The sequence below is a fragment of the Vibrio sp. 2CM40D genome, from assembly GCF_023161825.1.
In the GTDB taxonomy this organism is placed as follows: domain Bacteria; phylum Pseudomonadota; class Gammaproteobacteria; order Enterobacterales; family Vibrionaceae; genus Vibrio; species Vibrio alginolyticus.
Genome location: NZ_JALNTL010000007.1, coordinates 57672 through 114228, shown reverse-complemented (window position 1 = coordinate 114228; position 56557 = coordinate 57672). Strand labels below are relative to the sequence as shown.

Annotated in this window: 63 protein-coding genes (2 of these 63 only partly in view); 29 read left to right on the top strand and 34 right to left on the bottom strand. The window is 44.4% G+C overall.

The window, feature by feature from the left end:
- The 11 genes from MTF70_RS16980 to MTF70_RS16930 form a co-directional block, all read left to right on the top strand.
- Positions 1 to 310, top strand: the 3' end of a protein-coding gene (locus tag MTF70_RS16980; RefSeq protein ID WP_025766652.1) for a DUF3306 domain-containing protein. It extends 317 nt beyond the left edge of the window; 310 of the gene's 627 nt are visible here — the last part of the coding sequence; the start codon falls outside the window, past its left edge; the stop codon is at positions 308 to 310.
- A gap of 311 nt (positions 311 to 621) precedes the next feature.
- Positions 622 to 2283, top strand: coding sequence for a 4Fe-4S dicluster domain-containing protein (locus MTF70_RS16975; RefSeq protein WP_025766651.1), 1662 nt, complete (start codon positions 622 to 624; stop codon positions 2281 to 2283).
- Between the two features lie 9 nt (positions 2284 to 2292).
- Positions 2293 to 2919: a molecular chaperone gene (locus MTF70_RS16970; RefSeq protein ID WP_205460949.1), complete on the top strand. Its 627-nt coding sequence runs from the start codon at positions 2293 to 2295 to the stop codon at positions 2917 to 2919.
- Between the two features lie 73 nt (positions 2920 to 2992).
- The gene (locus MTF70_RS16965) at positions 2993 to 3193 is read left to right on the top strand and encodes a twin-arginine translocation signal domain-containing protein (RefSeq protein ID WP_005377542.1); all 201 of its coding nucleotides are present in this window, start codon (positions 2993 to 2995) and stop codon (positions 3191 to 3193) included.
- A 10-nt stretch (positions 3194 to 3203) separates the two neighbouring features.
- The gene (locus MTF70_RS16960; RefSeq protein WP_021033875.1) at positions 3204 to 6059 is read left to right on the top strand and encodes a formate dehydrogenase subunit alpha; all 2856 of its coding nucleotides are present in this window, start codon (positions 3204 to 3206) and stop codon (positions 6057 to 6059) included.
- Between the two features lie 11 nt (positions 6060 to 6070).
- Positions 6071 to 6679 (top strand): formate dehydrogenase FDH3 subunit beta, encoded by a 609-nt coding sequence (gene fdh3B / locus MTF70_RS16955; protein ID WP_005377536.1) that lies wholly within the window; start codon positions 6071 to 6073, stop codon positions 6677 to 6679.
- A 14-nt stretch (positions 6680 to 6693) separates the two neighbouring features.
- Positions 6694 to 7746: a formate dehydrogenase subunit gamma gene (locus MTF70_RS16950; protein WP_025766649.1), complete on the top strand. Its 1053-nt coding sequence runs from the start codon at positions 6694 to 6696 to the stop codon at positions 7744 to 7746.
- Positions 7730 to 8146 carry a membrane protein gene (locus tag MTF70_RS16945; protein WP_005377532.1) on the top strand — a complete coding sequence of 139 codons (417 nt, stop codon included), beginning with the start codon at positions 7730 to 7732 and terminating at the stop codon, positions 8144 to 8146. The genes MTF70_RS16950 and MTF70_RS16945 overlap by 17 nt, the downstream gene beginning before the upstream one ends.
- 423 nt (positions 8147 to 8569) lie before the next feature.
- Positions 8570 to 12955 carry an RHS repeat-associated core domain-containing protein gene (locus tag MTF70_RS16940; RefSeq protein WP_205460950.1) on the top strand — a complete coding sequence of 1462 codons (4386 nt, stop codon included), beginning with the start codon at positions 8570 to 8572 and terminating at the stop codon, positions 12953 to 12955.
- A gap of 2 nt (positions 12956 to 12957) precedes the next feature.
- Entirely contained in the window at positions 12958 to 13860 is a 903-nt protein-coding gene (locus MTF70_RS16935; RefSeq protein ID WP_205460951.1) for an immunity 49 family protein, read from the top strand.
- A gap of 342 nt (positions 13861 to 14202) precedes the next feature.
- Positions 14203 to 15423 (top strand): ammonium transporter, encoded by a 1221-nt coding sequence (locus tag MTF70_RS16930; protein ID WP_205460952.1) that lies wholly within the window; start codon positions 14203 to 14205, stop codon positions 15421 to 15423.
- A 32-nt stretch (positions 15424 to 15455) separates the two neighbouring features.
- Here the strand turns inward: MTF70_RS16930 and MTF70_RS16925 are convergent, their stop codons facing one another.
- Positions 15456 to 15629, bottom strand: a complete 174-nt coding sequence (locus MTF70_RS16925) for a hypothetical protein (RefSeq protein WP_205460953.1) — start codon at positions 15627 to 15629, stop codon at positions 15456 to 15458.
- Positions 15630 to 15747: 118 nt separating this feature from the next.
- On the opposite strand from MTF70_RS16925, the gene cobB reads away from it, so the two are divergent.
- Entirely contained in the window at positions 15748 to 16479 is a 732-nt protein-coding gene (gene cobB, locus MTF70_RS16920; RefSeq protein WP_005377522.1) for a Sir2 family NAD+-dependent deacetylase, read from the top strand.
- Between the two features lie 88 nt (positions 16480 to 16567).
- On the opposite strand, the gene MTF70_RS16915 is transcribed toward cobB, so the two are convergent.
- From MTF70_RS16915 to potA, 5 genes are all read right to left on the bottom strand, one after another.
- Complete coding sequence (locus MTF70_RS16915) at positions 16568 to 17605, bottom strand: extracellular solute-binding protein (RefSeq protein WP_025766646.1); 1038 nt, start codon at positions 17603 to 17605, stop codon at positions 16568 to 16570.
- Between the two features lie 249 nt (positions 17606 to 17854).
- Positions 17855 to 18886: an extracellular solute-binding protein gene (locus tag MTF70_RS16910; protein ID WP_042522970.1), complete on the bottom strand. Its 1032-nt coding sequence runs from the start codon at positions 18884 to 18886 to the stop codon at positions 17855 to 17857.
- Positions 18887 to 18988: 102 nt separating this feature from the next.
- The gene (gene potC / locus MTF70_RS16905) at positions 18989 to 19759 is read right to left on the bottom strand and encodes a spermidine/putrescine ABC transporter permease PotC (RefSeq protein ID WP_005389180.1); all 771 of its coding nucleotides are present in this window, start codon (positions 19757 to 19759) and stop codon (positions 18989 to 18991) included.
- On the bottom strand, positions 19759 to 20619 hold the full coding sequence (gene potB / locus MTF70_RS16900; protein ID WP_005377512.1) for a spermidine/putrescine ABC transporter permease PotB: 861 nt from the start codon (positions 20617 to 20619) through the stop codon (positions 19759 to 19761). The genes potC and potB overlap by 1 nt, the downstream gene beginning before the upstream one ends.
- Entirely contained in the window at positions 20600 to 21715 is a 1116-nt protein-coding gene (gene potA, locus MTF70_RS16895) for a spermidine/putrescine ABC transporter ATP-binding protein PotA (protein WP_017634901.1), read from the bottom strand. Before potA ends, potB begins: the two co-directional genes overlap by 20 nt.
- A 400-nt stretch (positions 21716 to 22115) precedes the next feature.
- On the opposite strand from potA, the gene MTF70_RS16890 reads away from it, so the two are divergent.
- The 4 genes from MTF70_RS16890 (at position 22116) to ttcA (ending at position 25510) form a co-directional block, all read left to right on the top strand.
- Complete coding sequence (locus MTF70_RS16890) at positions 22116 to 22913, top strand: hypothetical protein (RefSeq protein WP_005389175.1); 798 nt, start codon at positions 22116 to 22118, stop codon at positions 22911 to 22913.
- Positions 22906 to 23742, top strand: a complete 837-nt coding sequence (locus MTF70_RS16885) for a glucosaminidase domain-containing protein (protein ID WP_042522974.1) — start codon at positions 22906 to 22908, stop codon at positions 23740 to 23742. The genes MTF70_RS16890 and MTF70_RS16885 overlap by 8 nt, the downstream gene beginning before the upstream one ends.
- 13 nt (positions 23743 to 23755) lie before the next feature.
- A complete protein-coding gene (locus MTF70_RS16880) occupies positions 23756 to 24418 on the top strand; it encodes a DUF2987 domain-containing protein (RefSeq protein WP_042522976.1) in 663 nt (220 codons plus the stop codon).
- Between the two features lie 198 nt (positions 24419 to 24616).
- Positions 24617 to 25510 carry a tRNA 2-thiocytidine(32) synthetase TtcA gene (gene ttcA / locus MTF70_RS16875; protein WP_005377502.1) on the top strand — a complete coding sequence of 298 codons (894 nt, stop codon included), beginning with the start codon at positions 24617 to 24619 and terminating at the stop codon, positions 25508 to 25510.
- Positions 25511 to 25650: 140 nt separating this feature from the next.
- Here ttcA and uspE read toward each other — a convergent pair whose 3' ends face one another.
- The 10 genes from uspE to ccoN all read right to left on the bottom strand — a co-directional run bounded on the left by uspE (position 25651) and on the right by ccoN (position 34652).
- On the bottom strand, positions 25651 to 26598 hold the full coding sequence (uspE, locus tag MTF70_RS16870) for a universal stress protein UspE (RefSeq protein WP_005377500.1): 948 nt from the start codon (positions 26596 to 26598) through the stop codon (positions 25651 to 25653).
- A gap of 180 nt (positions 26599 to 26778) precedes the next feature.
- Positions 26779 to 27525 carry an FNR family transcription factor gene (locus tag MTF70_RS16865; RefSeq protein ID WP_005377497.1) on the bottom strand — a complete coding sequence of 249 codons (747 nt, stop codon included), beginning with the start codon at positions 27523 to 27525 and terminating at the stop codon, positions 26779 to 26781.
- A 90-nt stretch (positions 27526 to 27615) separates the two neighbouring features.
- Positions 27616 to 28296 (bottom strand): sulfite exporter TauE/SafE family protein, encoded by a 681-nt coding sequence (locus MTF70_RS16860; RefSeq protein ID WP_017634899.1) that lies wholly within the window; start codon positions 28294 to 28296, stop codon positions 27616 to 27618.
- A gap of 8 nt (positions 28297 to 28304) precedes the next feature.
- A complete protein-coding gene (gene ccoS, locus MTF70_RS16855; protein ID WP_005377493.1) occupies positions 28305 to 28469 on the bottom strand; it encodes a cbb3-type cytochrome oxidase assembly protein CcoS in 165 nt (54 codons plus the stop codon).
- Between the two features lie 15 nt (positions 28470 to 28484).
- Positions 28485 to 30848, bottom strand: a complete 2364-nt coding sequence (locus MTF70_RS16850; RefSeq protein ID WP_042522977.1) for a heavy metal translocating P-type ATPase metal-binding domain-containing protein — start codon at positions 30846 to 30848, stop codon at positions 28485 to 28487.
- 4 nt (positions 30849 to 30852) lie between these two features.
- Positions 30853 to 31329 (bottom strand): FixH family protein, encoded by a 477-nt coding sequence (locus tag MTF70_RS16845; protein WP_005377489.1) that lies wholly within the window; start codon positions 31327 to 31329, stop codon positions 30853 to 30855.
- A gap of 105 nt (positions 31330 to 31434) precedes the next feature.
- The gene (ccoP, locus tag MTF70_RS16840; protein WP_005377487.1) at positions 31435 to 32409 is read right to left on the bottom strand and encodes a cytochrome-c oxidase, cbb3-type subunit III; all 975 of its coding nucleotides are present in this window, start codon (positions 32407 to 32409) and stop codon (positions 31435 to 31437) included.
- Positions 32409 to 32582, bottom strand: a complete 174-nt coding sequence (locus tag MTF70_RS16835; RefSeq protein WP_054865616.1) for a CcoQ/FixQ family Cbb3-type cytochrome c oxidase assembly chaperone — start codon at positions 32580 to 32582, stop codon at positions 32409 to 32411. The genes ccoP and MTF70_RS16835 overlap by 1 nt, the downstream gene beginning before the upstream one ends.
- A gap of 9 nt (positions 32583 to 32591) precedes the next feature.
- Entirely contained in the window at positions 32592 to 33212 is a 621-nt protein-coding gene (gene ccoO, locus MTF70_RS16830; protein WP_005377475.1) for a cytochrome-c oxidase, cbb3-type subunit II, read from the bottom strand.
- A gap of 12 nt (positions 33213 to 33224) precedes the next feature.
- Positions 33225 to 34652, bottom strand: a complete 1428-nt coding sequence (ccoN, locus tag MTF70_RS16825; RefSeq protein ID WP_005396488.1) for a cytochrome-c oxidase, cbb3-type subunit I — start codon at positions 34650 to 34652, stop codon at positions 33225 to 33227.
- A gap of 257 nt (positions 34653 to 34909) precedes the next feature.
- Here ccoN and MTF70_RS16820 point away from each other — a divergent pair, with 257 nt between their 5' ends.
- From MTF70_RS16820 to MTF70_RS16810, 3 genes are all read left to right on the top strand, one after another.
- Positions 34910 to 35266, top strand: coding sequence for a hypothetical protein (locus MTF70_RS16820; protein ID WP_005377473.1), 357 nt, complete (start codon positions 34910 to 34912; stop codon positions 35264 to 35266).
- A gap of 113 nt (positions 35267 to 35379) precedes the next feature.
- A complete protein-coding gene (locus MTF70_RS16815; protein WP_025766636.1) occupies positions 35380 to 36561 on the top strand; it encodes an FIST N-terminal domain-containing protein in 1182 nt (393 codons plus the stop codon).
- On the top strand, positions 36551 to 38272 hold the full coding sequence (locus MTF70_RS16810) for an ATP-binding protein (RefSeq protein WP_025766635.1): 1722 nt from the start codon (positions 36551 to 36553) through the stop codon (positions 38270 to 38272). Before MTF70_RS16815 ends, MTF70_RS16810 begins: the two co-directional genes overlap by 11 nt.
- 173 nt (positions 38273 to 38445) lie before the next feature.
- On the opposite strand, the gene MTF70_RS16805 is transcribed toward MTF70_RS16810, so the two are convergent.
- On the bottom strand, positions 38446 to 38814 hold the full coding sequence (locus MTF70_RS16805; RefSeq protein ID WP_053048103.1) for a DUF3693 domain-containing protein: 369 nt from the start codon (positions 38812 to 38814) through the stop codon (positions 38446 to 38448).
- Positions 38815 to 39012: 198 nt separating this feature from the next.
- Between MTF70_RS16805 and MTF70_RS16800 the strand changes: the two genes are divergently transcribed.
- The 8 genes from MTF70_RS16800 to MTF70_RS16765 all read left to right on the top strand — a co-directional run bounded on the left by MTF70_RS16800 (position 39013) and on the right by MTF70_RS16765 (position 46750).
- Complete coding sequence (locus MTF70_RS16800) at positions 39013 to 39315, top strand: hypothetical protein (protein ID WP_069490310.1); 303 nt, start codon at positions 39013 to 39015, stop codon at positions 39313 to 39315.
- Complete coding sequence (locus tag MTF70_RS16795) at positions 39315 to 41345, top strand: replication endonuclease (protein ID WP_248394117.1); 2031 nt, start codon at positions 39315 to 39317, stop codon at positions 41343 to 41345. Before MTF70_RS16800 ends, MTF70_RS16795 begins: the two co-directional genes overlap by 1 nt.
- An 83-nt stretch (positions 41346 to 41428) precedes the next feature.
- A complete protein-coding gene (locus MTF70_RS16790) occupies positions 41429 to 41734 on the top strand; it encodes a hypothetical protein (protein ID WP_005389159.1) in 306 nt (101 codons plus the stop codon).
- A 270-nt stretch (positions 41735 to 42004) separates the two neighbouring features.
- Positions 42005 to 42268: a major coat protein gene (locus tag MTF70_RS16785; protein WP_021448020.1), complete on the top strand. Its 264-nt coding sequence runs from the start codon at positions 42005 to 42007 to the stop codon at positions 42266 to 42268.
- 72 nt (positions 42269 to 42340) lie between these two features.
- Positions 42341 to 43948, top strand: a complete 1608-nt coding sequence (locus MTF70_RS16780; RefSeq protein WP_248394115.1) for a chemotaxis protein — start codon at positions 42341 to 42343, stop codon at positions 43946 to 43948.
- The gene (locus MTF70_RS16775; RefSeq protein ID WP_012841818.1) at positions 43948 to 44307 is read left to right on the top strand and encodes a DUF5455 family protein; all 360 of its coding nucleotides are present in this window, start codon (positions 43948 to 43950) and stop codon (positions 44305 to 44307) included. The genes MTF70_RS16780 and MTF70_RS16775 overlap by 1 nt, the downstream gene beginning before the upstream one ends.
- Positions 44307 to 45380, top strand: coding sequence for a zonular occludens toxin domain-containing protein (locus tag MTF70_RS16770; protein ID WP_086609705.1), 1074 nt, complete (start codon positions 44307 to 44309; stop codon positions 45378 to 45380). The genes MTF70_RS16775 and MTF70_RS16770 overlap by 1 nt, the downstream gene beginning before the upstream one ends.
- A 17-nt stretch (positions 45381 to 45397) precedes the next feature.
- Positions 45398 to 46750 (top strand): secretin N-terminal domain-containing protein, encoded by a 1353-nt coding sequence (locus MTF70_RS16765; protein WP_248394113.1) that lies wholly within the window; start codon positions 45398 to 45400, stop codon positions 46748 to 46750.
- Positions 46751 to 46789: 39 nt separating this feature from the next.
- Here MTF70_RS16765 and MTF70_RS16760 read toward each other — a convergent pair whose 3' ends face one another.
- Positions 46790 to 47449, bottom strand: coding sequence for a DUF2726 domain-containing protein (locus MTF70_RS16760; RefSeq protein WP_248394111.1), 660 nt, complete (start codon positions 47447 to 47449; stop codon positions 46790 to 46792).
- 141 nt (positions 47450 to 47590) lie between these two features.
- On the opposite strand from MTF70_RS16760, the gene MTF70_RS16755 reads away from it, so the two are divergent.
- Positions 47591 to 48277, top strand: a complete 687-nt coding sequence (locus MTF70_RS16755; RefSeq protein WP_203346303.1) for a hypothetical protein — start codon at positions 47591 to 47593, stop codon at positions 48275 to 48277.
- A gap of 13 nt (positions 48278 to 48290) precedes the next feature.
- Here MTF70_RS16755 and MTF70_RS16750 read toward each other — a convergent pair whose 3' ends face one another.
- Positions 48291 to 48656: a phage protein gene (locus MTF70_RS16750; protein ID WP_140359991.1), complete on the bottom strand. Its 366-nt coding sequence runs from the start codon at positions 48654 to 48656 to the stop codon at positions 48291 to 48293.
- Between the two features lie 329 nt (positions 48657 to 48985).
- On the opposite strand from MTF70_RS16750, the gene MTF70_RS16745 reads away from it, so the two are divergent.
- Positions 48986 to 49417 carry a phage protein gene (locus tag MTF70_RS16745; RefSeq protein WP_248394109.1) on the top strand — a complete coding sequence of 144 codons (432 nt, stop codon included), beginning with the start codon at positions 48986 to 48988 and terminating at the stop codon, positions 49415 to 49417.
- Between the two features lie 51 nt (positions 49418 to 49468).
- On the opposite strand, the gene MTF70_RS16740 is transcribed toward MTF70_RS16745, so the two are convergent.
- The 15 genes from MTF70_RS16740 to MTF70_RS16675 all read right to left on the bottom strand — a co-directional run.
- Positions 49469 to 49894, bottom strand: a complete 426-nt coding sequence (locus tag MTF70_RS16740) for a hypothetical protein (RefSeq protein ID WP_248394107.1) — start codon at positions 49892 to 49894, stop codon at positions 49469 to 49471.
- Positions 49878 to 50237, bottom strand: a complete 360-nt coding sequence (locus tag MTF70_RS16735; RefSeq protein ID WP_248394105.1) for a hypothetical protein — start codon at positions 50235 to 50237, stop codon at positions 49878 to 49880. The genes MTF70_RS16740 and MTF70_RS16735 overlap by 17 nt, the downstream gene beginning before the upstream one ends.
- A 259-nt stretch (positions 50238 to 50496) precedes the next feature.
- Positions 50497 to 50799 carry a hypothetical protein gene (locus MTF70_RS16730; RefSeq protein ID WP_140370820.1) on the bottom strand — a complete coding sequence of 101 codons (303 nt, stop codon included), beginning with the start codon at positions 50797 to 50799 and terminating at the stop codon, positions 50497 to 50499.
- A 189-nt stretch (positions 50800 to 50988) separates the two neighbouring features.
- Positions 50989 to 52053 carry a hypothetical protein gene (locus MTF70_RS16725; RefSeq protein WP_248394103.1) on the bottom strand — a complete coding sequence of 355 codons (1065 nt, stop codon included), beginning with the start codon at positions 52051 to 52053 and terminating at the stop codon, positions 50989 to 50991.
- A gap of 12 nt (positions 52054 to 52065) precedes the next feature.
- Positions 52066 to 52245: a hypothetical protein gene (locus tag MTF70_RS16720; RefSeq protein WP_017636135.1), complete on the bottom strand. Its 180-nt coding sequence runs from the start codon at positions 52243 to 52245 to the stop codon at positions 52066 to 52068.
- Complete coding sequence (locus tag MTF70_RS16715) at positions 52226 to 52453, bottom strand: hypothetical protein (RefSeq protein WP_017636136.1); 228 nt, start codon at positions 52451 to 52453, stop codon at positions 52226 to 52228. The genes MTF70_RS16720 and MTF70_RS16715 overlap by 20 nt, the downstream gene beginning before the upstream one ends.
- 13 nt (positions 52454 to 52466) lie before the next feature.
- Positions 52467 to 52937: a structural protein gene (locus MTF70_RS16710; RefSeq protein ID WP_248394101.1), complete on the bottom strand. Its 471-nt coding sequence runs from the start codon at positions 52935 to 52937 to the stop codon at positions 52467 to 52469.
- Positions 52938 to 52939: 2 nt separating this feature from the next.
- Positions 52940 to 53704 carry a hypothetical protein gene (locus tag MTF70_RS16705; RefSeq protein ID WP_248394099.1) on the bottom strand — a complete coding sequence of 255 codons (765 nt, stop codon included), beginning with the start codon at positions 53702 to 53704 and terminating at the stop codon, positions 52940 to 52942.
- Positions 53701 to 54228 (bottom strand): hypothetical protein, encoded by a 528-nt coding sequence (locus MTF70_RS16700; protein WP_017636232.1) that lies wholly within the window; start codon positions 54226 to 54228, stop codon positions 53701 to 53703. Before MTF70_RS16700 ends, MTF70_RS16705 begins: the two co-directional genes overlap by 4 nt.
- Positions 54229 to 54615, bottom strand: coding sequence for a DNAase (locus tag MTF70_RS16695; RefSeq protein WP_248394097.1), 387 nt, complete (start codon positions 54613 to 54615; stop codon positions 54229 to 54231).
- Positions 54600 to 54797 (bottom strand): hypothetical protein, encoded by a 198-nt coding sequence (locus tag MTF70_RS16690; protein WP_005457419.1) that lies wholly within the window; start codon positions 54795 to 54797, stop codon positions 54600 to 54602. The genes MTF70_RS16695 and MTF70_RS16690 overlap by 16 nt, the downstream gene beginning before the upstream one ends.
- Before the next feature lie 139 nt (positions 54798 to 54936).
- Entirely contained in the window at positions 54937 to 55245 is a 309-nt protein-coding gene (locus MTF70_RS16685; protein WP_025627790.1) for a hypothetical protein, read from the bottom strand.
- Between the two features lie 9 nt (positions 55246 to 55254).
- Complete coding sequence (locus MTF70_RS16680; RefSeq protein ID WP_205461039.1) at positions 55255 to 56082, bottom strand: major capsid protein P2; 828 nt, start codon at positions 56080 to 56082, stop codon at positions 55255 to 55257.
- A complete protein-coding gene (locus tag MTF70_RS24375; protein WP_005457441.1) occupies positions 56082 to 56210 on the bottom strand; it encodes a hypothetical protein in 129 nt (42 codons plus the stop codon). The genes MTF70_RS16680 and MTF70_RS24375 overlap by 1 nt, the downstream gene beginning before the upstream one ends.
- A gap of 112 nt (positions 56211 to 56322) precedes the next feature.
- A protein-coding gene (locus tag MTF70_RS16675; RefSeq protein ID WP_239938586.1) for a hypothetical protein crosses the window boundary here: on the bottom strand, positions 56323 to 56557 show its final stretch. The gene runs 524 nt beyond the window's last position; 235 of the gene's 759 nt are visible here — the last part of the coding sequence; its start codon lies off the right edge, out of view — the gene reads right to left on this strand; it ends in the stop codon at positions 56323 to 56325.

Genomic DNA, 56557 nt, shown 5'->3' with positions numbered 1-56557 from the left:
CCTAGACGATTACGATGATGATTACAGTAACTTAAAGTCACTTTCTCAAGACGTCGCTGAGACGCTGCGTGATTGGGTTAAAGATAAAGTGGAAGACGAACCAGACGCTGAAACTGCGCAAGGGTCTGAGCTTAACGCTAACGATATCGCATCTGAGGTAGTTGAAGACGCAGAGTCAAACACCGACAAAAGTGGCCAAATTACTCAAGATGAAAATGAACTGTATATAAATACAGTATCTGGCGAAAGTGATACTTTTGCTGAAGAATCACAGCCTAACGAGGTGAGACAAAATATACCACATAAATAATAGGTACATTTTGACTAAACACTCAATGAGCCGGCTGAGACAAAATGTCTCAACCGGTTTTTTTATCCCTACTATTTGTCAGTAAAATTGATAACCTATTGATTTTCAGTTGATATTTTATTGGCATGACACTTGCTATTTGTTGCTCAATACCAATCTGGTTGAAGTTAGTACGGACGCACTGCGTAGTATTCATCGCCTATAGACGGCGGAATAAGAATTCTCATTGATAAGTTAATCAGCAGAATCTCCGGCGCTAACTACACTAAGAGATGGAAAAGACTATCCATGTTCATAAATGGAATTGAGCAATGCTGAAACAATTATTAGAACAAGCAACTTCCAATAACGGTAAAGCGAGGCTGTACGCTTTCGAAAATACCGTAGAGTTGACCAATCTTATTCCACCAACCGTAAGCTATGAAAGCGGCGGTAATACTTTGATTGTGGGCCCAACAGCAATCATCGAAAGTGCGGCAGCGCAATTGTCGCAAATGAACAGCCTAACGCTGCTTTCTACCGATGGCGAAAAGGGCACAAATCCCGAGCTTTATTACGCCAATTCGGTTCAGGTTTCAGGGTTCTTAGGTACGTTTGAAGTTCTGATTGAAAATCATGGTTTGACCAACAACCTTGCCAAGGTCGCGACCAATAGCGATTGTTTCGATATCGTACTCGATCTTTGCCTTAACAGCTGCATGTCGGAAGAAGTCCCAGTACCGGGCTACTACCCAGTAGGTCGTGGCTATCCGAAACTGGCTGAAGCGTTGGAAGAGATTCCAACCTTAATGGGGACGTTCGATAAACCGAAATTCTTCCGTTTAGATACCGATTTATGTGCACACAGCTCTCGTGGCGTAAAAGGTTGCGAACGGTGTGTGGATGCTTGTCCGGCAGGGGCACTATCGAGTGAAGGCAGCGACAAAACGGGCCATCGCATCGAGATCAACCCATACCTATGTCAAGGCGTGGGTACTTGTGTTACAGCGTGTCCGACAGAAGCGATTCATTACGCACTGCCAAACCCTGAAGATACGCAAAAGTTTATTGAACGTACGCTAGCTAACTATGAGCAAGCGGGTGGTTTAGATCCTATCGTATTGATTTGCAGTTCTCGCCACGAGAGCTACAACGTGATGGCACTAAAAGCACTGCCAGATAATGTGATTCCAATTGTGGTGGAAGAACTGCCTTCGGTTGGTATTGATACTTGGTTCGCCGCGCTTGTGAATGGTGCTACTCAGGTGCTGTTTGCGGCTTCACGTTTTATGCCTCAAACCATTATTCGTGTGCTTAATAGCGAAGTAGGTATTGCTCAAGAGCTGCTCGATCAGCTTGGTATAGCCAAAGAAACCATCGACATTCTGTATCTAGAGTCACTACGTGAAGGTGCTCCGACACTTTGTACCGAGTCTTTTGATTTGGCATTAGGAGACTTGCAAGGCAACAAACGTCAGCGTCTATTTACGGCGTTGGATGCGTTGTCCGCATCACGTATTCCAGTTGAGAACATTGTTGAACTTCCAGCGAACGCACCTTACGGCACAGTCTCTTGTGAAAGTAAAGATTGTACGTTGTGTATGAGCTGTGTGGCGGTGTGTCCAACACGTGCATTGCATACGGACGGTCGATCTCCGTCACTTAAATTCGTCGAGCAAGACTGCATTCAATGTGGGCTGTGCGAGAAAGCGTGTCCAGAGAAAGTGCTGACGCTTACTCCTCGTATGAACTGGGTGAAAGAAGAACGCCAGAAAGCGGTTGTGATTCATGAAGAAAAGGCAGCCGAGTGCATTCGTTGTCACAAGCCTTTTGCTCCGCAATCGATGATCGACATGCTACAAAACAAGTTACGCGGTCACTCTCACTTCTCTGATGAAGCGGCGATCAATCGTATCGCGATGTGTGAAGACTGCCGTGTGATCGACATGTTTGAGTCGATGGCAGAAGACCCAATGAAACAACTGAAATACTAGGAGCTCGCAGTGGACACACAACAAGAACAAACACTGAGAACAGACATTTATCTCGTTCTATCTGCACTTTTTCGTAGTGCGCCTAGTGATGAAATGCTGGCGTTCCTGAAATCGCTAGAAATTGAACCGTCTGAGAGCGCGATGCAAAAAGCTTGGCTCGCACTGCAACAAGCCGCGAACGAAGCGCAGCGAGAAGCGTTAGAAGAAGAATATCAAGATCTGTTTATTGGCATTGGACGTGGTGAAGTTGTGCCATTCGGATCTTGGCATCGCACTGGCTCGATGATGGAAAAACCGTTAGCGGAAATTCGTCGCGATTTGGATCTTTTAGGCATCGAACGAGAAGAGAACGTGAAAGAGCCTGAAGACCATATTTCTGCACTGTGCGAAGTGATGGCAATGCTGACAGGTGAAGAGGAAGAACTTCAACAAGCGGTGTTTAACAAACACATCGCCCCTTGGTTCCAATCTTTTACGCGCCAACTAGAGAGCGCAGAAAGCGTGAACTTCTACAAGCCAGCTGCACAGCTTTGCGATGCGTTTTTAACGTTAGAGCAAGTGCGCTTTAGCGTGAACACCAAAAGCAGTAAGAACAAATTAAAAATTGATATGAAAAACGTCACTGATTACGAGTAATCGAGCAGTACTTGGTCATATCGATAGAGAGGCATGAGTCTCCAAAGATCTACCGTAAGGTAAGGAAGCAATGATGAAAGATAATAAAGAAATAAACACAAGCCGTAGGGATCTCCTAAAAGGCTTCACAACCGCTGCCGTTGCCGGTGCTGTTGTTGCGGGAACCACGAAAGTGGCCGTTGCTTCAGAAACGGTTGAGCCTTCTGAAAATGACGTGAAGAAGAAAGGGTATCGTGAAACTCAACACATTCGCGATTACTACGACACACTTTAGGAGATAACGGATGAAACTTGTCAAACGCTCCGACAGTGTGAGCAAAGAAACGAATCAGCTTGGCGTATCTCGTCGTGCATTCATGAAAAACACTTCGCTTGCCGCTGGTGGCGCAGTGGTTGGTGCTAGTCTATTCGCACCGGGAATGATGAAAAAAGCGCAAGCAAAATCAGTCGATCCAGAAGCGAAAACAGAAATAAAACGTACTATCTGTTCTCACTGCTCAGTGGGTTGTGGTATTTACGCAGAAGTTCAAAATGGTGTTTGGACGGGTCAAGAGCCTGCATTCGACCACCCATTTAACGCCGGTGGTCACTGTGCAAAAGGCGCAGCACTGCGTGAACATGGCCACGGTGAGCGCCGTCTTAAATACCCAATGAAGCTTGAAAACGGTAAGTGGAAAAAGCTTTCTTGGGATCAAGCGATCGAAGAAATCGGTAACAAGGTGATGGACATCCGCAAAGAGTCCGGTCCTGATTCGGTTTACTTCTTGGGGAGCGCAAAGCACAGCAACGAACAAGCGTACTTGTTCCGAAAAATGGCATCACTTTGGGGTACGAACAACGTTGACCACCAAGCGCGTATTTGTCACTCAACAACCGTGGCTGGTGTAGCGAATACTTGGGGTTACGGTGCGATGACCAACTCTTTCAATGACATGCACAACTGTAAGTCGATGCTATTCATTGGTTCAAACCCAGCTGAAGCACACCCAGTAGCGATGCAGCACATTCTGATCGCAAAAGAGAAGAACAACTGTAAGATCGTCGTAGCGGATCCTCGTCGTACACGTACGGCAGCAAAATCGGATCACTATGTATCACTTCGTCCTGGTTCTGACGTAGCATTCATTTGGGGTGTGTTGTGGCACATCTTCGAAAACCAATGGGAAGATAAAGAGTTCATCCGTCAACGTGTATTCGGTATGGATGAGATCCGTGCTGAAGTGGCGAAATGGACGCCAGCAGAAGTTGAGCGCGTAACAGGCGTAAGCGAAGAAGACGTTTACCAAACAGCAAAACTGCTTTCTGAAAATCGCCCAGGCTGTATTGTTTGGTGTATGGGTGGTACTCAGCATACTACTGGTAACAACAACACACGTGCTTACTGTGTGCTTGAGCTAGCGCTTGGTAACATTGGTAAATCAGGCGGCGGCGCAAACATCTTCCGTGGTCACGATAACGTACAAGGCGCAACCGACCTTGGCGTACTTTCTGACACGCTACCGGGCTACTACGGCCTTTCTGAAGGCGCTTGGCGTCATTGGTCAAAAGTGTGGGAAATCGATTACGAATGGATCAAAGGTCGTTTCGATGACAACGCTTATAGCGGTCAGAAACCAATGCACAGTGCAGGTATTCCTGTATCTCGTTGGGTTGATGGTGTACTGGAAAACAAAGACAACATTCGTCAACGCGAAAACATCCGTGCAATGTTCTACTGGGGACACGCAGTGAACTCTCAAACACGTGGTGTTGAGATGAAAAAAGCGATGCAGAAGTTGGACATGATGGTGATTGTGGACCCTTACCCAACGGTTGCTGCGGTAATGAACGACCGTACCGACGGCGTTTACCTGCTTCCTGCAACAACACAGTTTGAAACACACGGCAGCGTTACCGCATCTAACCGTTCTCTACAATGGCGTGATCAGGTGATTGAACCTCTGTTTGAATCAAAACCAGACCACGAAATCATGTACCTGCTTTCGAAGAAACTGGGCTATTCCGATCTTCTGTTCAAAAACATCCGTGTTGAAAACAACCAGCCGGTGATTGAAGACCTAACGCGTGAATTCAACAAAGGCATGTGGACGATTGGTTACACAGGCCAAAGCCCAGAGCGTTTGAAAGCGCACCAACAAAACTGGCATACGTTCCACAAAACCACATTGGAAGCGGAAGGTGGCCCTGTCAACGGTGAAACCTACGGTCTACCTTGGCCATGTTGGGGTACACCGGAAATGAAACACCCAGGTACACACATTCTGTACGATACGTCTAAGACGGTTGCAGAAGGTGGCGGTAACTTCCGTACGCGCTTTGGTGTGGAATTTGAAGGCAAGAGCCTACTTGCTGAAGACAGCTATTCGAAGGGCTGTGAAATCAAAGACGGTTACCCAGAGTTCACTGACAAGTTGTTGAAACAACTTGGTTGGTGGGACGATCTAACTGCTGAAGAGAAAGTGGCAGCAGAGGGTAAAAACTGGAAGACTGACCTTTCTGGCGGTATTCAGCGTGTCGCGATCAAGCACGGTTGTATTCCATTTGGTAACGCGAAAGCGCGTGCGATTGTTTGGACGTTCCCAGACCGTGTGCCACTGCATCGTGAACCACTTTACACACCACGTCGTGACCTTGTAACGGATTACCCAACTTGGGAAGACAAAGATGCAATCTTCCGTGTTCCTACGTTGTATAAATCCATTCAAGAGCAAGACAAATCGGGCGAGTACCCAATCGTTCTGACTTCTGGCCGTCTGGTTGAATACGAAGGTGGTGGTGAAGAGACGCGTTCAAACCCTTGGCTTGCCGAGCTTCAACAAGAAATGTTTGTTGAAGTGAACCCGAAAGACGCGAACGATCTTGGCTTTAGAGATGGTGATGATGTTTGGGTTGAAGGTGCAGAGAAAGGACGAATCAAGGTGAAAGCGATGGTAACACGTCGTGTGAAACCTGGTTTGGCGTTCATTCCGTTCCACTTTGGCGGTAAGTTCGAAGGTGAAGACCTACGTCCTAAATACCCAGAAGGTACACAACCTTACGTTGTTGGCGAATCGGCTAACACGGCAACCACTTACGGTTACGACCCGGTTACCTTGATGCAGGAAACCAAAGTAACCCTATGTAACATTCGTAAAGCGTAAGGAGTCTGACAATGGCACGAATGAAATTTCTATGTGACACGAAACGCTGTATCGAGTGTAACGGCTGTGTTACTGCATGTAAGAACGAAAACGACGATGCGCTTGAATGGGGCATTCAACGTCGCCGCGTGGTAACACTAAACGACGGTGAAGCTGGTGAAAACTCTATCTCTGTTGCTTGTATGCACTGTACCGATGCGCCTTGTATGGCAGTTTGTCCAGCTGATTGTTTCGAACATACCGAAGACGGCATCGTTCTTCACAATAAAGATCTGTGTATCGGTTGTGGTTACTGTTTGTTTGCTTGTCCGTTTGGCGCACCTCAATTTCCTAAACAAGAGGCGTTTGGTGAACGTGGCAAAATGGATAAATGTACTTTCTGCGCGGGCGGCCCAGAAACAGAGCCTGGCTCTGAGGAAGAACGTCAAAAATACGGTGCGAACCGTATCGCAGAAGGCAAGTTACCGATGTGTGCATCGCTTTGTTCAACCAAAGCGCTGCTTGCGGGTGACGCAGAGAAAGTCTCTGACATTTTCCGTCAACGTGTGGTAGAACGCGGCGCGAAAAACGCAGGTTGGACAGACGGAAACGATCTTTCTTACGATGCGACGAAAAGCTAAGTAAGGAGAGGCACATGTTAAACACGCTTATACGTGCATCTCTAGCAATGCTGTCAATGATGACGGCATTGCTGCTGACTTTCGCAATGCCTGCTTCAGGAGAGGAACAATCTTCTAAAGTTATTCAACAGGAGATCACGCAACTCGCCGGGGCAGACTATTGGCGCGAAGTCAGAGAGGGGCAAGAAGGCTACACCACGTCCCAATCGCCAGAACATGGCGTATTGATCAGTAAACCTGGTGAGACTTGGTACATTCTAAAAGAGAAATGGATGTCTCCTGCTGGTGCTGTCGCGATTTTCGGCAGTATCGCGATGGTTATCATGGCTTACGTATTCGTTGGTCCTTTGATGCTTAGCAAGCCGCGTACTGGTAAAAAGATGAAGCGTTGGTCTCGTTTAGACCGCGCGCTTCACTGGAGTATGGCGTTTACATTCTTAACGTTGGCATTCAGTGGTTTGATGCTGGTTTACGGTAAGCACTTCTTAAAACCGTACGTTCCTACTGAGTTCTGGGGCTTTATCGTCATGTTGGCGAAGCAGTACCACAATTACATGGGACCATTGTTCTTCATTTTGCTGATGCTCGTGCTCTTTAAATGGTGGCGCAAGTCGATTCCAAACATGACTGATGTTCGTTGGTTCATGAAAATGGGCGGTATGGTTGGTAAACACAAAGGCACACATCCGTCAGCTGGTTTCTCAAACGGTGGCGAGAAGGCAATCTATTGGTTGTTGATCTTCTTTGGTGCTATCGCGGCAGTGAGTGGCTTAGTTCTGGACTTTCCTATCTTTGGCCAAACTCGCCGTGACATGGAGCTTTCTAACTTAGTTCATGCGATTTCGGCACTGATTCTAATCTGTGGCTTTATCTTCCACATCTATATTGGTCTATTCGGTATGGAAGGTGCGTTAGAAGGCATGGTGACTGGTGAAGTTGACGAGACATGGGCGAAAGAACACCACGATCTTTGGTATGAGGAAGTGAAGTCCAAAGAAGCAATGGGCGAAACAGATACGGCACAAACGGAAGTAAAAGGAGCGAAAGCGAATGAACAAACCTCATAACGGGATTTGGGTTGCGTACATCCTGAGCTGTCTGACCCCGTTTACGTTTCTGATCTCAGGCGTTATCGCAATTATCTATGCGGGTTACCGATTAGATAAGGGAGAAGACAGCGACGTAGTGATTTCTCATTACTACGGTTTAATTCGCACCTTCTTTCTCTACCTGACGTTTTTTGTTGTGTTGATCGTCACCGTCGCGACTTCTAACGGTGTACTCGTTGGCGTGAGTGATTATTGGTTGCATAGTACTTTGCTTGAAACCATCGCTTACTTTATTCCTTGGGTAGGGATGGTGTTTGCTGCATTAGCCATTTTGGTGTGGTTTATGCGAATGTTTCAAGGGATGCAGCAACTGCTCAATAACCAACCACACAGACCATCGACAGGTCCAAACCTTTAATCAGTATTCTTTAAGCAAAACCGCCGTAATAGGCGGTTTTTTTGTTGCTGTTTTGTCTCAAATATGAAGCGCTGAGTCGCAGTGGTGATACTTGATGCAACTTATTGAGTGAATTTACGTAACTGGGCAGAAAATCATAGTTAAGTAAGAAACATGTAAAAAAATCGCGTCACGATGAGACATTAGTCTCACTCACGCTATTGTTCATTTACTCAGGATTCATCGTCCCGTTAAAGTACGCTGCGCTCAGAAATTCAAAGAGTTGCATACGTGAAAATTGCCATCAATACATTCAGTCTACGCATACAGAGGAATCTCTATCGGAGGATGTTTGATTAAGGCATCTTGCTCTCACAAATAAAAAGAGCGAAACGAGCATTAAATGATGCGGCAAGGTAAGAAAAGGACAAACACGTTACGGCTATGATCCCTCAATTCGTAATTCCTATCACGAATCGCTTTGGTGAAAGTTATCACTTCTCTGGTCAGTTACTTACTAGCGGCGAACCTAAAACATTCGTGACCAAACAAGAGGCAATAGAGTTTCTTGAGAGCTTTGGTGAGCTTGACCTTCGCTCTGTCGAGGACTTGTTCTATGCGATTGGTCAATTCAAGCCAAACATACCTGACGGTGAGCTTACTTCCCAACACTATAATTCAACGTTTGCCAATGCTTTGGTGAACGGTGACTTGCATGTCGCTCGAATTGTACCTACCGGCGAAAACTACGCACTCTCGTCAGCGGTTACGCCTCCACCGACTCAAAATACCGTCAATGCAAAACCATCGAAGGGAAAGGGGAAGTCGAATAAAAAGAGGGGCAGAAGTGCCGCATCCGACAAGCCTCAGCAACAAAGCAGCGAAAAACATGAGAAAGCCGGTGATCCTGTATCACTTGTGACGGGTGAAGAAATTCTCGAACTCTATGATATCGAGCTACAACAAGGTACTACTTGGCAGCGTACTTACCGCTCTTCGCAGTCGGATGTAAATCATGGAATGGGCTTTGGTTGGCGACATGCATTTCAGTTTGAATTACGCGAAAAGACGAACGAGAAAGACAATGTGATCGCTTGGGAGTTTGTTGACGATAAGGCCGATATCACAGAATTTGAGCCAGTAGATATTGGAGCAACAAGTTACCAGATATACGCTGGTGCGAGCTGTTATTTCCTAAATTCAGCAACTCGGATCGTGACGCTCGCTAATGGGCATCAATATCGATTTGAACAGAAAGATGATCGTTGGCTTGTTAAACAAGTCAGAAATGGCACGTTTTCAACGTTTCAACTGCAGTATTCTCGAAACCATCGATTGATCGAAATCGCATATAACAAGCGTTCGGTTCTTGAATGTCAATATGATAAGCAAGGACGCCTTGTAGAACTGCTTAATGCAAAGTCCCAAAAAGTTCTGACAACTTATACCTATGATGAGCACGATGATTTGGTCAGTGCAACTAATCATTTGGGCTTAAAGGAACAATATCAATATAGCGGTCATTTAATTGTTAAGCGTATACGACCAACTGGCTTTACTCATTATTTTGCATGGGATGGCGAAGGTGCAAAAGCGAAATGCATCAGAAACGTTGGGGACGCAGGAATTTATGACTATCGCTTCCATTATCAAGGAAATCACTCTTCTTATTCTGACTCGTTAGATCATCAATGGTCTTTCTTGCATGACGAGCAGGGTAACTTACTCGAGAAAATAAGCCCCACAGGTAAAACTTGGCGATGGCAATATGATGAATTAGGACGAAAAGCACAAGCTATCTATCCTGATCAGTCAACGGTCAATTATCAATATAATCAGCATGGTCAATTAGTTTCTAAGTTTCATTCCTCTGGCAAAGAAATTCAATATGGTTATGACGGCTTAGGTAAGTTAGTTAAAACGGTTTCACCTGACGGGGATATCGAGAAGGCTTACTACAATAGCCTCGGTCAAAGAGTTTGGGATACCGATCAGTTCGGCTGTGTCACGGAATATGATTACGATAAACACGGTCAAGTCGTCAAAAAAGAGTCTGAAGATGGTAAGAAAAGTCAGTGGTGGTGGGATGAACAACAAAGACTTATCGCGAATGAAATAGACGGTACATTACTTCGTTACAGCTACAACGAAGAAGATCTAGTGAATGGCGTCGCTTATCCCGATGGGTGCATTGCTCAACTCGCTTATGATCAATTTGGCAGGCGTACATCGGTTAGTTATTTTAACGACGAAGACAAAGTCGGTTATAGCGAAGAATATTCTTACGATGAGCACAGCCGTGTTGCTCAGATTCGAACTCCAGCAGGCATTACCTCGTATCAATGGGGAGCACTCGCGCAACAAGAAGCAGTCATCTTCCCCGATGGCAGCCATATTTCTTACGAATACGATCAACAACGTAACCTGACTAAATTAGTTCGGAGTGACGGCTTAGAATTCGAATTCCTGTATGACGATGAAGGCCAGCTGTCAGGAACTGTCGGGTTTGATAATCTACAAAGCCAATTTGATTATGATCATATGGGGCGAATCCATCGTAAGCAAGTCGCAGATAGGACGGTGCTGTATCGCTATGACGCTGCGGGTTATCTCAAGCACGTCAAAGCAGGAAATGGTAGCAGTATTGTAGAGAACCACTTCAATTATACGCTTGGTGGGCGACTTACTTTCGCATCCAATCGCCATCACACATTGCAATACCAATACTCTTCATTCGGGCATTTAACAAAGCGCATTCAAGGCCAGTTTGAGATAGCGCAGGAGTTTAACAGAGTTGGCCAACGCGTATCTCAGGTACTGCCAGATAATACGGAGCTGAACTTCTCTTATGATCGATATGGGCGTTTTTCAGCGATTCGGTTTGGAAACCTAGATTTACCTCAAATCAAATTTCATTACGATGAAATGGGACGAGTTTCCCAAATTGAAACGGCACATTTTAATGAGCGCATCATTTATGATGGTGTTGGTCGTTTGGTCGAACAACATTGGCCGGATAGAGAGAAAAAGTACGTTTACAATGCGCAAAACCGTATTTCATCAATCATTAATAATATGGCAGGAGCAACGCACTATCAGTACGATACCTTAGGGCAACTGAAACGAGTCAATGCTTCCGGAGAAGTGACTAAGTTTGAATACGATAGTTTTGGCAATCCTACTTTGCCATCTTCAGAGGTATTCGCTGATCGTATTGAAGTACACGATGATGTCCGGTTCAAATATGACGCGCAAGGAAACCAGACAAAACGTGAAGGGCAAGGACACGTTCAGACTCGCGTATTTGATGCGTTAAATCAGCTCATTGAAGTTCACACCGACGATGGTATCAGTCAATATGAATATGATGCATTAGGGCGCAGAACGAAGAAAATTACACAACAAGGCGTTACAGAGTTCCTGTGGGAAGGTGAACGTTTAATTGGTGAACGTTCTTCAGGTGCTTTCCGTTGGTATCTATATCAACCAGAAACCTACACGCCAGTGGCACTGCTAGAAAATGACGTTATTTATTGGTACCAGTGCGATCAAGTTGGTAAACCAGAGCGACTGATCGATTGCGAAGGGAATGTTGTATGGAGTGCCAGCTACGATGCTCACGGCTTTGCTCATGTACATATTGAAAAAGTAGTAAATCCATTGCGTTTTCAAGGACAGTATTTCGATCAAGAAACCAACTTACATTACAACCTCGCTCGGTATTACGACCCTAAGCTAGGACGTTTTATCCAACAAGATCCGATATCTATTGCTGGTGGTATTAATCATTACCAATATGCAGTCAACCCTATCCAATGGATTGACCCAACAGGTTTCCTATGTGAAGAAGGGCTAAAACGCTTGGGTCAAATGTTGGCAGAGTATCAGGCGCAAAGCGATGTTCCCCAAGAGGTTTGCGATCAGATTTTAGAAGCAGCAAAAGAGTCATCCGTCGGAGAAGATGGCGTTCGCTCGCAAGTCAAAATCCGCAAACCCAAAGGTAAAAATCATATTCGATATGAATACGATTTAGACCATATTGATTGCGAGAGAAACGAGATTACTTTTTACCGTCATATCAATCACTCAGATGGCACCAGACACGAAGTGCAGTATGTTGTTGGGATTGAGGAGTTTGTAAATGCGCATGTTTTTGACTCAGAGAAAGTTGGTGGAGAGGAAGGTTGTACGATCTTCACTGAAGATCTTGTGCTGAATAAAGCAGAGTATAAAGAAAACTCTGAACTCAATACGAGTGATTATGAGCTAACAGAAAGAAACAAAGCAAAAATTGACGAATGCTTGAAAGAGCGTCAAGAGGCAATGGACGCTCGAACTGGCGAAGAGGGATATAACGCTCAAATTGGCAATATTAACCAACAGTCCGCAAAAATTGGTGAGTTAGCCGCGGATGACTTTGTCCGGAGTAAACGTCCTAATGCTAAGCTGCTTCATCCCAAAGATATTGGAACCTCAATTTCGAAGCCGGGCGATTTTGATATGGTTTACGAGGTGGAAGAGCCGCCACCAGGTGAAATTATAATTGTTGAGGCTAAAGGGGGTAGCAGCCCGCTGGGCAGCCGTAAGATTGGAAACGAGGCGTATCAGCAAGGGACAAGTAAATATACGGCGGAAATAGTTAAGCTAATGTCGAAAAATTTAGAAGGAACAACAGAAAAAGTAGCTGCCGACGAAATTCAATACGCCGCTTTATCCGGTAGACCTATTCGATATATACATACGCAAGCAAGCATCCCTGAAAGTGGAAAGGCCTCGGACTTAAAGCTAGAAGTGGCAGAGTTTAAAATTAATTCCAAAGGATTAAAGTAAAAATGCAAAGTAATGAATCGAGCAAGGTTGTAGAACGCAAAGCAAATCCTGAACTTGACACACAAGCAATTGTGAGTAAAAAAAAATTTATAAATAGAGTCCTAGATAACAGAAAAGAAGGTCTTAAAGTCAGGCGGGAAAACCTAGTCAGTCTTGGTGATTTTGCCATCGACCAGGTTCGCTGGTATACATGGTTTCAAACCTCACATGAAGACGAACAAATTTGTACATTACGCCTTTATGAAACTTCATTAATGGGGGCTTGTTATCATCGGCTGGCTATGTTTCCTAATGAGCCATTAACTGTTCAGATACTAGATTATCCAGAAGTAACATGGGATGGTGAAGGTATCTTAGAAATGGGCTTCATTTGTCCTTCAATGTGGCTGGATGCTTATTTTATATCGGCAATTGTGCGTGACAGGCCAAGTATGGATGTATTGGCGAACTTTCCCATTTCTCTGATGAAACAAAGTGCCACTAGGGCGGGTAAGTTGTCTTATATGCTAGTAGATGTCATCCAGTCGTTCCATAACCGCACATCGGACTACCCTGATAAACTGGTGGCCGCGATGGACGCGGCAGTTGCTCAGGGTGATAATTGGGCGTTAGAAATCGCCATGGGTATTTTGGAAACTTTTGCTACCCTGACAACTGACATCGGTTATGACTTTGAAGAAGTACTTATTAAGAACCTTCAGTTCCAAGAGAAATACCAAATGAGGCTCGATAAGTCAGAGGACTTGATTTCTATAGAAACTTTCATCTCTTTCCCTCTGCTTGGCATGGCTTGCATGTGGTATGACAAAGGTAACCGTTTATCTGTTGAAACTGGTTGGCTCCCTCCCTATCTTGTCGAAGGACGTTGGTTAGAAGAAGTAAAAGCAGGGAAGATCACTCGATAAACTCCTTTAGTTAGCAATTCCGTATATAAGCCACCTCTCATGGGGTGGCTTTTACGTTTATCGTATAAAGTTTGCTGTTTGTTGAGCTATATGGTGCGCATTATGTTGGTGCACTAAAACCACATTGGTGCATTTATTAGCATGTTAAACACCATTTCAAGAATACCTAATTTTATTAAAGTTCATACAAAACAATAAATTAAAGCGTAAGTGTTAGAAATATAAATTATGGAATGAGAATTGCTCTGTTAGACGCTCTATAAATCAAGTTCACCAAATTGGTGATGAGCCTAACTTTGATGCACAGGATAAGTGCGCTACAGATCAATGGAGACAATTATAATGAGTGTAACTGCCAATCAGGTACACGGCGCTGTACAAACTCTCACGCAAAGTTCCGACACACTTTTCTTACTACTTGGCGCAATCATGGTTTTTTTGATGCATGCTGGTTTCGCTTTTCTTGAAGTAGGAACCGTGCGCCAAAAGAACCAAGTTAATGCTTTAGTTAAGATATTGGTTGATTTCGGTATATCCGCCATCGCGTATTTTTTTATTGGATACTGGGTCGCTTATGGCGGCACCTTCTTTGCTGATGCTGAGACATTATCTCAAGGCAATGGTTACGAGTTAGTGAAGTTCTTTTTCTTGCTGACCTTCGCTGCAGCGATTCCCGCTATTGTTTCAGGTGGTATCGCAGAACGAGCTCGTTTTTATCCGATTCTAATCGCAACATTTTTCACTGTCGGCATCGTATACCCGTTATTTGAGGGAATGATCTGGAACGGAAACTTTGGTGTTCAAGCTTGGTTTGAAAATACCTTTGGTTATGGCTTCCACGATTTTGCAGGTTCAGTCGTTGTACATGGTGTTGGCGGCTGGATAGCGCTTGTTGCCGTCGTGTTTTTGGGCATGAGAAAAGGCAGAGTTCGAGCAGGAAAGCACACCAACTTTGCACCTTCGAATATTCCTTTTTTGGCCTTGGGAGCTTGGATCTTATGTGTGGGGTGGTTTGGCTTCAACGTCATGTCAGCTCAAACTGTGTCAGGCATAAGTGGCTTGGTGGCTATGAACTCATTGATGGCAATGGTCGGAGGCATTGTTGCGTCATTGTTGGCTAGTAAGAATGACCCTGGCTTTATTCATAACGGCCCACTGGCTGGCTTAGTTGCTGTATGTGCGGGCTCAGACTTAATGCATCCTATCGGTGCTTTAGTGACAGGTGCGATTGCTGGCGTGCTATTTGTTTATCTTTTTACCCACCTACAAAACAAAACCAAGATTGATGATGTGCTGGGTGTCTGGCCTTTACACGGTGTATGTGGCGCTTGGGGTGGTATTGCCGCTGGGATTTTTGGTCAAAGCGCATTGGGTGGGCTAGGTGGCGTGAGCATTATCGTTCAGCTTCTAGGAACGCTTTTGGGCCTTTCCATCGCAGCGCTTGGTGCACTTGTAGTCTACGGTGCGATTAATACCAGTATGGGACTGAGGCTTTCAGAAGAAGACGAATTCAATGGCGCTGACCTAGCCATTCATAAAATATCTTCGACCAACGAGGATTGAGGCCAATATGGGAGCGGCATAAAGCCGCTCTTTTAGCAGTTGTCTTTCTTGGCTTGGCCCGGAGGACAGAAATTACCATTACCTCGATGGTCATCATCATTGGTGCTGACTCTTACCTTTACATCATCGACTTCGCCTTCAACATTGGTAAGTTGACAGCCTGCCAAAGTCATAAGCAATGTAAACGTTAGAGATACTTGTCTCATTGCTGTTCCTCTTAAATTGTAATTCTAATAGTGACCATTACGACTATGGTCTAATCCATATTACTACTGTTGCTATTCTTTCAGTGTTAAGCTAATGAAAAAACAGCAAGGATGAGTTATGAATTTCCCTTATAGAAATATTGTAGTACTTACTGGTGCAGGTATCTCGGCCGAATCTGGTATTCAAACATTTCGTGCGCAAGATGGCCTATGGGAGAATCACCGTATCGAAGATGTAGCAACGCCTGAAGGGTTTGCTCGCGATCCGGACCTTGTTCAAGACTTTTACAACCAACGCCGCAAGAAACTTCAAGATAATGCGATAAAGCCTAATGCAGCGCATGAAGCATTAGGTCGTTTAGAGGCTGAGTTAGAAGGTAAAGTGACGGTCATCACTCAAAATATAGACAACCTTCACGAAAGAGGCGGCAGTCAGAATGTGATTCACATGCATGGTGAGTTGCTCAAGGCGCGCTGTAGTGAATCTAACCAAGTAGTAGAGCACAATGAGGACATTAAGACAGGCGAACTTTGTCACTGTTGTCAGATCCCTTCACAAATGCGACCACATATTGTTTGGTTTGGTGAAATGCCACTGCGAATGGGTGATATCTACGCGTCATTAGAAGAAGCAGATTTGTTTATTTCTATTGGGACTTCTGGCGTTGTGTATCCCGCAGCAGGTTTTGTTCATGATGCAAAAATGCACGGCGCACATACCATTGAAATTAACCTAGAACCTAGTGCGGTAGAAAGTGAATTTGAGGAAAAACGCTACGGAAAAGCAAGCGTTGAGGTTCCAAAATTAGTTGACGAGATACTGGCTCTAGAAGGAAAAGAAAGAGCGTAATAACTTCAACAGGAAGAGTTTTTGTCTTGTCATTAAGAACAAAAAAGCGGCTCATGAGCCGCTTTTTCATATCTTTAAAACTAACGAATTAGTTGTTCACTTTTAGCTTTTGGAAGTACTCATCGTACATTACGCTCGCTTCGCCAACTTCATCTTGCCAAGTACCGCTGTCCATCACTTCTTGTGGTGGGAAGATGCTTGGATCATTAGCAAATTCTTTCGGTAGCAGATCGTGTGCCGTTTTAACTGGCGTAGGATAACCAATCTCTAGTGCAATCTTAGCTGCGTTCTCAGGACGTAGTAGGAAATCGATCATCTTATGAGCTGCGTCAACGTTCTTCGCACCAGCTGGAATTGCTAGGCTGTCCATCCAGAAGATAGTGCCTTTTTCTGGCCAGATGATGTCGATGTTCGCACCTTCTTGACGAGCCATGTATGCAGAACCGTTCCAAAGCATGCCTAGTGAAACTTCACCCGCAAGGTAAGGGTTTGCAGGAAAGTCTGAGTTAAATACTAATACGTTTGGCATTAGCTTTTTCAGTTCTTCGTAAGCGGCTTTGATTTCTTCTGGGTTAGTCGTGTTTGGTGAGTAACCAAGCTTAGTCAATGCAATGTGGAATACTTCGCGAGAATCATCCATCAGCATTAGTTGACCTTCCCACTTGCTATCCCAGAAATCATCCCACTTAGTAACCGATGATTTGTCTAGCATGTCAGCATTGATACCAATACCGGTCGCACCCCAAATGTATGGGATAGAGTAGTTGTTGTTCGGATCGAACGGTTTGTTTAGGAAGTTAGTATCAAGATCGGCAAAATGAGATAATTTCTCTTTGTCGATCTGTTGTAGCATGCCTTCTTTACGCATTTTAGAGACGAAATAGGTAGACGGTACTACCAAGTCGTAACCAGAACCTTGAGTTTTTAGTTTTGCGTACATACTCTCGTTAGATTCGTATGTAGAGTAAATAACTTTGATTCCGGTTTCTTTTGTAAAGTCTTCAAGAACTTCGTTTGGAATGTATTCCGACCAGTTGTAGAAATACAGTTCTTGATCAGCAGCCATTGCAGGGGTAGCGATGAGCGTCGCTGCACATAGAGCGCTTGCGTAGAATTTACTTTTCATTTGTTTTCCGTTTTGTTTCGCGATTGGACAAGTCAATACTAGTTGGAGTTATCAATTTGAGCCAAATCGCAGTAAGCACAAATATGTTCATTTAGCTTGAATATCGTTGTCTCCTTGTTATGAGACGATAAATCTATGATACCAAGACAAATAAACCTAGCAACGCGCGATTATATCAGCCTAAGACAAAAATAGGCAGCGTATTGCTGCCTATTTTCCTATGGTTGATGACTTGTTACACAAGCTAGATTATTGTCCCGCTTTCAGCTTGAGGAAATAATCTTCGTACTTAACGGTTAGATCACCAACCGCATCTTGCCATTCAACGCGGTCAAGGTCTTCTTGAGAAGGGAACAGTGGGGCAACGTCTTTAAACTTAGCATTCGATTCTTCCACCGCCGTTAGGTAGCCAGTATCACGAGAGATTTGCTCTGCGATTTCTGGGCGCAGTAGGAAGTCAATCATCTTGTGAGCGGCTTCTACGTTCTTCGCACCGGAAGAGATAGCGAAGTTATCAACCCAGCCGATACCGCCTTCTTTAGGAAAAACGAGTTTAAGGTTCAGGCCTTCACTTTGTGCCGCTGCGGCGCTACCGTTCCAAAGCATACCAATGCCCACTTCACCAGACATGTAAGGTGCGCCAGGGTTGTCAGAGTTGAAAACTAAAACGTTAGGCATCAACTTTTGTAGCTCAGCGTACGCTTCATCGATTTGCTTAGGGTCTTTTGAGTTACCTGAGTAGCCAAGTTTACGCAGAGCGATATGGAACACTTCACGAGTGTCGTCCATCAACATTACTTGACCTTCAAGCTCAGGCTTCCATAGGTCAGCCCAGCTTTGGAAGTCGTTTGGATCGTACATATCTGCGTTAACCGCTAGGCCTGTAATCGCAACAACGTGTGGGATAGAGTAGTCGTTACTTGGATCGTAAGGCTTGTCTAGGTAGTTTTTATCTAGGTTGCCGAAGTTTTTCAGCTTAGTCTTATCGATCTTTTGTAGCATGCCTTCGTCACGCATCTTCGCCACGAAGTACGTTGAAGGTACTACTAGGTCATAACCTTGGTTATGGGTTTTTAGCTTTGCATACAAAGTTTCGTTCGACTCGTAAGTCGAGTAGATCACTTTGATGCCAGTTTCTTTAGTAAATTGCTCTAGGATATTACTGTTGATGTAAGGACCCCAGTTCATAAATACTAGTTCTTTATCATCCGCTGTCGCTGTACCAGAGAACAGAGAAAGCGCACATGCACTACCAGCTAATAGAGTAGCCCATTTTTTCATTGACGTTAGCTCCAAACCAAACGTTGTCCAATTTTGGACGATAGATAGAAAAACAGAATGGCATGTAACCATTCTGTTTCGTGATGTTAACAGGTGCGGATTCTACTTCACTTTTTCTCTTGCTAGCAACTGAGAAATTACTACCAAGACCAAAGAAACAATCAACATCACCGTTGCTAGGGCGTTCACTTCCGGTGAAATGCCCACCTTAACCATGGAGTAAATCTTCAATGGCAAGATTTCGTATGTTGGACCCGTTACAAACGAGCTGATGATCACATCGTCCAAAGACAGGGTAAAGCTCAATAACCAACCTGCGGCAACCGCTGGTTTAGCGAGAGGAAGGATGATCTGTTTCAAGATAACCCACTCGCTTGCACCAAGGTCTTTTGCTGCTTCCAACATTTTCACATCAAAGCCATTTAAGCGGCTGTATACAGTTACCACAACGAATGGTAGACAAAAGGTGATGTGAGCAATCAATAGTGTAAAGAAGCCAAGCTGTGCGCCTAATACTAGGAACAGAGCAAGTAATGAAATCGCCATTACAATATCGGGAGACATCATCACGACAAACAGCATGCCGTTTACCGCACCTTTACCTTTGAACGAGTAACGGAATAGGGCAACGGCCGTTAAGCTACCAATGATGGTTGCTGCTGTCGCTGAGAATACCGCTACGTTCAATGAATGCCATGCAGCTTGCATTAGGCTGTCGTTATTTACTAAGGTTTCGTACCATTTCGTGGTGAAACCACCCCATTTCATACCAAATTTGTTGGCATTAAATGAGTTAACAATTAAGACGATGATTGGCAGATACAAAAATGCATACACCAGCGCCATAAAGCTAAATCTAACTGTGCGTCCCATTAGTCTAGCTCCACTTTCTTATTCAATAGTTTGCCTGCTCTGTAGTAAGCGTAAAGCATCACAGCCATTGCGAAGGTGAGGGCGATACTGGTCGCAGCACCAAATGGCCAGTCACGAGCGTTCAATACTTGGCTCTTAATAACGTTACCAATCAGTAGGTTCTTCGCACCACCAAGAAGGTCAGAGATGTAGAACATACCTAGTGCTGGTAGCAGAACCAACAAACAACCACCGATAATGCCAGGCATTGTCAGAGGTAGAATCACTTTCGTAATGGTTTGGAACTTGTTCGCACCAAGATCTTTCGCCGCCTCGATATAAGTGTTGTCCAACTTCTCGATTGCCGAGTAAAGCGGCAGAATCATAAATGGAAGCAGGATGTACACAAGACCAATCATTACTGCTGTTTCGGTGTACATAATACGTAATGGCTTATCGATGATTTCCATCGCCATTAATGATTTGTTCAAAATACCTTGTGTACCCAGAACAATCTTCAGGCCGTAAGTACGGATAAGAGAGTTTGTCCAAAAAGGTACGATAACTAAGAACAACATGAATGGGCGCCATTTCTCTGGCATTTTCGCTATGATGTAAGCAAATGGGTAACCAATTACTAAACACAACAACGTCGCCACGATCGCCATGTAGAACGAGTGCATCAGCACTTTCGCATACAAGGGGTCGAGTAGACGTAAGTAGTTGTCGAAAGTAAATGTCATTTCGATTAAGTTTGCTTCATCACGCGTTAAGAAACTCGTACCGATAATCATCACATTTGGTACCAACACGAAAAGTGTTAACCAACCGACGATTAAGGTAATGATCGCGTTTTGAAGATTAATCTTCTTGCTTATCATTGAGGACTACCTCCCAGCTCTCAACCCAAGTGATAGCGACTTTCTGGCCAAGTGAGTGGTCCACATCAGGATCATCTTCGTTAAAGAATTCGCTAACCATTACACGCATGCCCGAATCCAATTGGATAACTGAATCAAGCGTCATACCTTTATAGGTACGCTCTGTTACGTGACCTACGATGCCTTTTTCTTCAGACTCTTTGATCTCTTCGATACGTAAGTCTTCTGGGCGAAGTAGTACTTGCAGTTTTTCACCTGCTTGCGCTTCCTGATCGTAGTAAACAACAGATTCGACACCTTCGATTTCTGCACGGATACGTTTCTCGTCGATACGCTCTAGCATGGTTGCGTTGAATACGTTGATCTCACCGATAAAGCGAGCAACAAATAGGTTCTTCGGCTCTTCGTAAATCTCACGTGGAGAACCATCCTGCTCGATAACACCATCGCGCATTACAATAATGCGGTCAGACATCGATAGGGCTTCTTCCTGATCGTGCGTAACGAAGATAAAGGTAATACCAAGTTGACGCTGAAGCTGTTTAAGCTCGATTTGCATTTGCTTACGCAGTTTGTAATCAAGTGCCGATAGAGATTCATCTAGCAGCAGTACTTTTGGTTTGTTAACAACCGCACGCGCAATGGCGATACGTTGTTGCTGACCACCAGAAAGCTGATGAGGCTTACGCTGTGCCATTTTTTCTAGGCGCACCATGCGCAGTGCTTCCATTACTCGTGGTTCAATGTCCGCAGTAGGCGTTTTCTGCATACGAAGACCAAAAGCGACATTCTCATATACGGTCATGTGTGGAAACAATGCGTAACTTTGAAATACCGTGTTGACGTGCCTTTGCTCTGCAGGAACCTGTGTTACATCCTGGTCATCCAAAATAATTTGACCGTTATCTGCCGTTTCAAAACCTGCAATCATGCGTAAAACTGTTGTCTTACCACAACCAGAAGGCCCGAGAATCGTCAGAAATTCACCATGATTAACATCCAGATTTAAATTACCGATGATTTCCTTACCATCGAAACTTTTACTAATACCAGATAAACGAATAACTGGCTTTCCTGCTTGCGGTTTTGCGTTCAACGTCTGTATTTCCCCCACGTTCAAGCCGGGATTATCCCAGCTGATGTGACACTAACCATTCACTTTTGAGGCGCGCATCATAATCACCAAAAGTGTGAAATTAAAGCATTTTCTTATCTTGAAACAGAAATAATTTTGCAGGAAAAAGCCATCATTCCTTACCATACTGTTTTTATGAGATTAATTGGCATCTAGACACAGTTTGATAGCACTAAACTTTGTTCAACAATTGTTTCAATTTCATGACCTTGAAAGTGGTTAATTATCAACCATACAGTTGAGATTGCAAGGATTGTAGGTGAGTTGTGATGTTAGATGTGGAAAGATTTCTTTATAATGACGATTACATTAATTGACTGGAATTCCAGTCAAAATTTTACAAGTTAGTCTTGGATAAACTATGAACGACGATTTTGAGAAAGATTTCAATCTTGGGGGGAGTGTAGAGCGAGCTTTGTCTGGCAACTACGAGCTTAAAGCTGGCGCGGTTTTTAACGAAGCTTGGCGAGCAACCATCCAGCACTTTTTATCATTTTCTCCTGCCATTATTGTATTGCTTTTTGTCCAGTTAGGTATTTTCTATATTGCATTAAAACTGCAGTTGGGCGATTTGAGCGTTATTCTTGATGCATTTGAGAACCCAGAGTCGTTCACAAACGATATTGTGTCTTCTATTTATGTCGCGAATTTCAGTTATGAGGTGATTAGCGCACCAATTTATGCGGGGATCAGCTTGATGGCTATGAGCCATGTCGCCGGCCTGAAGACTAAGTTGCGCCATGTTGGAAAGGGGTTGCAGTTCACCATTCCTGTTATTCTAGCAACGCTCATGAGCTTAATGCTACAAGGTGTGGTTGGTATGATTTTTCCTTTACTGTCGCTGTATCTTTCCTTGGCATTTAGTCACTCTATTTTGTTGATTTGTGAGAAAAGGGTGCCACCAATGCAAGCGTTGCTGTTATCACTTCGCGCAATCAACAAGAAGATTTTTGTGGTCGCGGGGCTTTACTTAGGCGTGATGTTAATGTTTATTATTGCAGCAATGTTCTACGGTATTGGCTTGATTTTTGTGCTGCCATTCTTCTTCCATTTGAAAGGCATACTCTACCGCGAAATGTTTGGAATTAAGCTTAAGATCGTTACAACACAGAAAAACGATAATGATCACGATGGTAACTCACAGGTGTTTGATGCCTAATTCTTTGAAATCAATAAGTTTACGAGTGGCGGCAACCTGTATAGCCGCCACTTTTATTTCTATAGGCCCATATTTACACTACGAGAAACAGTTTAAATATGTGGAAAATCCTGACGTACTCTCTGGCAAGATTAAGCATGTCGATTTATCACACTTGCCATACATCGGTGATATCCCAGACTTCAATTCAATAAAAGATACGAAAGAGAAAAAAGCTGCTTTTTTTGATTTTTTAAGGCCTAAAATTGCTCTTGAGAATCAACGAATTCGTCATGAGCGGGCCTTTCTTACCTCTTTAAAGGTGGGACAAGTGACGCAAGAACAACAAGAGTATGCTCAGCGGTTATCATCTCTGTATTCGTTGCCCTCGAGTAACGATAAGATTGATCAAGCATGGCTAGACGAGATGCTTGTGCGAGTGAACGTCTTACCTGAAGCCTTGGTTCTAACTCAAGCGGCAAATGAATCTGCGTGGGGCACTTCTCGTTTTGCTACTCAAGCAAACAACTTGTTCGGCCAATGGTGTTATAAAAAGGGCTGTGGAATTGTTCCAGCGCAACGTGGCGCTAACAAAGTTCATGAAGTTGAAAAATTCGATTCTGTACAACAGTCTGTTCATGGCTACTTTATGAATGTTAATCGAAACCCAGCGTATGCAGACCTGCGTGAAATCAGAACATCTCTGGCTGAAAAGAACAAGGGCTTGTTAACGGTTGCAACCGCGTCAGAGTTAACGCATGGGTTGCTAGCCTATTCTGAACGTGGCATCGCCTATGTACACGATCTTCGCGCTATGATTCGTCATAACAACGCCTACTGGACGCAATAAAATAACGGATAAAATGAAAAAGTTAAGCCTAAGTCTATTGGGAAGTGCGGCGCTAATTCTTGTATCGCCGATAACCCAAGCTCAAGAGTACATGTTCACGTACTCAAAGTTATACACTCAACTAAAAAACAACAATAAAGAAGGGCATGACGATGTGAAAGTTGGTGTCTTTTTTGTGGACGCAAAAACTAAACAAATTTGTACGATAGAAAAAGCTTGGATGGAAAAAGAAGAGCACTATGAAGAGTTTGTTATCCCTGCTTCACAAGAGTTGCCTTTACCTGTTGATAAAAACTTAAAGTCAGCGAATCCGTTGGTTTTTATCGATACCCCAAAAGATACACGTTGCGATTACTCACTTGTCGTGATGACCAAAGAACCATTACAGGGTAACGTTTCTTACGAGCAACTTAAGCCTCTTCTACCTCAAATGCAGACGATGCTGGAAGATTTAGGCGGTATGTTTGCGGGTTGGTTTACACCGGAAGTTCAAGGTGTGACGATGGAGTTTGCAAATCAACTGAATGATAAAGTGATTTTCTCAAACGGAACCGAAAAGCCAATTGTCAATGGCAAGATACAAGTCGCACTAAGTGAAATAGGGCAAGGTGGCACAATGACACTACCAGAACCGACGATGCGAGTGTTACCTTATCTACCTAACGCAAAGAAATGAACACTGAACGTTTAGAAAGGGCTGCAATCGCAGCTCTTTTTTAATTTTGACCGTAACTAAAGTATCTTTCACACTCTTTTCTTAAAGACTCAATAAGACAAGCATTTAATCCTGCGTAAAAAGCTCGTATAATCCACGCCCCAAAGAAACCCATGTTAGGAAGTCCTAGTCGATTTATCGGCGATGTGAGAGCCCGCAATGAACCAAATAGATACAAGAAAAGAAACCCTAGAATTCAACAAGCTTCAGAAACGCCTAAGAAGACATGTTGGAAATGCCATTACTGATTACAACATGATCGAAGAAGGCGATGTTGTAATGGCATGTATTAGCGGTGGTAAAGATTCATTCGCGATGCTTGATATCCTGCTGAATCTTCAAAAAGCCGCACCGATCAAATTTGAAGTGGTTGCGGTAAACCTAGACCAAAAACAACCGGGCTTCCCTGAGCACATTCTGCCAGAGTATTTCGAAACACTGAATATCCCTTACTATATCGTCGATAAGGACACGTATTCCGTCGTAAAAGAGAAGGTACCAGAAGGCAAAACCACTTGTGGTCTGTGTTCACGCCTGCGACGTGGTACGCTGTATTCATTTGCAGAGAAGATTGGTGCAACTAAGCTTGCGCTAGGTCATCACATGGATGACATCGTCGAAACAATGTTCTTGAATATGTTCCACGGCTCTCGCCTTAAAGCGATGCCACCAAAGCTACGCTCTGATGATGGCCGTAACGTGGTCATTCGTCCATTGACTTACTGTCGTGAAAAAGATTTGATCAAATACGCTGAGCACAAGGATTTCCCAATAATTCCGTGTAACCTTTGTGGCTCTCAAGAGAACCTTCAGCGTCAATCTATAAAAGCAATGTTGATTGAATGGGATAAGAAGACGCCAGGGCGTGTGGAAGCAATTTTTAAATCAATTCAAAACGTAAGCCCAAGCCAACTAGCAGACCGCGAATTGTTCGACTTTGTTAACTTACCGCTAGATCGTGAAGGTAACCGCGAAGAGTATGAATTTAATGAGGCTGTCGTTTCTTCGACGAATATTGATGAATCGATGTTCATCGATGTTACGAACATCTAACTCGTAAAAAAGGAGGTTAATTAGACCTCCTTTTTTGTACCCAACGCTTTAACTGTTCCCAAACAAAAATCCCCCTGTATTCGGGGGATTTATTAGCGCTTATTTGAAAGCGCTCAATACATAGCAATACTAAAGAGAGATTAGGTTGCTGTATTTGGGTCGAGAGGGCTAATGTAGCCTTTTGGTTTTAGAGCCAACACGTCGCAATTTATTTTATCAATTACGTGCTCCGCTGTATTACCAATAAAGACAGCAGAAAGCCCTGTTCGCCCTGTGGTACCTAAAATAACCATTGCTGCGTTCAAGCGCTCTGCAGCTGCCGGAATGACATCTTCAGGTAAACCTTGCTCAACTATCGTTTGTTCTTCATCAAGACCATGTTTTTGGCGTAGTGCTTTCATAGCCGTTAAATGATGACCTCGCACTGCATCGGTATAAGTCGTTGGGTCAAATTCAGGAAGTTCAATCGTAATGTTCGCCGGTGTAACGGGGTAGGCGTTAACAAGATATGGCTTGGCCTCAAGCCGAGTGGTGATTTCTTTTAATCGCTCGACCATCGTATCGTTGAGATCAATATGAGTCGGGTTTTCTGAGCCCACATGTACTGAGGCAAGGATACTTGCTTGTTCCGGCCAAGCAGCATTCTTAATAAGAAGCACTGGAATAGGGCATTTTCGCAACAAGTGCCAATCTGTCGGTGTGAAAATGACAGACTCTAAAACATCATGCTTACGTGTGCCTTTGATGACTAGGTCATGATTGCCTGCATAGACTTCAGCAATAATCGCCTCATAAGGGCGGTTGTGCCAGACAACACAAACATCAAAGTCGAAGCCATCGTTTAGGTATGGTTGAGCAATTTTACGCATCCACTGCTCACGCTGATGAATGACACCTCGACGCATAGCATCTCTTTCATCCACTGATAGCATTGACGTCATGTCATACGAGAAATCGTAAATGGATAAAAAGAAAGTGATTCGGCTTCTAGATACACTTTTCTGAGCTAATTGAACAGCTCTTGCAAGTGCGGGCTGCTCATCATTATTGATGTCAGCTACAACAAGGATCTTACTGTATATACTCATAACTAAGCCCACTTCTATTGCAAAACCAGATACTGAATGTAAATTAAATCAGTATTTTGGAGTACTCACCGTACATTTTTACTGTAGCTTAGTTTGGAGAACTTTTTGAGGACTTTCGAAAGGAATTTATGAGAAATATGATGTAGCTCATTTTCGAGCTACATCAATAATTAGGGTGTATTATTCTTTAGTTACACCAGCAAGTTCCATCAATGCATCGTGGTCTAAGATAGTGATATATTTACCTTTTACGCTTAGGATCTCAGATTTCTGGAAACGACCTAACAAACGACTGATCGTTTCGACTGTAAGACCAAGGTAGTTGCCAATATCACCACGAGTCATAGTTAAACGAAACTCTCTAGGGCTGAAGCCACGCTGAGAAAAACGCGTTGATAGGTTGTAAAGGAAAGCAGCTAGTCGCTCTTCTGCGTTCTTTTTAGAAAGAAGCAAAATCATTTCCTGATCACCTTTAATTTCGTTACTCATCAAACGCATGATTTGCTGGCGAAGCTTAGGCATTTTACCCGATAGATCGTCTAAAATTTCGTATGGGATTTCACATACCATCGACGTTTCGAGTGCTTGAGCAAAGCTAGGGTGGGAGTCACCAGTGATAGCATCGAAACCGACTAAGTCTCCAGCTAAGTGAAACGCTGTGATTTGCTCATCACCTTGCTCTGTGATCGTATAGCTCTTGATGGTACCAGAGCGGATAGCGTATAGCGATTTTAGCTCATCACCGGCCTTAAAAAGCTCTTGTCCTTTTTGAATAGGCTTCTTACGTTCGATGATTTGGTCAAGCTGATCAAGTTCTGCCTCATTTAGAGTGAACGGGATACACAGTTGACTAATGCTACAATCTTGGCAATGAATGGCGCAACCGCCTGATTGGATACGCTTTGTTGCAGGTTTTTCAGAAATCATAACAACCTTTCACTATTTGATATACATCAATATTTTAGCATCGCTTAATCCTAAAGGGTAGCAAAAATGTCACCTCAATAGAGTTTAACGTTATATGAAACCGAGTAACGCTAAGGCTCCTACAGCGGTATACGTACCATAGCCAATAAGGATTAATGCTGAAATATTTCTAAATATTAATGATTTTTGTAATTTCTGAAAATGATTGGCACCGTATCCAATAATAAGCATTGCAGGTAGCGTTCCGAGCCCAAACGCAAGCATAATTAGGCCGCCGTTCATCGCACTACCAGAAACCGCCGACCAAGTAAGCGCTGAATAAACTAAGCCACATGGTAACCAACCCCAAATAAAGCCAAATGGCAACGCGTGAAGAGGATGCTTTAGTGGCAACAGATTCTTCCCTGCCGGCGAGATAAAGCGCCAGATATACTGCCCTAGCTTTTCTATTAAAAGTAAGCCTTGCCACCATTTAGCAATATACAGCGCGACCAGGATCATGAATAACGCAGCAATCAGCCTTAACCAAGCAAGAGAGTGCGTTAACCCACTAAGCTCAGATAAACCTGATATAGCACCACCCACTAATGCACCTATTAAGGTATAACTGATCAATCGTCCGAGGTTGTAGAAGAGGGGGATAAGAGGGGTAGTTTTATTTTTAGCAGAAGAGCCCATGGTAAGTAGAGACGCGATACCACCACACATACCCATACAATGACCGGCTCCTACTAAGCCGATCATCAACGCACCGATAAAATCAGGAGTCATAAAGGTCGCTACTTTTTATCACTATTAGATTGGTCTTCTTCGTCGAGAAGAATGTTGTGCCCTTGCCGTTCAAGATCTTCAAACTGATCGCTTCTTACCGCCCAAAGAAAAACGGCGACAGCAACACAAACGAGAACGATAGCGATGGGAATCAATATATAAAGACTTTCCATGTTTGCTTTCTCTACTTATTTCTCTTTGAGCAGGCGCAAAGAGTTAGATACAACGATAATTGAGCTTGCAGACATGCCAACTACTGCAATGTAGGGAGCCACTAAACCTGCGACCGCCAAAGGCAAAATTAACAGGTTGTAACCCAAAGACCAAGCCAAGTTTTCTCGAATAATCTTTCTTGTACGCAGTGCAAGCAAACGTGCTTCTAGTAGCTTTTCGAGATTATCCCCAAGTAACGTCATATCTGCAGAAGCTTTAGCGACATCTGTACCACCGCCCATTGCGACAGAAAGGTGAGCTCCGGCGAGAGTCGGCGCGTCATTGATTCCATCACCAACCATCATAGTGATACTGTTTTCGTCCAAGCTCTTAAGGTATGCAAGCTTATCTTCTGGCTTTGCTGACGCGACGATGTGATCGATACCAATTTCATTCGCCACTGGTTGGGCGTTTGAGAGAGAATCACCAGTTAGCAGGGTTGTCTTAATTCCAGCGTCAGCAAAACGTTGAATAAAGGCTTTGCTTTCTTTTCGGATAGGGTCGCGGTAGTAAAAGCTAGCGACATGCTTGCCATCAACCGACAGATAGACCGCCTGGCTTTCACCACTTTCTTTGCCTTGAACAAAAGCAGCACTACCTATCTTAACGATTTTGCCATTCCACATACCCTCAATCCCTGAACCAATCACGTTTTGCACGTCAGACACGATAAAGTCATCATTGGTGTAAGTTGCAAAAGAACGAGCGATAGGGTGGTTTGCATGAGCCTCTAAAGCTGCAGCTAGTGATAGACAATCTTTCTGTGGGAGATCACTAAGTATCTTTGTTTCACAGATCTCAATATCACCTTTCGTTAGAGTGCCTGTTTTATCTACAACTAAGTGGTTGATCTTACATAGTGTCTCAAACACATGGCCTTTACGAAGTAAAATGCCAAAATTACCCATTCTAGAGGTAGCACAAGTGAGTGCGGTCGGTGTGGCCAGAGATAGCGCACATGGACACGTAGCGACTAGCACAGACAGCATGATCCAAAACGCATCATCTGGTTTTGTTTGATGCCAGTAAAACCAAGTACCAGCAGAGATAATAAGAATCACACCAACAAAGTAACGGGCGACAATGTCTGCAATTTCCGCAATTTTAGGTTTGGAGTGTTGAGCTTCATCTTGTAAACGCACGATGTTAGAAATCATTGAATCGGCCTTTGAGCTTACTACCTCAAGTTCAAATGATTCGTCTCCGTTTAGCGTTCCCGCATAAACAATATCGCCTTCTCGTTTCACAACATGCACTGACTCACCCGTTAGCATGGATTCATCAATATGAATACGGCCTGAAATAACTTTACCGTCAGCGGGGATATGTTCACCAGGTAGAACGCGAATACGAACGCCAACTTTTAGCGTCTTCACGGGTATCTGATCACCGTCCAGCGTTGTAGCAATTGCCGGAATCAACTTAAGAAGGTTACCACTCGCTGCAGCAGCTTTGCGACGAGCGCGCATCTCTAAGAATCGACCTACTAACAAAAAGAAGGTAAACATCGAGATAGATTCAAAGAAGACTTCGCCTTGTTCAGTTACTGTTGCAACTAAACTTGCAACATAGGCAAAGATCAACGCAATAGAAACCGGGACATCCATACCAAGGGTTCGGCCTTTGATACTGCGCCATGCGTTTAAGTAAAATGGAAGAGCGGAATAAAGCAAAACAGGAGTAGCAAAAATCAAACTTACCCAACGAAAGTAACTTTTAAACTCTGGCTCTAAATCACCAAAGACTTCGAGATACAGTGCAACGGCGAGCATCATGACCTGCATGGTTGCTAAACCTGCAATACCTAGCCGATATAGATATTGCTTCATCATTCGATGGTAAGAGGCTTCTTGCTTATCTGCTTCAAAAGGTGCAGCTTTGTAACCAAGTTTATGAATAACGGAAAGGAGCTCGCTTAACCGTACCTGAGTTTTATCCCAGGCTAGTAACGCTCGATTGGTGGTTGTATTAACACGGATAGATACCAACCCGGCCGTATTAGAAACTTGCTTTTCGATTAACCACGCACAAGCGGCACATGAAACGCCTTCCAAAGAAAGGGTTACTTCAGAAACATTTTCGCGATTTCGTACGAATTCAGATTGTACATCCGCATTGTCATAATGAATTAAAGCTTGGAGTTGCTCTGGTACTAGATCTGCCTTTTCTGCAGGCGCAGTGCGGTATTGGTAATATGATACAAGACCACTATCGACAATAGTCTGCGCCACAGTTTCGCAGCCCGGACAACACATGTCGCGAATTTCACCCAATATTTCTACTTTGAAATCCGTGTTGGCTGGTACATCTTCACCGCAGTGATAACAGGATTTACACATATGCTTACTTCATTAACGGTGTTGAAGAGGCAGGAAACTCAACTTTACCTTGGATCATCCATTGCTTGTCGTGTGGTTGTAGTTCAACAAACCATGGTCCTTGAATAGATTCCTCAGCTTTTAGTCGGTAATTACCAGATGCATCCGCTGTTACAAGCTTTGTGAAGTCACGATCAGGAAGAGTACGATGAGTGAAAGTGGCCGTTAGAGCAGGGTAATGAGGTAGCTTCCCTTTAGCGAAAACAATCACAACATTGTTATTTTCAGAGGAAATCTCAGCGTTAAGACCTAGGTCACGAGCGACATTCATTTTACTAATGTCGATATTAATGCCTTTGCCTTTTTTATAGTAATCCTCGGCGACTAAAGAAACAGAGTTGTTCGAGAAAACGACCACAGTAATCACAGTCCAAACTACGACAGTAAGAGGAAGGATGATTAGGAACCACGGCCAAAATTGTTTATACCAAGGCTTTACCATAAAAAAGTTCTCAACAGCTAAATGAAAAAATGTAAGGCGTTAAATTTAAAGGAAAGACAGCCCCTATGAAAGGGGCTGTTATTGCTATGTTACGTAATATCTCAGTTACTTACTCTCTGAGTTACTTAAACTCCAGACATATGAGGCAACGAGCTGAACTTTATCTTCACCCAAAATGTCTTTCCACGCAGGCATTACGCCTGAGCGTCCGTTCATTACGGTTTCTGTTACAGCTGCACGAGAGTCACCAAATAACCAGTCTTGGTCTGTAAGGTCAGGCGCACCGACTGCAGGGTTACCCTTACCATCGGTACCATGACAAGCAGCACACACTACGAAGCGTGCTTTACCTGCCGCGGCTTCACGAGCATTTACTTTACGACCAGATAAACTAAGTGTGTAACTTACAACTTCTTGAACACCTTGCTCACCAAGGGCATCTTTCCATGCTGGCATTTGACCAATACGGCCGTGCATGATGGTTGTAACGATCGCTGCTGGCTCGCCACCATATAGCCATGCATCATCAGTCAGGTTAGGGAAGCCTTTCTGACCACGTGCATCAGAGCCATGGCATTGAGAACAGTTTTGCAAAAACAAACGCTGACCAACTTTTAATGCTTCAGGATCTTGCGCAATTTCAGGAATTGGGCGTAGACCACTGTCATTGTGCGCAAGTTTACGGAATGCTTCGCCGAAGTAAGCGTCGGCATCATCCAGTTCTTTTGCATATTGGTTTAGTTGCTTGTTCTCTTGTGCTGCAGCGATGGCTTCTTTTGACTCTTCTAGTGAGCGAACGGTTTGAGCCGAACTCTGCCAGTTTAAAAAGCCCTTGAAGCTACCTAGACCTGGGAATAGGGCAAGGTAAACTGCTGCGAACACAAATGTGCTTACAAACAGGTAAGTCCACCACTTTGGTAGAGGGTTGTTTAGCTCGCGAATACCATCGTACTCGTGGCCCATGTCTTCCCCTTCCTCGACGCCCATTTTATCTTTAGCGCACCAAGTCAGGAGAATCGCACAGCCTACTAGCGTACCGACAGTAATCACGATAATCCAGAGACTCCAGAATGTAGTCATTACTTCTTCACTCCTTGGTTATTAGGGGTCTTTTGTTCTTCGTCAGCAAACACCAAGTTGGCATCTTCTTCAAAGCGTGCTTTACGCTTTTTACTAAATGCCCACCATACGATGCCAATAAAACTAACGAAGAGTACAACGGTATAAATACTATGAATTGTACCGAAATCCATATGATCCCCTTACTTCATTGCATGACCAAGAGACTGAAGGTAAGCGATGATTGCATCCATCTCTGTTTTACCTTCTACTTCTTTAGCCGAATTCGCGATCTCTTCATCAGTGTATGGAACGCCGAACTGATCACGAAATAGCTCAAGTTTCTTCTGAGTTAGCTTACCGTCTAAAACGTTTTCAGCTAGCCACGGGAAACCTGGCATGTTTGACTCAGGTACAAGCTCACGAGGATCTAACAGGTGAACACGGTGCCATTCGTCAGAATAACGACCACCAACACGAGCTAAATCCGGGCCTGTACGCTTAGAGCCCCAAAGGAATGGGTGTTCCCAAACACTCTCACCAGCAACAGAGTAGTGACCGTAACGTTCAGTCTCTGAGCGGAAAGGACGAACCATCTGGCTGTGACAGACGTTACAACCTTCACGGATGTAGATATCACGGCCTTCCATCTCCAAAGGAGTGTAAGCGCGCAGATTTTCTACAGGTTCAGTCGTTTGCTTTTGGAAAATCAGAGGAGTGATCTCTACAAGAGCACCCCAACTGATAGCAAACACGATAAAAATAGCCAACAAACCGACATTACGTTCTAAGATTTCATGGCGATTATTAGAATTATTACTCATTCTTAAATCTCCTTATGCCGGATGTGGGATAGCTTTTAGGCTTTCTTTAGGTGCACTTACCGTTTTGTACGTGTTGTATGCCATTAGGAACATACCAGATAGGAAGATAAATCCGCCTAGGAAACGTACAAAGTAGAACGGATAAGACGCTTCTACAGATTCAACAAAACTGTAAGTTAGCGTACCGTCAGAGTTAACCGCGCGCCACATAAGACCTTGCATTACACCAGAGATCCACATCGCAACGATGTAAAGAACGGTACCGATTGTTGCTAGCCAGAAATGCACATTAACTAGACCAACAGAGTACATACGCTCTTGGCCAAATAGGCGAGGTACCAAGTGATATACAGAGCCGATAGAAACCATCGCAACCCAACCTAACGCACCAGAGTGAACGTGACCAATGGTCCAGTCTGTGTAGTGAGAAAGTGCGTTAACCGTCTTAATCGACATCATCGGGCCTTCAAAGGTAGACATACCGTAGAACGACAGTGAAACGATTAGGAAACGTAGGATAGGGTCATAACGAAGCTTATGCCATGCACCAGATAACGTCATAATACCGTTGATCATACCACCCCAAGAAGGAGCAAATAGAACCAGCGACATAACCATACCTAGAGACTGAGTCCAGTCTGGTAGCGCTGTATAATGAAGGTGGTGAGGGCCTGCCCAAATATATAGAGAAATAAGTGCCCAGAAGTGAACGATAGATAGACGGTAAGAATAAACAGGACGTTCAGCTTGTTTAGGAACGAAGTAGTACATCATACCTAGGAAACCAGCGGTCAGTAGGAAACCTACCGCATTGTGTCCATACCACCACTGAACCATCGCATCTACTGCGCCCGAGTAAATCGAGTAAGATTTACCAAGTGACACAGGAATAGCCATGCTGTTCACGATGTGAAGTACTGCTACTGTGATAATAAAGGCACCGAAGAACCAGTTTGCCACATAAATATGTGACGTGTTTCGCTTCACTAGTGTGCCGAAGAACACCACCGCATATGATACCCATACTAGCGCAATTGCGATATCAATAGGCCATTCTAGCTCAGCATACTCTTTACCCGATGTTAAACCGAGAGGCAAAGTAATGGCTGCTGCCAGGATGATTGCTTGCCAACCCCAAAAGGTGAAGGCAACGAGTGGGCCACCAAAAAGACGTGTTTGACATGTGCGCTGTACAACATAATAAGACGTTGCGAACAGAGCACTGGTACCAAACGCAAAAATTACCGCATTAGTATGCAGTGGACGTAAGCGACTGTACGTCAACCACGGCGTATCAAAGTTTAGCTGTGGCCAAACTAATTGAGCGGCAATCAAAACACCAACAGCCATACCAACTATGCCCCATAAAATGGTCACAAGGGTAAATTGGCGAACGACTGTATAGTTGTAGTTTTGTTCAAGCTGCTTTACTTGGCTCATTTGCATGCTTCCAATTTCTAATTAACTACACTTTTACTTCCAACACGACTTGCGTCGTAACACCACCCAAGTAAACTCTAGAATTCAAGTGTTATCATCACCTTATTTCCATTGCTGACTTTAATAAAAAGTGGCATTTTCAGCGTGACACTATACTTGAATTAACAATTCAATGACAGGGTAGTAACCTTACTGGACCTCTGGAAATCATTTTTTATTTAAAAAGTTTGAAGTTTGTAACAAGGATATTAGTAATTATGCCTGCACAAAAGTTAACAAAGGCGCGACTTGCACAAATCTTAATCATGCTCAGTGTTTTAATAGGCGCATTTTTCTGGCGTACCTTTACACACGAGAGTGTTAATAGCGTTGACTGTTCACAAAAAGAACGATGCGATGTAACAATTGAAGGAGAAATAATCACGATTAATCGTGACTCAATGGGAATTTCGCTCGAAACGACAGAAAGTAGCACTCTAAAAATTGATCTAAATCAATCTGGTAATTTTATCAATCTCAACGAGAAGCATAAGTCAGTAGAATGGGACATCATGCCTGAATCGAAAAAAATCACCTTTAAAAAAGGTGAAAACATTGTTGTAGTTCAATTATAAATACGATCTATCACGAGATAATCGTAACTTATTAATGAAATTAACACCTTCTTACCTAGAGAAAATTGGTTGGAATGGTATAACAGCAGAGTGATATCCAATTATAAAATCGTATGCATTGCCAATCAGTTTTTACTCATATTAAAGATGAAGACTCAGCGATAAAAACGCTCAGGTCCGAATTGACACAACAGAGCTTGTCTTACGTGATGTGTTACTACACGGAAGAATACAATTTTGAGTTGATTCGAGAAGCGTTTCTTGCGCATTTTCCTGGTGTGCCTTTTCATGGCGCCAGTTCATGTCAAGCCGTAATGACAGATCAGGGCTTTCATACAGGCCCAGTAATTGCGGCACTTGCTGTTTATGATACAGGTCCTCATGCTTATGGTACTGGTATTTCTAATCACAACTCAGGTGACAGCGTCACCAAGGCTTTGGATATGGCCCTTGAGAACGCAAACCGTGTAGGAGAGGTACCAAACTTAATTCTACTTCATGCTACACCAGGGCAAGAGGAATCAATCATTGCGTCTATAGATGAAAGATTTGGAACTCTAATTCCAATTATTGGTGGTTCGGCCGCTGATAATAACATCGCTGGGAAATGGTCTGTGATAACCGCCCAAGGCTCTCAAACTTCAGGTTTAAGCTTAACTCTCTTTTACTCCTCTCAACCTGTTGATATCGCTTTTAGCGCTGGGCATACACCAACTAATATCAAAGGTGTTGCAACCAAGACCAACGATAGATGCTTACTTGAAATTGATAATGAACCTGCGCTCAATGTTTATAGAAGGTGGACAAATCACCAGGATAACCAAGTAGGTAAAGATAATATGCTGTTTACAAACTCGAGTGCTTATCCATTAGGGCGGATCGCAGGTCATCTCTATGATCGCCCATATTACAAGTTATCCCATCCGATCCGTGAGACGCCAGATGGTGGAATCGAGTTGTTTACACGAATAGAAGAGGGTGACGAGCTCACATTAATGAAAGGAAGTCGTGAGCATCTCGTTGCGCGCGCTGCAAAAGTCGTCAATGCCGCTTTTAACCAAAAATTAGAAGAGTCTCGAAAAATTGGAGTGATAAATATCTTTTGCGCAGGTCCCATGTTGCACTTAATGCAAGACATGAATAGCGTTTGTGAACAAATTAACCAAGAACTAGAACATTTGCCTTTTATTTGCCCTTTTACTTTCGGCGAGCAAGGTAGATTTATTGGTGGTGAGAATGGACATGGAAACCTGATGATTTCATCGGCTATATTCCATAAACCTTATGAAAGATAAATACTTAGACATATATCAACAGGAAGCGCTTCAAGAAGCGTTAGTTGAGCTAAAGCAGGCTAGACAAAGAGAACGACTACTCGCTGATGAAAACAAGGCCATTCTTTCCGCGATATCTGCGATGAGTGAGGCAAAGAATCGGCATGAGATATTTACGGGATTAAACAATGTCCTCAAAAAGTACATCAACTTCGATGATTTTATTGTACTGACTCGCGATGGTGAGCGATATCCCTTCAGGACATTGATATCAACTAATAGCGTATTTGACAATGTATCCTGGTTACACGGTAACACCTATCAAAGAGCTCTCAATGGTGAATGCATTCTACTGTTCGAGCCAGATAAACTCGCTGAGTTTGTTAACTTAAACAGCTTTATAAAAAGCCATGTAAACTCGGTCGTTTTAACTGGTATACGTTCAGAAGTAACGCAAACCGTAATCCTACTTATTGGAGCTCAGAAAGGGCACTTTAGCATAGAGAATAAGGAAACCTTGAGGCGGTTTCGTCCCTTAATTGAAAGGGCGGTCATTGATATCGAGACCAAAGAGAAGTTACAACGTATCGTTGAGGTAAGAACAACTCAGCTCGCTAAAGCAAGAGAAGAAGCAGAGCTTGCGAACCGCTCTAAGTCGGAGTTCTTAGCGATGATGAGCCATGAAATAAGAACCCCTTTAAATTCCGTTCTTGGAATGCTAGATATACTGAAGCAATCAACCTTGTCAGAAGAACAAATTGATGCGTTGAGCCAAATGGAGTGCTCTGCAGAGTTACTTCTCGCGATAATCAGTGACATTCTTGATCTCTCTAAAATCGAGTCTGGTCGCTTTCAGCTCAATGAACAATGGATTAATTTAAGAGACACTGTCACTTTTGTTATTTCTCAGCAAAAACAAATAGCTAAGAAGAAAAATCTCCAATTTAAACTCAACTGTACTGTCACTAATGACAAACAATTTTGGATTGACTCCACGCGGTTATCTCAAATCCTGTTTAATCTAATAGGGAATGCAATAAAGTTTACAGACGAAGGTGAAGTAAAAGTTTCTGTATCTGAGCAAGATGCTGAACTTGTGATCTCAATATCTGACACTGGAATTGGTATATCTAAAGCAAAGCAAGAGCACTTGTTTACGGCATTTCATCAAGGAGACCGTTCCATCACGAGACGCTTTGGTGGTACAGGACTGGGACTCGCAATAACCAAGCATTTAGTTGAAATGATGCGTGGCAAGATTGCCGTTAAAAGTGATGAGCATGTTGGTTCAACCTTTACGATTTCGATTCCAGTTTTGACTCGTTGTAATCAAAATCGTCCAGTTAGAATCGAAACCAATCAACCGACAAAAGCAATGGAACTTCTCGTCGTAGAAGATACCGAGTCGAATCAGTTCGTAATAAAGCTTATCTTAAATAAGCTTGGCCATAATGTTCATATCGCAAGCCATGGAGCAGAGGCATTAACATTTTTAGAAGAGAATGAGGATTTAATCGATTTGATTCTCATGGATGTCTCGATGCCAGTGATGGATGGAATTACCGCAACAAGACTTATTCGAGATAAAGGTCTCAGGACCCCAATTATAGCGTTAACTGCACATGCGCTAGAAAGCGATAGAGATAAATGCCTGGATGCCGGTATGGACGGATTCATTTCCAAGCCAGTTAGAAGACAAGATATCTTTGAAGCTATACAGTCATTTCAATAAGCAAAAAGGCGTTAATATAGATCTTAACAATCGATAGATTATTAAGATCTATATTAAGTATTTTATGGTAAATAACCATTATGTTTAATACTTACAGTAAGGCCCTTAAATTTAAAATCTGCAGGGGAATAGGAGCATACTCAGACAGCATTTAGCGTACGGCGATATGCAATTTAACATAACACATATAATGCGCACTGTAATAGTGGTTCCTGTGGACTTGCAATCACTAAGGCTAATCCAGTGCAAGCCATTGAGATTCCTGATAATCCAAGCCCATTAAACTTTTTTGCAATTCCTTCCCATACTGCTTTTATCTGCGGATTATCATTGCGATCAGCGTGACAACCCAACAATGCAATCTCAGGGTCTAAACCTGATTGCTCTGCAAGAAAAATTGCTTGTGTATCAGTCATATAACGCTTTCCTTTGCGGAAATCACTGATTCTTTGCGGCGGCACATTCATATCCGCTGCAATTTGTTTGTCTTGTACGTAACTTTGAGCCTTTTTGTAGGCATCTAATAGTTTGTTCTGATACATACCGCTTCCTCCATTTCCGTCAGTTTAGCTCATCAATCACCATTTTTGGTGTCTTGCGCTAACCAATTTTGGTGATTACGCTACTAACCAAATTTGGTTATTCAATCAGTATCAGACCGCCTTAGCTCTGGGCGTTTGCCCTTGACGCTTACGTCTTGGCTTCGGCGGTCGCTCTCACAACTAGTCAAGGTGGTTGTTATGTCAGAAGTCTCCAATACAAAAAAACTAGAAATATATCTGAATCGCGCTTGGAGTTTGTTTCTTGTCTCGGTTATTGCGGCGGGTATTTATTTCTTTGGTTCCCTTATCTACGACTCGTTTGAAATCCCATACGACGATTACGAAACTTTTGCGTTTTATCTTGACCATGAGTTTTGTGGTGATTTGGCTCGCGACTATGCCTCTGACGGTCGCGTCACCGTTTACGAGTATCTGGTCGTTTCACATTGCTCTGGCAAAGATGAGAAGCGTAAATTCTACTCAGAGCTTGAGGCTCAATAATGCGTGAACTTGTTATTGATTTGGCATCAGGCAAACAAGAATGGATTGATTTTGTTCCTGTCCATTCTTGGGCTTCATGTGAACACATTCCTGACAACTTATTCGACCATCGTTTTGAGTACGTCGACCATAGATTCACAACGCCTGAGGATTTCATTCCGTCGGCGGTGAAATCGGCAATGAGTTCGTCAATCTACTCACACGACCTGTCAGATTTTATTGAGCGCCCTACTTCTAACCCTTGTTTGGACTTGCCGAAATCATTACACCGTAACGGCGACTTCGTTCGACACATGACACGCGCTTACACCGACATCCTGAAAACACGCAACGCTTTAGAAGCTGTACGCGCAGTTAATGACGCTCACGACCGTTTGACTGAGCACGGCTACAGCTACGCGATGTCAGATGAGCAAATTACCAATCTAGCCAAGCGCAAATCACGCGACTTTTCTCGCGTGTTAAGTGCGATTCCTCTTGAAGAATCACAAGCGCGTTTTGATAAAGCGGTTCAGCTTCTTGATTCATTAGGCTTGGCATTCTCACCTGAGCAAATTCAATACGCAGAAAACAACTGTGAGCTTTTCGCATTGGTAAACCGTGCTCTTGATGAACATTGGCTTGTTCGTCAACTGCGCCGTAAATGTGCTTACGAGGTTGAATGTGTCGCGCGTGATTTAGCGCTTGTTCAACGCCGTAAGCAAGTTTACTGCTCGGATTTTTCTCTAAACCGTCAACGTGACCGCAATACTTCTAACCGTATCGCGCTAGAAAACACGATTGCTTACGATGAGGCTGACCCGTCTAACTACTTCACACTCAGTGAGTTATCCGCTAAGTCGGTTTCTAACGCTGAGATTCGCCGCGCTGAAATGTTTGTTCGTCTGCGTGGCTTTGAGGAAATCGCTCAAGAATCGAATCACGATGCGGTGTTCTTCACGGTTACGGCTCCGTCTCGTTTTCACTCTGTTTCTAAAGGCGACATCAACCCGAAATGGCTTGAGGCTGGCAAGCCTGATGCGAAAGCGGCTCACGCTTACCTAATGGGCGTTTGGGCGAATCTTCGTAAGTCGATTGATAAGAGCAAAATCAAGGTTTACGGGATGCGCATTGTCGAGCCTCACCAAGACGGCACACCGCATCACCACTTGTTGCTGTTCATGGAGAAATCCGCACGCAAATTTGTGACGTCTGAGTTTCGTCGTCTTGCTATGGCTGACTCTCCTGACGAAAAAGGCGCAAAGAAAGCCCGTTTCAAGGCGGAGGTTATCGACTGGTCTCAAGGCTCGGCCGTTGGCTATGTCGCTAAATACCTAAGCAAAAACATTGACGGTCAGCACATTGATTCTGACAAAGGCTCGTCTTTGTCTGGCTCAGATGCGGCAGAACGTGTCGTAACTTGGGCACGTGTAAATCAAATTCGTCAATTTCAATTTATTGGTGGTCCATCTGTCACGGTATGGCGTGAGCTTCGTCGTCTTCGTGATGAATTCAAAGAGGACGATGCTTTGTTTACAGATTTATCTCAAGACGAACACTTTCTATTAGAAAAGGTTCGCCGCTCTGCTGATGAGGGCGACTGGAAAGCGTTTTGTTACGCAATGGGCGGCGTGTTCGTTAAGCGCAAAGACCAACCAGTAAAAGCGGAATATTCCGTTTCAACCTCTATCGAAAAACTGATTGCTTCGGGCGGTGAATACTCATCGACTCGTTACGGCGATATGGCTCAAGCTCGTTTGAATGGCTTGATGTTCCATAAGATTTTTATCGCGACTCGCTTCCGTACTTGGAAGACCGAGAACAAAGAACAATTCATCCGTGCTCAACAAGGCATCATGTCTAACGTGGTCGATTACTTCGACGCGCTAGAACGTGAAAAAGAATACGAGCGTATGTATGACGACCTTTACGAGCAATACGAAAAACACCTAGCGCTCTATGACGAAATGGAAGCGCTGTTGCTCACCGACCCTCAGGAAATTAATGCGTCGTGTTGGGTGGGCGCAGCCCCGCCCGACATGATGCATTAATTTCCCTTGGACTTGTGTCAATAACTGTCATTTCAATTTTCAACTCACCAACAACGTAAAAATAAGGGCAAAACACTATGAGAATGGAAGGTTTAATTCTAGATGTTTCGGACATCGTTCAAGAAACCAAAACAGACCGTAACGGCGAACAAAAGCAAAACGGCAAGCTGCGTCTTATCACGACCAACCCAACAGACACTATTGAAGTGCGCGTGTCTCCTGAGCTTTGGGAAAACGGCAAGGCTGGCGAACTGCTCAAGCGTTGTGTGGGTAATCGCATGATGTTTGATGTGGAACACAAGAAATTCAGCTTTGGTAACGATGAGGGTAAACACGTCTCTATCGACGGTTTCCATCTCTACGCCCTACCTCAATTAAACGAAAAGTAAGGGCTAAATCATGACCGAGACGCAATTTGCAGAGCTAATGGCTCGACTCGATAACTTTCAGTTAATGGTGTTCTTAGGCATTTGTTTCTTGCTAGTTGCGCTCGGTTGGATGGTCGGAGGACAAAGATAAATGCTGTCATCAGAGTTCATGCTCGGCTGTTTCGCGACAGCCTTTATCCTTGGCTTCTCGATTGGCTTCCACATTCTCGGATTCAAGAAAGCGGCTGAGGTTTCAACTTCTTCATAAACCATAACATAGGAAATAAGACTATGGAAAAGCAAAGCAAAGTACGCGCAGCAATGGCTAAGGCTGGCGCAGTAGTAACAGCAAAACGTGCGGCATTTGGTGGTGCACTTCTCATGGCGGCATCTTCTGCGAATGCAGCACTGCCAGAAGTGGCAACACAAGCCTTTAGCACACTGGCAAGTTACGTCACTGAAATGCTCACCTCGACATGGGGTATCGCCGTGCCAATGACGGTCGGCTTCATCGGCATCAAGCTATTCAAGAAAGGTGCAAACAAAGCAACGTAATTCTAACGACTGCTTTATACACCCATTGGTCAACGCCTCCGAATGGGGGCGTTATTTTTGTGAGGATTATAAATGAGTATTAAACAAAGCATTGCGTCACTGGTTATTTTGCTGAGTGTTTCGTTTAGTGCTTCTGCTTATGTCGTTGTTGACCGTGCGAGTACTAAGGACCCTTATTTCTTTACTGGTATTCAGGGGCTTGGTGCCAACAGTACAGCTGAGCTTAAACAAAACATTCTCGATATGGGTTGTTTTTCAACTAAGCATGCTAATGGTCCCGTTGATGCTTTCTCTTTTTCCGGTGACCGTATGAATTATCGTTATTGTAATACTGGTGCTCAGAGTAACGCTACTTTGTACTTTAAGGTGATTAGTTGTGGTGTGGGCGAGGAATGGAATCCTGATACTGGCAAGTGTGAGGAGCCGCCTTCTCCGCCTTTCTGTAGTCGTCCTGACACGATAAGTCAGATGAACCAATTTGAGTCTTCTTGCCTTGCTGATGGTGGTTCTCCAACAATTATTTGTAACGACCAAGTTAGCCCTCCAGACCTTCGCATGTCTTGTGATGTTCCACCGCCCAAGCCTGACCCTGACGAATGCACTCCCGATTCATCCGATTGGCCTGCATGTAAAGATCCAGAGCCAGAAGAATGTACACCTGACTCACCGGATTGGGACCCTAGATATGGTATGTGTTGTAGACCAGAAAACAATTGGTGTGATACTCCCAAGCCAGAATCCTGTGTTATTGGCGCTCCCAATTGGCCAGCGTGTGCGACTGATACCGATATTGACCCTCCAACAGGCGGTGATTTGGGCGACCCTGATAAACCAAGTGGCGGCGGTACTGGTAATCCTGACCCAGAGAAACCCGAGCCTGATGTCGATAATACGAGTGATACCCTCGCCGCTATTAAATCCATGAATAGTGATTTGAATGCACAGCTAACTGGCATCAATAACGACATGAACAAGAATCAAGCGGAAACTAAGTCCGCTCTTGATGCGCTCAAGGCGTCGGTTGATTTGAATACCGATACCGTTGTCGATAATGCAAACCATGTAGCGAATGCGATTCAAGGTCAGTCCGATATGTTGTCTGATATTGGCAACAATACAAACCGCTTGCTGACTTCGGCGAACAACCAGTTAAGTAATGGTTTTGGTCAGCTGTCTAGTGACCTTGGAGATTTGCAGCAAACCAACCAACAAGGGTTTGATGAGCTTTCGGATAAGCTCGACGATTTAAAACCATGTGTACCTACTCCTGAGAATAGATTCTGTGAAAGTCCTCATGGATTGGATAGTAACTTTGTTGGTGATGCATTAACTCAAGCGGATTCGATTGTTTCCGGTGCCTTAGGCTCTTATGAATCGACGGTTGTTGGTGCGGCAAATGATTTGCTTGAAAAGAATATTACGGCTGAATCTGAGGCGCATATTACTGCGGTCTCTGATTCATTCCTTAACTTGCTTCCACAACCTAGCGAATGTATGCGGCTTTCTTTGCCAACACTCAATGGTGGGAACGTTTCAATCTCTTGTGAGTTTTCTCATAAGTTGAAAATGATCCTCTCTATTCTGATTTACATCTACACGATTAAGACGCTTGTTGAAATCCTGCTGACTGAGGTCACGCCTGTACCAAGTAACAAGCCAGGTTCAGGGAGATATTACTAATGATTCAGCTATTACCTATTGTTTCAGGCATTAGTGCGGCGTTGCGTTTACCTGCTTTGGTCGCGTTTATAGCACAAATAGCGACGACTCTGTTTGGTTGGTTCTTTATCGCCAAGGCGCGCAACGTCACGATTAACTTGGTGATTATTACCTTATTGATTGGGCTTACACTCGCGCTCACTCTTGCCATTTATACGCTTGCCACTGGGCTTTCTTACGTCACGCCCCCGTTTTGGTCACAAGCGGCGGGCATGTTTATCCCAAATAACGCAATTCCTTGCGTGAGTGCGATTTACTCGGCGCGTCTGCTGCGTTGGGTGTGGGAGTGGAAGTTCTACGCGATTGTGAGGGCGGCGTAATGGCATCGGTCTACTTTGTCACGGGTAAGCTCGGCTCAGGCAAAACGCTAACAGCAGTCGGTAAGATTCGCGAGGCGTTTATGCGCGGTGTGCCTGTAGCGACAAACCTCGATATCAACTTGAAAGAAATGCTTGGACGCGATAAGCGCAACACTCGTCTTTATCGCTTACCAGACAAGCCTCAGGTAGAAGATTTGATGGTGATTGGTTCGGCAAACAAGAGCTATGACACCAAAAAAGACGGCTTGATTGTGCTCGATGAGTGCGGAACGTGGTTTAACTCGCGCACATGGAACGATAAGAATCGACAAAAGTTAATTGATCACCTTTTGCATATTCGAAAGCTTGGATGGGATGTCATTTTCATCGTTCAAGACATTTCGATTGTTGATAAACAAGCGCGTCTCGCACTGGCTGAGCACACCGTGTTTTGTCGTCGTTTAGACCGTCTTCAAGTCCCTATCATCTCGACTGCGGTATCCGTTCTGACGCTCGGTCAACTCAAGTTGAAAATGCCTAAGTTGCACGTTGGCATTGTGAAATATGGTGACAACGCGAACTCGCTCACTGTCGATAAATGGATGCTCTGGGGTACGGATTTATACAGTTCTTACGACACTAAGCAGATGTTTAGAAACAACTATGAGGACGGCGTTTTTTCAGTATTGCCGCCCTACTATACCCACGGACGTTACACTGTCCCGTATACGTTGAGAAATATCATGCGCATTACGAAAATCTATCTCCGTAAATACTCTCGATTCAGTGTATTTGCGGCAGGTGTCGCCGTCTCGTTTGCGGTGTTCACCTTGGTTGGCACGCCGAACATGTCGACGGAACCCGAAACGGCTCAAACGGCGGTGCCTCGCGAGTCATTGAGTGACTTGCTCGACGGCTATCGAATCGAATCGTCAATGAATCCCCCAAACGTAGCCCCGTCTTTTGTGCTCGTTAAGGACGATGTGCGTCTGTCGTCGTCGCAACTATACGCAAAGGGCTTTACGGCTCAATCTAACGGCTCTTGCTCCATTACGGTTAGCGGCAACGGTCAATCATTCAAAGTCATGTGCTAGGGAATAAGGTGCGCTTTATGTCATGGATAATCGCAAAACTCACAGCTTGTCTTTCAAAAAAACAAAAAAAATCTTATTGTGCCGGAGGCTTATTATCAGCGTTCTCGTTGCTCACTATGCGCTGTGGTAAAGTTGAGAAACAAACTACGGCTTGTTCCAACTTTTCCACATCCAGCATTACCACCTTTCTGCTCGCGTGCACCCTGCTCAGCTCCCCTTCTTTTGCTGCAAGCTCTGCGCCTTTTGAGGCAAAGAACACACCGATTGGAGACTTTGCATCGTGGTTCTCGGTTCATACTGGGAATACGGTGGTGCTAGGTCAAGGTGTTACTGGTGAGGTCAGCTTTACCGCACCCGATTTGAAAGATGAGGACTATCCAGCCTTTTTCCTTTCCGTGCTTCGCGCGCACGGTTACGAGCTTACACATGACCACGGCGTTTTTACCATCATTGCCGACGCGAACAAGGTGGAGACGTTCGAACCCTCTCAAGTGAAGCTGTATTTCTTTGAGAATGTTCGAAATACCAAGGTCGTTGATTTGATTTCCTCGATGCTTGCTGCAACGCAGAATCAAACACTGAACAATAAAGCGATTAAGAATTACAAGGTTGAAGTGCTACCGACCACAAACAGCATTATCGTTACTGGCTCTGCAAACCAATTGAAGCACATTGATGTGCTCATCAAAGGGATTGATAGACCACAAAAGCAAGTCTTTATCGAGGCGGTAATTACCGAAACTGAGCTCGGTGATTCTCAGGAAGTCGGCGTAAATATGGACTTAGCACTGAGTGAGGCTGGCTTTGTTTCGCAGCCTACCGCAATTAAGAAAGCCGTTGATAACCTGTTGTTCTATGAGGGCGGTGATTTCAATGCGCTTATCAAAGCTGTATCAAAGAATCAGAATACCAAGCTCTTATCACGCCCAAACATGTTCATTATGGACAGGGAGCGGGGTTATATCACGGTTGGTCAGAACGTGCCGTTCCTCACTTCGTCTGAGGTAACTGACGGCGGTAATCGAGTCCAGCAAATTGAGCGTAAGGATGTGGGCGTGTCACTTGAGGTAGTACCACATGTAATTGGTGATCATGTTGTGTTACAGATAATGCAAAAATCTGACTCGGTAACGGACTCTTCTATCGCATCCGACATCATCACCAATACGCGAACACTGCAAACCGTGGTCAAGGTCAAAGACCGCCAAACGATCTCTTTAGGTGGTTTGATTTCCCAAGAGCAACGCGACTCGGTAAGCGGTGTACCTGTCTTGATGGATGTTCCGTTGCTTGGTGCTCTATTCCGGTCAGAAAAGACCAATACGGTAGATAAAGAACTTAAAGTAACGATAAGAACCACGATACTTTGAGTTAAAAGAAAAGCCGAACAATTGCTGTTCGGCTCTGCTTTAGCTGTACTGTAATACGCTTTCCAATTCTCTACACTTTATTATCGTGTCACGTTCTAATACGGTTGCGATATGTGTTTTGTCATAAGAGCTTCTAGCTTCAAACCGAAGCAACGGATGGTGTCCGTTAAGTGCATTGTTTACGTATATATCTCGTTCTTGTCTCTTTTTCTGCCTATGAGATGAGTCATCCAGCTCGATGACCGCCAAGACTTTTGTATCTCTATCCGTTATCACGTAGTCCATTCTTTTAGCCCAAGTTCGAGAGTTGTCTTTAAAGTTGGTCGGTTGAACCAACGCCATTAATGAAACTTGACTATGAATTACGTATTCATCAGATATAAGCTCCTGCAACACTTTGTAGAATCGGCGCTCTGTCTTGGTGGCCAAGTATGTACTTTTCTTGTGAGGTACAGAATTAGTCTGATTGCCCGTGTTCGGTAGAGGCACTTCGACTATCTTTGGGTTCTTTTCTACAGCTTTAGGTTCAAAAGAATGTATGCTGTTCGGTCTTCTGACTGCTGCACCTTGTTCCCATTCGTTAAGCCTACGTTTAGGTTTCTTACCCTTCTTTGTGAATAGATACACAATACACGCTAAGGATATAACTATCAGTAATTCAGGCACTTTCCGTTCCTCACTCATAAAAAATGAGTGCATGGTAGCATATCGCTTTTGTTTGGTGTGTTATTGAAATCAGCTTTTATGTACCCCGCGCTAAACAACTTAGTGATTATGCTATCATGTGTTAGTTTAAGTACTCAGGATAATCTTTGTTCATAGATGAAAGTACGAAGGAAAATGGATAAAGCAGGAATTTTGATATTATTTTTTGTCGGTTGGGTTTTGTTTTACGCAGGGTTACAAACCGGAGCGGAAGCGCAGGGTGTGTGGAAAGTGGCACAGGAACTACTATCCGTACTGGCAAACATTGCAACAATAGCTGCTCTTTTTTTTGCATACAAGGCTTATAGTTCTTGGAAAAAACAGATTACACACGCCAAGCTATTTGATAAAGACACTGAGGCTCTAAATAAATTAGACTTAATACAAGATAAAATAGAGATTTTCTCACTATATCAAGCTTATCAGTTGCAGTATCTATATGAGAATGCTTTAAGTTTTAATGGTCAAGATGTTTTTGGCGCTCGAGCGGAAGTTAAGAAAATGCGCGAGATGATAGATGAGTCGAAAATAACGAGCGCTTTTCCTGAGTTTAATAGCAATGTTCGAGCAGAGTTACACGCATCTCCCTTAATAGAAGATGCTTTTTATCAATCTTTAAAAGATTACAAAGCGTACTTGAAGGCATATATATTAACGGTTCACTCCCTAATATCTAGTCCTATTTTTTTATTAGAAGATTCTGAGAAAGTCTTACGTAAGATTGAAAGTTTGCAAAATGAGGGAGAGCTATATCAAAATCTTATGCAGTCTTATAACAAAGCTAAAGATAAATTCAATGAGAAATGGTTTAAAGGCTCCTAGATGGAGCCTTTGTTTACATAATTTTCTTTAGCGCTCTAGCATATTTTAATACTCGTCCTGCGGCCTCTAAATCAGTTAACGCCCCAATCTCTAATAGTGCAATTCCGGTTAAAACTTGCTGTGCCGTTACCAGTTGCCCTGTTGGAAGTTCTAATCTGTCATAATGCATTTTAAAGTGCTCCCACTGGTCTGAAGGGCTCAGCTCTCTTCCCTTTGTCATTCTCATGAGCCGTTTACACTCAGGAGGAATGGTTTTCCCCTTATCCCATTCTTTGACTGTCCTCACAGTTTTTAAACAAAGTTCAGCAGCTTGTTCGACGGATAAACCACATTCAAATTCACGAAAAATATAGTTTTTAGTCATTTCGTGATACTTCATTGAATAGTCCCTCAAAAGAGAGACATTTTATAGGACTGGCATATGCAATCACATTCAACATAAGCAGATATAATGCGCACCAAGGAGCTTTTTGTTAACAAAGTCTAACTCTTTGATTAAGCCTTTCATAAGTGTCTGATAACCAAGCCGTAAATTTTAATTTTGTGAGTTTTAAACGTTTAAGTCGTTTGTACTATTACTGGCGATTGTTTCCCGCAATCTACAAAACTCGCCCAACACCCTTACCGCCACATTATGAGGCGTTCGGTTTAGGCGAAAAAACAAGAAAAAAATAATTTTAGTCTGTTCATCAAATTGCGAGCGTTGTCATGTTTCACGAATCATTCTGCACTCTATTCTGGCGCGAATTTAAAACCCTTAAGCAAGGCGCCGAGTTTTTTCACGTTACCAAACCAACGGTTGTTCGTTGGTTAGATGGCACCGTTCCGGTGAATCCGATGGCGGAAAAACTTCTACTCATTAAATCGCTTGGTTATTTGCCTAATGATATTCGTTGGTCTGGGTTTCGAGTTTGTGAGCAACGTGCTGTGTTAATCACGCCATCTGGTCGTGAGTTCAGCCCTAAAGAATTGGAAAGCTTTGTATTTTGGCGTGACGAACATCGTCAGTTTGTGGAAATGTACGGACACTTTAAGTATCCCAAGGTTTATCCTGCTAAGGAAAATTTGCTGCCGTTTCGTGGCGGCCGTAGGATGAAATCAGCCCCTTGGCTACCAACCAAGGACAGGTCGGCCAAATAAAAAAGCAGCCGTCAAATGATGGCTGCCTTTGTTTTATTTGAAAAATGTTATTTAGTTTGAGTTTTTGTCTTTAAAGTAATAGCCAATAATAAAACCAAGAGATGTTCCCAAACCACTAATCACAAGAGAAATAACCGCTTGAAAGTCAAGTAAAGTTACAGCTTTTGCAGCTTCATCTAAACCTTTGTCTTTCAAACGAATCATCCAAGTTACAGCAGCTTCGTTGTACATAAGAACAAACAAATAAGATGCTGCTAGTAAAGAGAAAAAGAAAACAACAAACTTCATCGTAAGTTCGCTGCGAGTCTTGGGATCGTGTTGTTTATCCTGCTGTGTTGTTTCTGTTTCTAGTTTTTCTAATCGTCGATTTATATCTTTGTAATGAGCTTGCTGTGATTTTGCTGTTCCAGACTGTGCTTGAGCCTTTTGTCTTAGTTGTTCAGCTAATATTTGTGTTGCACTATTCGGCTTTAACATCGTTGTCACCTACCGAATCGTTACTTACAAACTCCAAAATCTTAACAAGGTTATTAATTGTTTCATTATGACTGTTCTGAACATAGTGTGAGATCTTTTCATCTTCATCCATAAGCTTTTTGCATGTGTCAATGATGTCGCGAATAACGCTTTTTAAAACGACACGAACCTCTTGAGGAAGTTCGTTATTGTTAATAACAGCATTTGCCTCACTTAGCCTAGTGGCAATATCTCCGATAGCATTAACATTCTCTGTGGAGTGTTCCATTAACTTTTTTTGTTGCTCGGAACTTATATCTATTATATTAGCAATAGCCTTTATACTATCGTCCGCATCCGACATGTCTTAAACCCATATGGTGTACTATCTGAAAATTATCTCAAATTTCATGAGTCATTCAAGGTTATTCTTTGTAAAAGAGAAATTAAGAAAGCCGAACCCCATCGCTAAGGGTTCGGCTTTTTTAGGCTTCGGCTTTGGTGGCTTTCGTTTGAAGCCTATCGAGGTCAATCGACCCGCTAAAAGTATCGGCTCCCTACTCGCTGTGTAAATCGTCATTAATAACGATTCGAACCAGTTCGCAAGGTTTAAGCCTCGTTTATCATTGTTGCACTTGTTCACCGTCGTGCTTCGTTTCAAAAGTGCTCCACGTGTCACCTTTCAATAGAGTCACGAAAGTGGTTTCTTCGTCGCTGTATTCTTTGACCACCGTAGAGTTAAGCATCTCTTCTTCAGTTGGCTCATTGTAGAAGTGGCAATGCCTCTGGTTTTTGGGCACTCCCCATTTTTCACAATTAGTACGACAGTAATGGCAACCATCTGATGCTGTTCTGCCCGGATGGCTATAAGAGGAAAAGCTTATAACTGACAGTAGTGCAGTAATGCAGAATAAAGAAAGCTTCATTGCTATTGCTCCGTTTTGTTATCGCGTTATTGCATATTGAATTATCGCTCATTAAGTAACAAAGCGCATATTGGCGCATCAAAAAACAAACATTAAATACTCTGTGAGTTTTAGATTTATGACCATAGCGACAAAAAGCCGAACTCTATCACTAGGGCTCGGCTTTTTATTGTGGCTTTAGTTGATTGCTCACACTAGCGGCGGCGCGACATCGAAAAAGTTCATGTATAGGTTTTGGCTAAAGAAGCCGCGAACCTGCGCATTTGCCGTTGAGCTCACCATGCCAATGTTCGACATCGTGACGGTGCCATCATCGCCCAAGCTGAAATCGGTGTCCCGCGCTTGGAATTCAAACTCAAAGCCTTGGTTGCCCATGATGATAAACGACAGGTGTTTATCAATGGGGTAACAGCCCTCAACGCAAGGTAGGAAAAAGGTTGGGTCTGCTTTTGAGAACTTCTTGGTGATAATGAACTCTTTCCCGATGCCTTGATTGGTGTAATTGAGTTTTGGTACTTGTCCGGCTTTGCCGTAGTACACCCCTGCACCTTCCACGGACAACACGCCCCGCGCGGCGCTTTCGATGAAAAACGCACGTTTACGATAGTTAATGGTCGCGCCACCTTCGGCCAGACTTGGGATTTCAAGCCAGAACTCTTTCACGTCGTACAAGCCCGCCGGAAGTTCAACGGTGCGTGACGCTCGGATACTGGTTGCGTTGCCGTCTCCGTCCAAATCACAAATACCAAAGCGAATCTTTTGCGGGCCACCTGCCTGACAGCAGCGCACATAGGCGTAGTAGTTTTGCTCACCATCTTCAATCAACGTTGGTGTATCAAACTCTTGGAACAACACCGCATTGGCACCGTTACCCGTCATACCAAGACCACCAAACATAACGGCATTACCATCCTTGTTTTGGTGTAGGTCGGCTTTGCTATATCGGCCGGATTTCACTTTGCAATAACTGATACTGCCGCCGTGTTGAACCTCAATGCTCCACGATGAACAAATAGGTTTTGCAATGCCTTTCATGAAGTTAAAAGATTTGGCTTTGTCTACCGCGTGGCCATACAAAATATCATTCGAAAGCGTTGCGCTGTAATACTCCGCAAAGCTTGGGTTTCGCAATAGGTTGTCAGGCGCATTGCCAGCAAGCGCCACTTCTGCCATGGCGCGCTCTAGATAGTCGGCAATGTGCTCGACTTTTTTATCCGTGCTTCCCGTTGGAAGCGGTTTAACTGAATCTGTCATGATAAATACTCTTTAATCTGTCTGTTTTGCCGTGAGCACCAACACGCTTTCGCGTACATCTTGCAGCCCTTGGGTAAGCTGTTTATTGATGGCGATTTGGTACTTCAGATTCATGCCGATAAGCACAAACATGACCAGCGACTCGGACGAAAACCCCAGACCCGATAAGGCGTTAATAAGGGCGTTTTCCATCCAAGCCCCCTACTTTTTTGCTTGGTTTCCACTTGTCCGGCAACGACTCATACGCACCAATCACGGCGGGAATGGCTAAGCCAACCGCGCCGCCAAAATTCACGCCCGTATCAGTCAGCTCCACGCTAAATAAATGGCCGTAGCCCGTCGCCGCAGCGATAACGGAACCGAGAAGCGTTAAACCTTTTAATGTTGAACGTTCAAACATGTTGTGTTTCTCCCTAAACCAGATTGACGCCTTTAAGCACCGTGTTTTTGCTGTAGTGGCGACCCACTTCCATGATGCTCATCGCGTGAAGCACTTCGACCAACAGCGGCTTGTTGTTCACCAAGTCAATGCGCTCATCCATACCCACACCAACGCGACCCGCGACAAAGCGTGCATAGTTGGCCGTGTGGTTTTCGTTTGGTGGCGCAAAGCGGTGAATGATTTCCGTTAAAGTGTGCAGTTCATGACGGCGCTGATAGTTACGCAGCAAAATGGCGCCCGCACGAAAGCCCCATTCGGGCGCTTGAAAGGTTTCAAAGGCTTTATCACGTGACGGCGTCACCTTGCCTTGCCATGCATTTGGTGCGATGCGAATGTTGAGCGGGTTATTAATGCGAATCCCGCGAACGCTTGATGTAGTTGATGTCGTCATGGTTAACGCTCCAATTCCAAAAACAAAAATAATTAAGATAAACAACGGCATGGTTACACCTCCAACAGTGTGACGCTGTCACCCTCCGCGCCCGTTAAGGTCATGTCGGCCGTGCTTTCAATGGTGATGCGCTCGCCCGCTTCCAGTTCAAACGCATCAATGAACACCGAGGCGGTGTTGGCTTTCGCTGCCTTAATCGTGATGGCTTTACGCGTGGCGTTTTGCGCAATGTTGTGCGGGAACACGCTCACCGCTTCGGTGATGAGGTTGCGACTGACTTGCGCATCGACGTTGACCACTTGCGTTGCTTCGAGCGTGACCGCAGGTAATGCAGACACTTCCACCGATGGCAACGATTGAACCGTCACGGGTTGCGGCGCTTTGAACTCAACAGGCGGTAACGTCGTGACGCCGAGCTGTTGATTCGCGGCCAATTCAACCGCGGGAAGCTGATTCACTGCCAGTTGTTGATTGGGCGCGATTTCTACCGCGGGTAAGTGTTCCACCGTCACCCCTGGCATGCGCTCAATCACCACATTCGGCAGTGCTTGCACCACCACGCTTTGACCCTCAACGGGCGGCGTGAACATCCCAAAGCCAAATTGAATTTCAATCTGGTTATCGGTGCGGCTTGAGATAAGCAAACGCCCAAGGTGTTTACCCTCGCCCACATTAAACACCGACGACTTGCCAAGCGTAACGCGCTCACCGGACGATTCGCGATAGATTTCGATTTCAGCTTGCGCCGCTTTCAGATACAGCCAATTACCATCTGGCGTCAGCGGGATGGCTTGACCCGCTAATAGTTGCGTGTTCATCGTTTCTTCACCATTACGTAGCCAAGCACCAACACAAGCACGATTGCTAACATCACCATCATCTTGCTTGTTTCGACTTGCCCGCCGTCTTGTTTGAATTTCGCCAAGTCCATCATGGCTTGCAGGTTCTTCGAGTTCTGCGCCGCTTGGTTGCCCGCCAGTCCCGCCAACATATCGAGGTTTTCACTGTTGGTTGAGGCGTACGTTGCCAAGGAATCGCCCGCAAAATCGGCCACTTCATCAATGGCGGTTTCGGCAATGTCGTGCGTGGTGTCCATCGCTTCAAGCGAAATACGCTCATTGCTGTTGAGCATCTCACCGCCAAACGCAAAGGCTTCATCAAACGCTTTTTCGCCAAGCTCCATGGCGGCATTGACGGCGCCGTGGTCGGTCATGGTGGTGTTGATGGTCGAGTTGTTCACCCCCGAAATCGCTACACCGAGGTTATCGCCACTAATGGCATTCTGACCGCTGACGTTAGTGGTGTTACTGGTATTGCTCGATTTTGATTTAGAACTACCCATTTACAGCACTCCCAAATCCAAACGAATAAAGTCGCCGTCTTGCTTGGCGGTCACACCAATCGAACGCACCAAACGGGCAACGCCATCAAAGGCCGTGTCGGCGGTCATGGATGACATGCCCGCCGCTTTCACCACTTTGCATAACTGGATAATTCCCGAACGCAGACCGTGACCCGCGACGCCCCACAAAAAGTAGTTATCCCCGTCTCGCTCACCCGCAATGATGAGATCATTTTCATTGCTGATTAGGCGATACAAACTCACGCGGCCATCCTTGACCGCTTTGCACAATTCGATATACGCATCAGGGCAAGCGCGAAACGCGGGCTTGAGTTCACCAAGCGCACGTTTCGATTGCGTCACGACTTCAATTACTTCTTTTTCCATAGCAACACCGCCGCAATCACAATCACTACAAGAATCATCAACGTGGTGGAATTGCCCCCGCCCATGTTGATATTGCCTACCGAGAGGCTGCCACTTGATTCACCATCGGCACCGCTGACTGCGGGTCCACCGTTGGCGCTAATTGGCATTGAGCCGGAATTGCCTAAAAGCCCACCAATCATAATTTGAATCCTTTCTTGTACAGGACATAACACACCAGAAGCAGACCGAGCACCCATCCGATGCGGTCAAACCCGCCCGAGACTTTGATGCCCGCCCATACGCCCACCGCACCTACAATCAGGTATGGAATAAACGGCATTACTTCTTCCCCTTAGCGACGTAGAACATCGCCAATAACAACAGTACGAACAGCATTCCCATCATCAGGTGCGTGGTGGTCACCCCCGCAAACGCGGAGGTGTACACAGGCTCACCCGTGGGTTGTTGGTAGTCGTTATTGTGCTTTCGCTGTTCATCTGGATTGCTGGATTCGACGCGTTGAGCTTCGTTCTCAATCTTTACGCCGAGCCAGTCCTTGCCCAAGTCGGTGACGTCGGTCATCAGTTCGCCGCCCGTTTCTAAGACGCCATCCCAAATGGAACCCCACATGCTTTGCTCTTGCGCCATAACGCCCCCTTACTGCGCGGTAGGCACCGCCACTTGTTCGATGGCTTCAATCAGCACCGGAATACTACCCGCCGCAGTTTTTTCCACTTCAAACGCCAGTTGTTTCATGGCCGCCGTTGGTAAACGTGCTTCACTGCCAAACCCGCAACGCGTGAAGTCCATCGAGAAGAAGCCCGCATTTTGCTCACGACCCGCCGCGGCTAAGTCGTAGGCGTTATCGGCCTTGTTGACGTTGAGCTCTTCACGCTCATCACGCAGGACGCGAACGCGTTCAATCGTGTTGTCTTTGAGGTGCAAACGCTTGATAGACAGCGCCGCGCTACGCTCGGCAAAGTCAAACGGCGTGCGACCACTTGATGCGGCGTACCATGTTTGCGAATAGATGCGCGGCATGTAAATGCGTTGGCTTTGCGCCGCCGTGGTATGAGCACGAGCGCGAATCATTGGTGCCGCGGCACCCGCTTTGGCTTTTAGCTGGATGTACATGAACCAGATTTCGCCTTGCAGCGTCACTAACTCACCTGTACGGATACCCAGTTTGGTACGCATCGACAAATCCGAGAAGTTCAGCACGTAGCGACCCGCTTGCACGTATTCTTTTTTGTGCTCTTGCAAGTCGAACAGGTCTTGACCCGTGACGTTGACGATTTCACGGCCGTTCACTTTCACCGTGATGCGCTCGATGTCTGCCGCGTCGAGAATGTCCGTCACCAGTTCAATGTTTTGGTAGGTTGGACCCGATACCAAGCGCAAGGTGGCTTGGTTGCCCCAGTTCACGCCCTCAACAGGGTCAAGCTCACGTGGACGCGGGTTAAAAGGTTGTTTTAGTGCTTCCATTAGAACCACCCATTTTCGCCGTTGAGAGTTTCACGCACTGGGTTGAGTACGCTGATATTGTTGATAGCGGCAATCACGATTAACGTGATAATCAGTGCCATCAGTAGGTTTTTGTGTTGCTGTTTCATGTTGTCCCTTTCGGTTGTACACGGTTAAAAAGTGATTTCATGAAACAGGGAAACGGACAGGCTTGGAAGTGAGAGCAACCTATAGGTTAAGTGGTTAACCTATAGGTTGGATTTAGCGTTGAAGTGCTCCGGTTAGACAGTTGAATGCGCCTTTTTCGACGTTGCCGATACCGTCACGAACGAGCAAATATTCGGCAATCGGTTTACCAATCGCGGCTTTGTTGTTTTTGGCTGACTTCAAGCCCGCCAAGGTATCGACGCACAAGCCTTTTTTATCCGCGAGCCATCGTGCATCGGCCATCGAGTTGACCGCACCAATCCACCATACAGGCGATTGCTCGGTCACG

Bases quoted from the DNA above. Each gene is read 5' to 3' on its own strand.
- MTF70_RS16975 (WP_025766651.1), top strand. From the start codon at position 622: ATGCTGAAACAATTATTAGAACAAGCAACTTCCAATAACGGTAAAGCG.
- MTF70_RS16965 (WP_005377542.1), top strand. From the start codon at position 2,993: ATGAAAGATAATAAAGAAATAAACACAAGCCGTAGGGATCTCCTAAAA.
- MTF70_RS16960 (WP_021033875.1), top strand. From the start codon at position 3,204: ATGAAACTTGTCAAACGCTCCGACAGTGTGAGCAAAGAAACGAATCAG.
- fdh3B (WP_005377536.1), top strand. From the start codon at position 6,071: ATGGCACGAATGAAATTTCTATGTGACACGAAACGCTGTATCGAGTGT.
- MTF70_RS16950 (WP_025766649.1), top strand. From the start codon at position 6,694: ATGTTAAACACGCTTATACGTGCATCTCTAGCAATGCTGTCAATGATG.
- MTF70_RS16945 (WP_005377532.1), top strand. From the start codon at position 7,730: ATGAACAAACCTCATAACGGGATTTGGGTTGCGTACATCCTGAGCTGT.
- MTF70_RS16940 (WP_205460950.1), top strand. From the start codon at position 8,570: ATGATCCCTCAATTCGTAATTCCTATCACGAATCGCTTTGGTGAAAGT.
- MTF70_RS16935 (WP_205460951.1), top strand. From the start codon at position 12,958: ATGCAAAGTAATGAATCGAGCAAGGTTGTAGAACGCAAAGCAAATCCT.
- MTF70_RS16930 (WP_205460952.1), top strand. From the start codon at position 14,203: ATGAGTGTAACTGCCAATCAGGTACACGGCGCTGTACAAACTCTCACG.
- MTF70_RS16925 (WP_205460953.1), bottom strand. From the start codon at position 15,629: ATGAGACAAGTATCTCTAACGTTTACATTGCTTATGACTTTGGCAGGC.
- cobB (WP_005377522.1), top strand. From the start codon at position 15,748: ATGAATTTCCCTTATAGAAATATTGTAGTACTTACTGGTGCAGGTATC.
- MTF70_RS16915 (WP_025766646.1), bottom strand. From the start codon at position 17,605: ATGAAAAGTAAATTCTACGCAAGCGCTCTATGTGCAGCGACGCTCATC.
- MTF70_RS16910 (WP_042522970.1), bottom strand. From the start codon at position 18,886: ATGAAAAAATGGGCTACTCTATTAGCTGGTAGTGCATGTGCGCTTTCT.
- potC (WP_005389180.1), bottom strand. From the start codon at position 19,759: ATGGGACGCACAGTTAGATTTAGCTTTATGGCGCTGGTGTATGCATTT.
- potB (WP_005377512.1), bottom strand. From the start codon at position 20,619: ATGATAAGCAAGAAGATTAATCTTCAAAACGCGATCATTACCTTAATC.
- MTF70_RS16890 (WP_005389175.1), top strand. From the start codon at position 22,116: ATGAACGACGATTTTGAGAAAGATTTCAATCTTGGGGGGAGTGTAGAG.
- MTF70_RS16885 (WP_042522974.1), top strand. From the start codon at position 22,906: ATGCCTAATTCTTTGAAATCAATAAGTTTACGAGTGGCGGCAACCTGT.
- MTF70_RS16880 (WP_042522976.1), top strand. From the start codon at position 23,756: ATGAAAAAGTTAAGCCTAAGTCTATTGGGAAGTGCGGCGCTAATTCTT.
- ttcA (WP_005377502.1), top strand. From the start codon at position 24,617: ATGAACCAAATAGATACAAGAAAAGAAACCCTAGAATTCAACAAGCTT.
- uspE (WP_005377500.1), bottom strand. From the start codon at position 26,598: ATGAGTATATACAGTAAGATCCTTGTTGTAGCTGACATCAATAATGAT.
- MTF70_RS16865 (WP_005377497.1), bottom strand. From the start codon at position 27,525: ATGATTTCTGAAAAACCTGCAACAAAGCGTATCCAATCAGGCGGTTGC.
- MTF70_RS16860 (WP_017634899.1), bottom strand. From the start codon at position 28,296: ATGACTCCTGATTTTATCGGTGCGTTGATGATCGGCTTAGTAGGAGCC.
- ccoS (WP_005377493.1), bottom strand. From the start codon at position 28,469: ATGGAAAGTCTTTATATATTGATTCCCATCGCTATCGTTCTCGTTTGT.
- MTF70_RS16850 (WP_042522977.1), bottom strand. From the start codon at position 30,848: ATGTGTAAATCCTGTTATCACTGCGGTGAAGATGTACCAGCCAACACG.
- MTF70_RS16845 (WP_005377489.1), bottom strand. From the start codon at position 31,329: ATGGTAAAGCCTTGGTATAAACAATTTTGGCCGTGGTTCCTAATCATC.
- ccoP (WP_005377487.1), bottom strand. From the start codon at position 32,409: ATGACTACATTCTGGAGTCTCTGGATTATCGTGATTACTGTCGGTACG.
- MTF70_RS16835 (WP_054865616.1), bottom strand. From the start codon at position 32,582: ATGGATTTCGGTACAATTCATAGTATTTATACCGTTGTACTCTTCGTT.
- ccoO (WP_005377475.1), bottom strand. From the start codon at position 33,212: ATGAGTAATAATTCTAATAATCGCCATGAAATCTTAGAACGTAATGTC.
- ccoN (WP_005396488.1), bottom strand. From the start codon at position 34,652: ATGAGCCAAGTAAAGCAGCTTGAACAAAACTACAACTATACAGTCGTT.
- MTF70_RS16820 (WP_005377473.1), top strand. From the start codon at position 34,910: ATGCCTGCACAAAAGTTAACAAAGGCGCGACTTGCACAAATCTTAATC.
- MTF70_RS16815 (WP_025766636.1), top strand. From the start codon at position 35,380: ATGCATTGCCAATCAGTTTTTACTCATATTAAAGATGAAGACTCAGCG.
- MTF70_RS16810 (WP_025766635.1), top strand. From the start codon at position 36,551: ATGAAAGATAAATACTTAGACATATATCAACAGGAAGCGCTTCAAGAA.
- MTF70_RS16805 (WP_053048103.1), bottom strand. From the start codon at position 38,814: ATGTATCAGAACAAACTATTAGATGCCTACAAAAAGGCTCAAAGTTAC.
- MTF70_RS16800 (WP_069490310.1), top strand. From the start codon at position 39,013: ATGTCAGAAGTCTCCAATACAAAAAAACTAGAAATATATCTGAATCGC.
- MTF70_RS16795 (WP_248394117.1), top strand. From the start codon at position 39,315: ATGCGTGAACTTGTTATTGATTTGGCATCAGGCAAACAAGAATGGATT.
- MTF70_RS16790 (WP_005389159.1), top strand. From the start codon at position 41,429: ATGGAAGGTTTAATTCTAGATGTTTCGGACATCGTTCAAGAAACCAAA.
- MTF70_RS16785 (WP_021448020.1), top strand. From the start codon at position 42,005: ATGGAAAAGCAAAGCAAAGTACGCGCAGCAATGGCTAAGGCTGGCGCA.
- MTF70_RS16780 (WP_248394115.1), top strand. From the start codon at position 42,341: ATGAGTATTAAACAAAGCATTGCGTCACTGGTTATTTTGCTGAGTGTT.
- MTF70_RS16775 (WP_012841818.1), top strand. From the start codon at position 43,948: ATGATTCAGCTATTACCTATTGTTTCAGGCATTAGTGCGGCGTTGCGT.
- MTF70_RS16770 (WP_086609705.1), top strand. From the start codon at position 44,307: ATGGCATCGGTCTACTTTGTCACGGGTAAGCTCGGCTCAGGCAAAACG.
- MTF70_RS16765 (WP_248394113.1), top strand. From the start codon at position 45,398: ATGTCATGGATAATCGCAAAACTCACAGCTTGTCTTTCAAAAAAACAA.
- MTF70_RS16760 (WP_248394111.1), bottom strand. From the start codon at position 47,449: ATGCACTCATTTTTTATGAGTGAGGAACGGAAAGTGCCTGAATTACTG.
- MTF70_RS16755 (WP_203346303.1), top strand. From the start codon at position 47,591: ATGGATAAAGCAGGAATTTTGATATTATTTTTTGTCGGTTGGGTTTTG.
- MTF70_RS16750 (WP_140359991.1), bottom strand. From the start codon at position 48,656: ATGAAGTATCACGAAATGACTAAAAACTATATTTTTCGTGAATTTGAA.
- MTF70_RS16745 (WP_248394109.1), top strand. From the start codon at position 48,986: ATGTTTCACGAATCATTCTGCACTCTATTCTGGCGCGAATTTAAAACC.
- MTF70_RS16740 (WP_248394107.1), bottom strand. From the start codon at position 49,894: ATGTTAAAGCCGAATAGTGCAACACAAATATTAGCTGAACAACTAAGA.
- MTF70_RS16735 (WP_248394105.1), bottom strand. From the start codon at position 50,237: ATGTCGGATGCGGACGATAGTATAAAGGCTATTGCTAATATAATAGAT.
- MTF70_RS16730 (WP_140370820.1), bottom strand. From the start codon at position 50,799: ATGAAGCTTTCTTTATTCTGCATTACTGCACTACTGTCAGTTATAAGC.
- MTF70_RS16725 (WP_248394103.1), bottom strand. From the start codon at position 52,053: ATGACAGATTCAGTTAAACCGCTTCCAACGGGAAGCACGGATAAAAAA.
- MTF70_RS16720 (WP_017636135.1), bottom strand. From the start codon at position 52,245: ATGGAAAACGCCCTTATTAACGCCTTATCGGGTCTGGGGTTTTCGTCC.
- MTF70_RS16715 (WP_017636136.1), bottom strand. From the start codon at position 52,453: ATGTTTGAACGTTCAACATTAAAAGGTTTAACGCTTCTCGGTTCCGTT.
- MTF70_RS16710 (WP_248394101.1), bottom strand. From the start codon at position 52,937: ATGCCGTTGTTTATCTTAATTATTTTTGTTTTTGGAATTGGAGCGTTA.
- MTF70_RS16705 (WP_248394099.1), bottom strand. From the start codon at position 53,704: ATGAACACGCAACTATTAGCGGGTCAAGCCATCCCGCTGACGCCAGAT.
- MTF70_RS16700 (WP_017636232.1), bottom strand. From the start codon at position 54,228: ATGGGTAGTTCTAAATCAAAATCGAGCAATACCAGTAACACCACTAAC.
- MTF70_RS16695 (WP_248394097.1), bottom strand. From the start codon at position 54,615: ATGGAAAAAGAAGTAATTGAAGTCGTGACGCAATCGAAACGTGCGCTT.
- MTF70_RS16690 (WP_005457419.1), bottom strand. From the start codon at position 54,797: ATGATTGGTGGGCTTTTAGGCAATTCCGGCTCAATGCCAATTAGCGCC.
- MTF70_RS16685 (WP_025627790.1), bottom strand. From the start codon at position 55,245: ATGGCGCAAGAGCAAAGCATGTGGGGTTCCATTTGGGATGGCGTCTTA.
- MTF70_RS16680 (WP_205461039.1), bottom strand. From the start codon at position 56,082: ATGGAAGCACTAAAACAACCTTTTAACCCGCGTCCACGTGAGCTTGAC.
- MTF70_RS24375 (WP_005457441.1), bottom strand. From the start codon at position 56,210: ATGAAACAGCAACACAAAAACCTACTGATGGCACTGATTATCACGTTA.